The sequence below is a fragment of the Collinsella sp. AM17-1 genome, assembly GCF_003470665.1.
GTDB lineage: Bacteria > Actinomycetota > Coriobacteriia > Coriobacteriales > Coriobacteriaceae > Collinsella.
In genome coordinates this window covers 1-48224 of record NZ_QRJZ01000018.1, presented here as the reverse complement: position 1 = coordinate 48224, position 48224 = coordinate 1, and the positions used below count along the sequence as shown (strand labels likewise).

45 protein-coding genes, 6 tRNA genes and 1 pseudogene are annotated in these 48224 nt (G+C 58.5%); 17 read left to right on the top strand and 35 right to left on the bottom strand.

The genetic code is table 11. The features are described 5' to 3' along the window. The coding region (locus DW195_RS08265; RefSeq protein ID WP_118206430.1) for an amino acid permease at positions 1-461 on the bottom strand (461 nt) is incomplete at its 3' end. A gap of 107 nt (positions 462-568) precedes the next feature. Beyond that, on the bottom strand, positions 569-1345 hold the full coding sequence (locus DW195_RS08260) for a dimethylarginine dimethylaminohydrolase family protein (protein WP_117635364.1): 777 nt from the start codon (positions 1343-1345) through the stop codon (positions 569-571). 275 nt (positions 1346-1620) lie between these two features. Here DW195_RS08260 and DW195_RS08255 point away from each other — a divergent pair, with 275 nt between their 5' ends. Further along, positions 1621-2250: a GntR family transcriptional regulator gene (locus DW195_RS08255; protein ID WP_233503167.1), complete on the top strand. Its 630-nt coding sequence runs from the start codon at positions 1621-1623 to the stop codon at positions 2248-2250. 272 nt (positions 2251-2522) lie between these two features. Here DW195_RS08255 and DW195_RS08250 read toward each other — a convergent pair whose 3' ends face one another. Further along, positions 2523-3425, bottom strand: coding sequence for an alpha/beta hydrolase (locus DW195_RS08250; RefSeq protein WP_118206429.1), 903 nt, complete (start codon positions 3423-3425; stop codon positions 2523-2525). Between the two features lie 247 nt (positions 3426-3672). Here DW195_RS08250 and DW195_RS08245 point away from each other — a divergent pair, with 247 nt between their 5' ends. The 11 genes from DW195_RS08245 to DW195_RS08195 all read left to right on the top strand — a co-directional run bounded on the left by DW195_RS08245 (position 3673) and on the right by DW195_RS08195 (position 15633). Next, positions 3673-4236 (top strand): PTS glucose transporter subunit IIA, encoded by a 564-nt coding sequence (locus DW195_RS08245; RefSeq protein ID WP_118206428.1) that lies wholly within the window; start codon positions 3673-3675, stop codon positions 4234-4236. Positions 4237-4417: 181 nt separating this feature from the next. Further along, complete coding sequence (gene asnS, locus DW195_RS08240; RefSeq protein ID WP_055285210.1) at positions 4418-5821, top strand: asparagine--tRNA ligase; 1404 nt, start codon at positions 4418-4420, stop codon at positions 5819-5821. 248 nt (positions 5822-6069) lie between these two features. Continuing rightward, complete coding sequence (locus DW195_RS08235) at positions 6070-6864, top strand: hypothetical protein (RefSeq protein WP_147356503.1); 795 nt, start codon at positions 6070-6072, stop codon at positions 6862-6864. A 160-nt stretch (positions 6865-7024) separates the two neighbouring features. After that, positions 7025-8005: an ABC transporter substrate-binding protein gene (locus tag DW195_RS08230; RefSeq protein ID WP_118206426.1), complete on the top strand. Its 981-nt coding sequence runs from the start codon at positions 7025-7027 to the stop codon at positions 8003-8005. A gap of 189 nt (positions 8006-8194) precedes the next feature. Beyond that, positions 8195-9118 carry an ABC transporter permease gene (locus tag DW195_RS08225; RefSeq protein WP_118206425.1) on the top strand — a complete coding sequence of 308 codons (924 nt, stop codon included), beginning with the start codon at positions 8195-8197 and terminating at the stop codon, positions 9116-9118. After that, positions 9111-9905 carry an ABC transporter ATP-binding protein gene (locus DW195_RS08220; protein ID WP_117802924.1) on the top strand — a complete coding sequence of 265 codons (795 nt, stop codon included), beginning with the start codon at positions 9111-9113 and terminating at the stop codon, positions 9903-9905. The genes DW195_RS08225 and DW195_RS08220 overlap by 8 nt, the downstream gene beginning before the upstream one ends. 335 nt (positions 9906-10240) lie before the next feature. Further along, on the top strand, positions 10241-11008 hold the full coding sequence (locus DW195_RS08215) for a mechanosensitive ion channel family protein (RefSeq protein WP_117635370.1): 768 nt from the start codon (positions 10241-10243) through the stop codon (positions 11006-11008). Positions 11009-11102: 94 nt separating this feature from the next. Continuing rightward, on the top strand, positions 11103-13022 hold the full coding sequence (locus DW195_RS08210) for a BMP family ABC transporter substrate-binding protein (RefSeq protein ID WP_118206424.1): 1920 nt from the start codon (positions 11103-11105) through the stop codon (positions 13020-13022). After that, positions 13019-13729, top strand: coding sequence for a metallophosphoesterase (locus tag DW195_RS08205; RefSeq protein ID WP_117635372.1), 711 nt, complete (start codon positions 13019-13021; stop codon positions 13727-13729). Before DW195_RS08210 ends, DW195_RS08205 begins: the two co-directional genes overlap by 4 nt. A gap of 232 nt (positions 13730-13961) precedes the next feature. Then, complete coding sequence (locus DW195_RS08200; RefSeq protein ID WP_117583099.1) at positions 13962-14522, top strand: RNA polymerase sigma factor; 561 nt, start codon at positions 13962-13964, stop codon at positions 14520-14522. Beyond that, the gene (locus DW195_RS08195) at positions 14503-15633 is read left to right on the top strand and encodes a DUF4179 domain-containing protein (protein ID WP_117635373.1); all 1131 of its coding nucleotides are present in this window, start codon (positions 14503-14505) and stop codon (positions 15631-15633) included. Before DW195_RS08200 ends, DW195_RS08195 begins: the two co-directional genes overlap by 20 nt. Positions 15634-15984: 351 nt before the next feature. On the opposite strand, the gene DW195_RS08190 is transcribed toward DW195_RS08195, so the two are convergent. The 13 genes and pseudogenes from DW195_RS08190 to DW195_RS08130 all read right to left on the bottom strand — a co-directional run bounded on the left by DW195_RS08190 (position 15985) and on the right by DW195_RS08130 (position 23236). Beyond that, the gene (locus tag DW195_RS08190) at positions 15985-16650 is read right to left on the bottom strand and encodes an isocitrate/isopropylmalate family dehydrogenase (RefSeq protein WP_233540848.1); all 666 of its coding nucleotides are present in this window, start codon (positions 16648-16650) and stop codon (positions 15985-15987) included. Next, positions 16559-17125 (bottom strand): annotated as a pseudogene (locus tag DW195_RS08185) (hypothetical protein). Before DW195_RS08185 ends, DW195_RS08190 begins: the two are co-directional and overlap by 92 nt. Positions 17126-17590: 465 nt before the next feature. After that, complete coding sequence (rplA, locus tag DW195_RS08180) at positions 17591-18298, bottom strand: 50S ribosomal protein L1 (protein ID WP_089572518.1); 708 nt, start codon at positions 18296-18298, stop codon at positions 17591-17593. 117 nt (positions 18299-18415) lie between these two features. Then, on the bottom strand, positions 18416-18844 hold the full coding sequence (rplK, locus tag DW195_RS08175; RefSeq protein WP_022093893.1) for a 50S ribosomal protein L11: 429 nt from the start codon (positions 18842-18844) through the stop codon (positions 18416-18418). Between the two features lie 120 nt (positions 18845-18964). Further along, positions 18965-19501 (bottom strand): transcription termination/antitermination protein NusG, encoded by a 537-nt coding sequence (gene nusG / locus DW195_RS08170; RefSeq protein ID WP_006234984.1) that lies wholly within the window; start codon positions 19499-19501, stop codon positions 18965-18967. Between the two features lie 3 nt (positions 19502-19504). Beyond that, entirely contained in the window at positions 19505-19843 is a 339-nt protein-coding gene (secE, locus tag DW195_RS08165) for a preprotein translocase subunit SecE (protein ID WP_089572519.1), read from the bottom strand. A gap of 76 nt (positions 19844-19919) precedes the next feature. Continuing rightward, positions 19920-19995: transfer RNA gene (locus tag DW195_RS08160), tRNA-Trp, on the bottom strand. Between the two features lie 13 nt (positions 19996-20008). Next, the gene (rpmG, locus tag DW195_RS08155; RefSeq protein ID WP_022093895.1) at positions 20009-20158 is read right to left on the bottom strand and encodes a 50S ribosomal protein L33; all 150 of its coding nucleotides are present in this window, start codon (positions 20156-20158) and stop codon (positions 20009-20011) included. A 279-nt stretch (positions 20159-20437) separates the two neighbouring features. Further along, complete coding sequence (tuf, locus tag DW195_RS08150; protein WP_089572520.1) at positions 20438-21628, bottom strand: elongation factor Tu; 1191 nt, start codon at positions 21626-21628, stop codon at positions 20438-20440. Between the two features lie 96 nt (positions 21629-21724). Continuing rightward, a tRNA-Met gene (locus tag DW195_RS08145) sits at positions 21725-21801 on the bottom strand. Positions 21802-21804: 3 nt separating this feature from the next. Further along, a tRNA-Thr gene (locus DW195_RS08140) sits at positions 21805-21880 on the bottom strand. A gap of 10 nt (positions 21881-21890) precedes the next feature. Continuing rightward, positions 21891-21972 (bottom strand) — tRNA-Tyr (locus DW195_RS08135). 430 nt (positions 21973-22402) lie between these two features. Continuing rightward, positions 22403-23236, bottom strand: coding sequence for a MurR/RpiR family transcriptional regulator (locus DW195_RS08130; RefSeq protein WP_158550121.1), 834 nt, complete (start codon positions 23234-23236; stop codon positions 22403-22405). Between the two features lie 151 nt (positions 23237-23387). Between DW195_RS08130 and DW195_RS08125 the strand changes: the two genes are divergently transcribed. Then, positions 23388-24806, top strand: coding sequence for a glycoside hydrolase family 1 protein (locus DW195_RS08125; RefSeq protein WP_117646059.1), 1419 nt, complete (start codon positions 23388-23390; stop codon positions 24804-24806). 9 nt (positions 24807-24815) lie between these two features. Then, on the top strand, positions 24816-26216 hold the full coding sequence (locus DW195_RS08120) for a PTS transporter subunit EIIC (protein ID WP_118206422.1): 1401 nt from the start codon (positions 24816-24818) through the stop codon (positions 26214-26216). A 533-nt stretch (positions 26217-26749) separates the two neighbouring features. On the opposite strand, the gene DW195_RS08115 is transcribed toward DW195_RS08120, so the two are convergent. The 7 genes from DW195_RS08115 to disA all read right to left on the bottom strand — a co-directional run bounded on the left by DW195_RS08115 (position 26750) and on the right by disA (position 32539). Further along, positions 26750-26824, bottom strand: a tRNA-Thr gene (locus DW195_RS08115). 223 nt (positions 26825-27047) lie between these two features. Then, positions 27048-27725 carry an NYN domain-containing protein gene (locus DW195_RS08110; RefSeq protein ID WP_055309418.1) on the bottom strand — a complete coding sequence of 226 codons (678 nt, stop codon included), beginning with the start codon at positions 27723-27725 and terminating at the stop codon, positions 27048-27050. A 3-nt stretch (positions 27726-27728) separates the two neighbouring features. Beyond that, positions 27729-28649 carry a 23S rRNA (guanosine(2251)-2'-O)-methyltransferase RlmB gene (gene rlmB, locus DW195_RS08105; protein WP_118206421.1) on the bottom strand — a complete coding sequence of 307 codons (921 nt, stop codon included), beginning with the start codon at positions 28647-28649 and terminating at the stop codon, positions 27729-27731. Between the two features lie 167 nt (positions 28650-28816). Continuing rightward, entirely contained in the window at positions 28817-30283 is a 1467-nt protein-coding gene (cysS, locus tag DW195_RS08100; RefSeq protein WP_117798312.1) for a cysteine--tRNA ligase, read from the bottom strand. Between the two features lie 3 nt (positions 30284-30286). Next, the gene (gene ispF, locus DW195_RS08095; protein ID WP_006234975.1) at positions 30287-30781 is read right to left on the bottom strand and encodes a 2-C-methyl-D-erythritol 2,4-cyclodiphosphate synthase; all 495 of its coding nucleotides are present in this window, start codon (positions 30779-30781) and stop codon (positions 30287-30289) included. Further along, the gene (gene ispD / locus DW195_RS08090) at positions 30771-31499 is read right to left on the bottom strand and encodes a 2-C-methyl-D-erythritol 4-phosphate cytidylyltransferase (RefSeq protein WP_117798311.1); all 729 of its coding nucleotides are present in this window, start codon (positions 31497-31499) and stop codon (positions 30771-30773) included. Before ispD ends, ispF begins: the two co-directional genes overlap by 11 nt. Further along, the gene (gene disA / locus DW195_RS08085) at positions 31499-32539 is read right to left on the bottom strand and encodes a DNA integrity scanning diadenylate cyclase DisA (protein WP_369831362.1); all 1041 of its coding nucleotides are present in this window, start codon (positions 32537-32539) and stop codon (positions 31499-31501) included. The genes ispD and disA overlap by 1 nt, the downstream gene beginning before the upstream one ends. A 385-nt stretch (positions 32540-32924) precedes the next feature. Between disA and DW195_RS08080 the strand changes: the two genes are divergently transcribed. From DW195_RS08080 to DW195_RS08070, 3 genes are all read left to right on the top strand, one after another. Then, complete coding sequence (locus tag DW195_RS08080) at positions 32925-33503, top strand: manganese efflux pump MntP family protein (RefSeq protein WP_117806097.1); 579 nt, start codon at positions 32925-32927, stop codon at positions 33501-33503. Between the two features lie 127 nt (positions 33504-33630). Then, positions 33631-34062, top strand: a complete 432-nt coding sequence (locus tag DW195_RS08075; RefSeq protein WP_158567925.1) for a helix-turn-helix domain-containing protein — start codon at positions 33631-33633, stop codon at positions 34060-34062. Beyond that, positions 34063-35367: a type II toxin-antitoxin system HipA family toxin gene (locus DW195_RS08070; protein WP_118206419.1), complete on the top strand. Its 1305-nt coding sequence runs from the start codon at positions 34063-34065 to the stop codon at positions 35365-35367. A gap of 127 nt (positions 35368-35494) precedes the next feature. Here the strand turns inward: DW195_RS08070 and DW195_RS08065 are convergent, their stop codons facing one another. From DW195_RS08065 to DW195_RS08010, 12 genes are all read right to left on the bottom strand, one after another. Further along, the gene (locus DW195_RS08065) at positions 35495-36952 is read right to left on the bottom strand and encodes an aminoacyl-histidine dipeptidase (protein WP_117799679.1); all 1458 of its coding nucleotides are present in this window, start codon (positions 36950-36952) and stop codon (positions 35495-35497) included. A 148-nt stretch (positions 36953-37100) separates the two neighbouring features. Beyond that, a complete protein-coding gene (locus tag DW195_RS08060) occupies positions 37101-37622 on the bottom strand; it encodes a PIN domain-containing protein (protein WP_117635965.1) in 522 nt (173 codons plus the stop codon). Beyond that, positions 37619-37978 carry a type II toxin-antitoxin system RelB/DinJ family antitoxin gene (locus DW195_RS08055; protein WP_099432102.1) on the bottom strand — a complete coding sequence of 120 codons (360 nt, stop codon included), beginning with the start codon at positions 37976-37978 and terminating at the stop codon, positions 37619-37621. The genes DW195_RS08060 and DW195_RS08055 overlap by 4 nt, the downstream gene beginning before the upstream one ends. A gap of 124 nt (positions 37979-38102) precedes the next feature. Continuing rightward, positions 38103-40745 (bottom strand): ATP-dependent Clp protease ATP-binding subunit, encoded by a 2643-nt coding sequence (locus DW195_RS08050; protein ID WP_118206418.1) that lies wholly within the window; start codon positions 40743-40745, stop codon positions 38103-38105. A gap of 186 nt (positions 40746-40931) precedes the next feature. Then, positions 40932-41525 (bottom strand): DUF2798 domain-containing protein, encoded by a 594-nt coding sequence (locus DW195_RS08045; RefSeq protein ID WP_117639661.1) that lies wholly within the window; start codon positions 41523-41525, stop codon positions 40932-40934. Between the two features lie 314 nt (positions 41526-41839). Next, positions 41840-43408, bottom strand: a complete 1569-nt coding sequence (locus DW195_RS08040; RefSeq protein ID WP_199576345.1) for a threonine/serine exporter ThrE family protein — start codon at positions 43406-43408, stop codon at positions 41840-41842. A 320-nt stretch (positions 43409-43728) separates the two neighbouring features. After that, positions 43729-45693, bottom strand: a complete 1965-nt coding sequence (gene lysS / locus DW195_RS08035; protein WP_118206417.1) for a lysine--tRNA ligase — start codon at positions 45691-45693, stop codon at positions 43729-43731. Positions 45694-45772: 79 nt separating this feature from the next. Then, positions 45773-46243: a transcription elongation factor GreA gene (greA, locus tag DW195_RS08030; RefSeq protein ID WP_006234960.1), complete on the bottom strand. Its 471-nt coding sequence runs from the start codon at positions 46241-46243 to the stop codon at positions 45773-45775. Positions 46244-46349: 106 nt separating this feature from the next. Further along, entirely contained in the window at positions 46350-46625 is a 276-nt protein-coding gene (tatA, locus tag DW195_RS08025) for a twin-arginine translocase TatA/TatE family subunit (protein ID WP_022094895.1), read from the bottom strand. A 112-nt stretch (positions 46626-46737) separates the two neighbouring features. Continuing rightward, positions 46738-46814: transfer RNA gene (locus tag DW195_RS08020), tRNA-Pro, on the bottom strand. Between the two features lie 49 nt (positions 46815-46863). Continuing rightward, the gene (gene ispE, locus DW195_RS08015) at positions 46864-47760 is read right to left on the bottom strand and encodes a 4-(cytidine 5'-diphospho)-2-C-methyl-D-erythritol kinase (RefSeq protein ID WP_233540847.1); all 897 of its coding nucleotides are present in this window, start codon (positions 47758-47760) and stop codon (positions 46864-46866) included. Positions 47761-47762: 2 nt separating this feature from the next. After that, complete coding sequence (locus DW195_RS08010; protein ID WP_118206416.1) at positions 47763-48059, bottom strand: Veg family protein; 297 nt, start codon at positions 48057-48059, stop codon at positions 47763-47765. Between the last annotated feature and the right edge of the window lie 165 nt (positions 48060-48224).

Below are 48224 nucleotides of genomic sequence, written 5' to 3'. Positions count from 1 at the left end.
GCGCCGCGCTGGGAAGGGCCGCGTAGCGGTCCAAGAAATCGTCCGCAGTCCCAAAGTAGATTATTGCCCGTGCCAAACGCAGGGAAGAAATAGCCCAGCGCGCTAAACAGCAAGAGCGCAAAGCTCACGTTGGAAAGGCACGCGCTGATCCAGTAGCCCCAAGCGGAGTTGAATCCAATGTAATCGCCAAAGCCAGCCGCAGCATATGCATAGATGCCGCCGGTCAGGTCGGGGCGAGCCTGAGACAGACCGTTGAACACCATCATCAGCGCAAAGACGCCGATAAAGCAAATTCCCCACGAGACAATAACCGCGCCGGTATTGGCTCCGCCTGCTGCCATATCACCGGCAAGCGAAAAGATACCGCCGCAAATGCTCGCGGTGATGACCATCATAGTCAGACGGAAGAGATCCAGACCATTGGGGTCGATCATCTCGTCGTTACAAGTTTTAGAGGCCATTCTATGTGCACCCCCTCCATCAAGCGACCGCACAAAGATGGCCCAGACGCCCGAATCGGGTGCCGGGCCATCGGTCAAGCGATCATTAAGCTAGTACAGCGACCGTATTAGAAGCGCAGCGACAGGCAGGAGAGGCCGCCGTCGACCTTGCGGTACTCGGAGGTATCGACAACGAGCGTCTTGTAGCCCAGATCCTGCACGGCCTTGAGCACGGTCGGATAGCCCTCGGCAACGATGACTGTACCGTTGACCCAGATGCAATTGGCGCCGTAAGCCTCGTCCTCGGGCACGACGATCTTGTTGTACTGGGCAAAGTCGGGCTTATCGATGAACTCACCGGAGACGAGCATGTTGTTGTCCTCGATGTAGTTGACGCCCGTCTTGAGGTGCAGGACCTCCTCCAGAGGCACCTCGGAGCCCTCGAGGCCCCAGCCCTCGAGAATCTCGCAGAACTGGCGGATACCCTCTTCGTTGGTGCGAGCAGAGCGACCGACGTAGAAGTGGTCGCCGACCATCATGACGTCGCCGCCGTCGAGCGTGCCGGGGGAAACGATGTGCTTGACATGTTCGTCGTCAAAGAAGCGACGGACGACCGGCTCGATTTCGTCCTTCTCGCCATTACGACTGTCGGCGCCGGGGTTGGTAATGATGGCGCCGCAGCGAGTGATAACGGCCGGATCCTCGACAAAGCAGCTGTCGGGATACTGCTCAAGCGCCGGCAGCACCGACACGTCAACGCCACACTGCTCGAGCGCATGCTCGTAATCGTAGTGCTCCTCGATGGCGCGCTCGTAGATGGGCTGGCCAAGCTCGGGAGCGCTCGTGATGCCATTGCTCAGGGACTTGCCGGGACGACGGATGATGACGTGGCTGAACTTAGTCATGATGATCCTCCTTGGACCTCTTAGCAGAGAGCGGACTTCCTTGCGCCCGCCTTCCTTCCGATGGCTTTATCTTAGGGTGTCTTTACTGTTTTGTATATTGTATACAATCATGAACGGTAGATATTTCTCGGTAAGCGTATTATTGCTTCTTCTGGTTTGGTAGCGCGATTTAACTGGTCGTTCTATAATTCAATTAGCCTATTCAGGCGAAACGTATTTATTTTTGAAAATATACAGTTGAGGAATATAAGCTCATGGAAACGCTCCGAAGACCCTTGAAGGATCATGTATACGACTATATTTCGAGTCGCATAGACGCCGGCGAGCTTTCGGCCGGCGACCGCGTGAGCGAGCAGGCGATCTGCGATGCCATGGGCGTGTCGCGCACGCCGGTTCGCGAGGCGCTCATCCAGCTGGCAAGCGACGGCTATCTGGACAATCTCCCCCGCCGCGGATTCCGCGTCCGAGGGTTCGATCAGCAAAACGCCGTTGAAGTCTTTGAGATTATGGGGCCTCTCGACGGGCAGGCGGCATACCTCGCCTGCCCTCTCCTAACCGACGAGGACATCATGCAGCTGAAGTTTTTGGTTGGGTCCATGGACCTTGCGATCCAAGGCGGCCTCATCCGTAAGTACGACGATATTCAGCGAGACTTTCACCTTACGTACTTCAACCGCTGCGGCAACGACCGTCTGCGCGACATGATCTCGCAACTCGAGCGCTGCTTTATCAAGCGCGATTACGAGACTGTCGACCAAGAGACGGCTTGCAAACTGCTCAATAAAGCCAACAGCGAACATGCTCATATTCTTGAGTTGTTCGAAGCACGAGATGCGACGGCCGTGCGAGACTACGTTCGCGATGTCCATTGGAACACGGAGAACGCCCAGTTCACCGTTTGGTAGGAAAGCAACAAGGGACGACATCGGTCTTAAACCTTGACGCCAGCACCGCCCAAACTGATCCATTTTCCTCCGTCCCCGAGGGATCATTCTTTTGGCAGCCAAGACAACGCCGATGTTTTGGCGCAGACAGCGAAAGCCCGCCAGGGCGAGCAAGGTGCCTTGAAACGAGGCGGCATTGACCTTCTGGTCATGCCGCCGAAGTTGAAAGGCAGATTGCCGCTCTGGCGGGCTTGCAGCGTCATGCGGTTACGGCGTTTGGCAAAACGCCGTAACTAAAACCCGTGGCGCTCCAGGAAACGGAAGGCCAGGCGGATCCAAGGACGGACTGCCACCTGCTTGTCCTCGTTGTCGACCGCGGTGTTGGCGTTGCCGAGCGAAAGGCCGTGACCGCCCTGGTCAAAGACGTGCATCTCGCAAGCGACGCCCTCCTCGGCCATGCGCTGCGCAAACGGATAGACCTGCGCGATCGGCGCCGTCTTGTCGTCGGACACGCCCCACACAAAGGTCGGCGGCATCTGACGCGAAACATGCGTGGTGGGGCAGATATCAGCCAAATGCTCGTCAGTTGCCTCGCCACCCGTCACCATCGACAGGTAGTCGTTGAGAAGATCGCGCCCCGTCTTGCCGCCCGTCTTGGGCACACGCAAGTCAATGCGCGGATCGCGCGTCTGCATGTCGCGCACATAGGCAAAGTCGAGCAATGGATAACCTAGCACCACGGCATCGGGACGAATGTCGTCCGCGCGCGCCCCTGCCAGGCCCGCGAAGGGACCAGTCTTCCATTGCGTTGCCAGCGAAGCGCAAATCATGCCGCCCGCCGAGAAGCCCACGATGCACACGCGCCTGGGATCGACATGCCACTCGTCGGCGTTGGCGCGCACGGTAGCGACCATCTTGGCGAGGTCCGCCTGCGGGTGCGGAAAACTCACGTCACCCGTGCCACTCGTCACATAGTTGAGCACAAAGGCCTGGTAACCGTGATCCAAAAACGCAAACGCCACGGGATCCTGCTCGTGCGGAGCGATATGCGTAAACCCGCCTCCGCCGCAGATGATCACCGCGGGGCGGCGGCCATTGGGCTTGTCGGGCAGCGGCTCGGCACCCAGATACGTAAACGTCGCCGGATAATCCTCGGTCGGCTCCTCGCCCCACAGCGCATGGTTCTCGACAATCATATGTGCTCCCTTCGCGCAATTCGTGCGCACTATTTTTCCGCTCTCAAGCGTACCCCAGTTGGGCCCAGGGCGCAGAAACACTCCCGCAATAAGTTCACCTTCAACTGATATATCACATAATCCCAGCTCAGCGCTATCGTTTCACAGCGTAAAATAGGAGCGCTGACCGTGCCGGGAAACACATACGAAACGTTTCCGGCTTCATTACACGCGTGCCATATGCGCGCTTGATACGTTGGAGGCAACTATGGGTCTGCTCGATTCGCTTAAGTCCACCTTCACCTCGACGGGCGAGGCGTCCGTTCCGCCCGCAGCAAGCTTCGCCACCCGCGAAGGCGTCATCTATGCCCCCGTCAACGGCGTGCTCGTCAACCTGGACGAGGTCCCCGACGAGACCATCGCCTCGGGCATGCTCGGTCAGGGCTACGGCATCGAGCCCATCACCGGCACCATCTATGCGCCCGCCAACGGCCGCATCGGCGCCACCACCGTCACCAACCACTCCATCGGCATGATCACCGAGGACGGTCTTCGCGTGTTCATCCATGTTGGCCTGGGCACCGTGGAAATGAACGGCAAGGGTTTTGCCCGCTTTGTTGAGATGGGCGATGAGGTCAAGGCCGGCCAGCCGCTCATCAGCTTCGACCGCGACGCCATTAAGGCCGCCGGCCACGAGGACATCGTGACCGTCATCGTCTCCGAGCTCGACCGCCTCAAGAGCATCGACCATGTCGGCGAGTCCGGTACGCTTATCGGCGGCAACCCGCTCGTCAAGCTGGGCGACCCGCTGCTGGTAGCCAAGACCAAGTAGCAAGGCCCCGCGCCACACAGCCAAAAGGCACCTCGTCAAGCGCCCGCGACCATTTGGCCGCGGGCGCTTTTCGTTTGAAAAACCATCCCGCCAATGCCTTATCTGTATAGCCCAAATGAGCCGAGCTGCTAGAATATCGAACTGTATGGATAACTATCATTCAACCGTTATGGGAGGATACGTGAACCGCACCAAAATCGCGCAGCTCTATGCCGATGCCGAGTCGCTCGGCGGCCAGACCGTCACCGTCGCCGGCTGGGTCAAGTCCGTCCGCGACATGAAGAACTTTGGCTTTGTTACGCTCAACGACGGCAGCTGCTTCCGCGACCTGCAGGTCGTCATGAACCGCGAGGCACTCGACAACTACGACGAGATCGCCCACCAAAACGTCTCGGCCGCACTCATTTGCACCGGCACCGTCAAGCTGACCCCCGATGCGCCCCAGCCCTTCGAGCTTTCTGCCACCTCCATCGAGGTCGAGGGCACGAGCGCTCCGGATTACCCGCTGCAGAAGAAGCGCGCAACCGTCGAGTTCCTGCGCACCCAGCAGCACCTGCGCCCGCGCACCAACCTGTTCCGCGCCGTGTTCCGCATCCGCTCTGTCGCGGCTGCCGCTATCCACCGCTTCTTCCAGGAGCAGGGCTTTGTCTACGTCAACACTCCCATCATCACCACGAGTGACTGCGAGGGCGCCGGCGAGATGTTCCGCGTGACCACGCTCGACCCCAAAAACCCGCCCCTCACCGAGTCCGGCGAGGTCGACTGGAGCCAGGACTTCTTTGGCAAGCATGCGAGCCTCACCGTGTCCGGCCAGCTCAATGCCGAGAACTTTGCCATGGCCTTTGGCGACGTGTACACCTTTGGCCCCACCTTCCGTGCCGAAAACTCCAACACCACGCGCCACGCCGCCGAGTTTTGGATGATCGAGCCCGAGATGGCATTTGCCGATCTGAACGACTACATGGATAACGCCGAAGCCATGCTCAAGTATGTCCTCAAGGACGTCATGGCAACCTGCCCCGACGAGCTCAATATGCTCAACAAGTTTGTGGACAAGGGTCTGCTCGAGCGCCTGGACCATGTCGCCAACTCCGACTTTGCCCGCGTCACCTATACCGAGGCCGTCGAGATCCTGGAGCAGGCCGTCGCCGCCGGTCACAAGTTTGACTATCCCGTGAGCTGGGGCATCGACCTGCAGACCGAGCACGAGCGCTTCCTAACCGAGGAGCACTTTAAGCGCCCGACCTTCGTAACCGACTACCCGGCCGAGATCAAGGCGTTCTACATGCGCATGAACGAGGACGGCAAGACCGTCGCCGCCGCCGACTGTCTGGTTCCCGGTATTGGCGAGATTATCGGCGGCTCCCAGCGCGAGGAGCGCCTGGATCTGCTCGAGGCCCGCATCAAGGACCTGGGCATGAATCCCGAGCAGTACAAGTACTACCTTGACCTGCGCCGCTACGGTTCCTGCAAGCACGCCGGCTACGGTCTGGGCTTCGAGCGCTTGGTGATGTACCTCACCGGCGTGGGCAACATCCGCGACGTCCTGCCGCACCCGCGCACCGTGGGCAACGCCGACTTCTAATCGTCGGGCACTAGCTCGCGTCGCCACGCGCAACACTCATCGCACAAGCGCCTCTCGACATCGGCCGAGAGGCGCTTTTTTCAACAGCATCCGTCAAGCTTTTGGCAAGGTTTTGGTCAGTAAGGCAGGGTTGTTGAAAACTCGACCCGCCGTTTGCCGGCAACCATCGACCGTCCAAGGCGTCACGCGTCCTTGGCCAGGCTCCGCGCCCTAGGCTCTGGTCTGCCATCACCAAAAAAGGAAAGGACGTGGGCACTATGACCGAAGCCGTTGTTGAAAACTACGAGACCACGACCAGGGGCTCCGCCTCGATGGCAGCCTATCGCGCCGTACGCATCCTGCAGCTCTTGAGCGAGAACACCGGCGAGGACAAAGCACTGCTTTCCGACGAGCTGGTCGAGCTCCTCGCCCATCCCGACGACCCCGCCCGCATGCCCATCTCGGCGGCGCGGCGCAGCATCTACACCGCCATCTCCGCACTTCGCCATGCCGGATATGAGATTGAATACAAACGCGGCGTGGGGTATCGGCTCTTGACCCGTCCGCTCACCGACGAAGAGATCATCCGGCTCCACGGCATGGTCATGCGCAACCGTTCTACGCCCATCGCCATCCGAAAAAGCATGGCGCAGCACTTGGTCGCCATGGCGAGTGTCGACGTTCGCGGCTACCTCGATGCACCCGAGCCCGCTCCAAGCGTAAGCAGCAAATCCACCAAGGCCAAACGCGCGCCCATCAAGCGTATCGACGCCTGCGAACTCATCGAGCAGGCCATCGACCACGGAACCACGGTGAGTTTTGATATTTCGAGCGTCACGGCACGCGGAGAGGTCGAAGTGGCACGGATGACACTCCGGCCCTTTGCCATCAAGCAACGAGACGGCATCTCGTATTTGCTGGGAACGGTCTATGACACCCAAGGCGCCGATGACACGCTGCGTACCGTAGAGATTGGCCGCATGAGAAACGTCACCACGCGTCTCCTCGACGGCAAGAAGCTCTTCGCCGCCCTGGACGAGGACGACACCTCGTCAGCCGCATAGGACCCTTCGCCGCCCATTCGACTACCCGTACCGCCCATCCGATTCTGTATTAAAAAACTCGCCAGGTTATTGTAAAAATGGACATCCGCGCTACTATAGTTCCACTTGCACTTTGATTGAGTGCAGTGTTTCCAGCCATTTCTATACTGGGGGTAACGATATGAAGGACATCACCATCAGCCGCAGGAGCCTTCTGGTCTCCGCCGGTCTGCTCGCACTGGCCCCGCTTGCCGGATGCGGCGGCAACTCTGGTTCCGGCTCCGCAGCCGCCGGTTTCGACTACACCATCGGCGTTCTGCAGCTCACCGAGCACTCCGCACTCGACGCCGCCAATGACGGCTTTGTCAAGGCCATCAAGAAGAGCGGTCTTAAGGTCAAGATCGACCAGAAGAACGCCCAGAACGACCAGTCCACGTGTAAGTCCATCGCCGACAAGTTTGTGGGCGACAACGTCGACCTGATCTACGCCATCGCCACGCCTGCCGCGCAGGCCGCCGCCGGCGCCACGGCCGATATCCCCATCGTGGGCTGCGCCATCACCGACTACGCCGCCTCCGGCCTGGTCCAGGACAACGACAGGCCCGGCACCAACGTCACCGGTGCCTCCGACCTCACCCCGGTCGCCGAGCAGCTCGAGATGATGCAGAAGGTCCTGCCCGATGTAAAGAAGGTCGGTCTGCTCTACTGCACCGCCGAGTCCAACTCCGACGTCCAAATCAAGGCCGCCAAGAAGGAACTCGGCAAGCTGGGCCTGGAGTACACCGACTTCACCGTCTCGAGCTCCAACGAGATCCAGTCCGTCGTCGAGTCCGCCGTGGGCAAGGTCGACGCGCTCTACTCCCCCACCGACAACACCATCGCCGCGGGCGCTTCGCAGGTGGGCCAGATCTGCAAGGAAAACAAGCTTCCCTACGTGACTGGCGAGGAGGGCATGTGCATGGCCGGTGGCCTGTTCACCCTCTCCATCAACTACGAGGATCTGGGCTACGCCGCGGGCGAGATGGCCGTCAAGATCCTGAAGGGCGAGGCCAAGCCCGAGGATATGCCGATCAAGCACCTCTCGAGCAAGGACCTGGTCGTCGTCAAGAACGACGAGATGGCCGAGGCTCTGGGCATCGACCTTTCCGCTCTGGACGAGTAACGCGTCTAGGGCCCGCACGCGCGCCACGGCTGCGTTATTCAATATCTGAGTCATTGGGGCGAACGCTAAAGGCCGGCGTTCGCCCTGCTTGTTTCAGGTAAAACAAAACGTCTGTCCGCCGCTCTTTTATGCATTGGTACCGCTATTATGGAAAATCACGTGTCCACCCTATCCTAGGAGGTATGAAGCATGCTCATTGCATTGCAGGGCGCCGTTTCGCAGGGCGTCCTCTGGGGCATTATGGTGCTTGGCGTGTTTATCACGTTCCGCCTGCTCGACATCCCCGATATGACCTGCGACGGCAGCTTTGCCCTCGGCGGCTGTGTCTGCGCCGTGCTCATCGTCAACAATAACGTCGACCCCTTACTCGCCGTGCTGGCCGGCATGTGCGCCGGCGCCATCGCGGGCGCCGTCACGGGCATCTTGACCACCGTCTTTGAGATTCCCGCAATCCTCGCCGGAATCCTTACGCAGATCAGTCTGTGGTCCATCAACCTGCGCATCATGGGCAAGTCCAACACGCCCATCCTCGCCAAGGGCACCATCTTCTCGTCCGTCAGCAACATGACCGGCCTGCCGCAGTCCACCGTTGCCATTATCTTGGGCATCTTGCTCGCCGTGGCTATCGTTGCCATCCTGTATTGGTTCTTTGGCACCGAGATCGGCTCGGCACTGCGCGCTACCGGCAACAACGAGTACATGATCCGCGCCCTGGGCGTCAACACCAACTCCACCAAGATGATCGCCCTCGTGCTCTCCAACGCCCTCATCGGCCTCTCTGGCGCGCTTATCTGCCAGAGCCAAAAGTATGCCGACATTGGCATGGGTACCGGCGCCATCGTTATCGATCTTGCCGCTATTGTTATCGGCGAGGTGCTCGGCCGCCTGCTGCCCGGCGGTCTCACGCAGTTTAGCGTCCGTCTTGCCTCCGCCGTCTTTGGCTCCGTGGTGTACTTCCTCATCCGCGCCATCGTGCTGCAGTTGGGCATGGACGCCAACGACATGAAGCTGCTCTCCGCAGTGATCGTCGCCGTGGCCCTGTGCGTGCCCGTGGTTTGGGAGCGTTATAAGCTCCGCAGCTCCTACACGAAGGGGGATGAGGCAGATGCTTAAGCTCTCGCACGTCAAGAAGACCTTTAACAAGGGCACCGTCACCGAGAAGCGCGCGCTTACCGGCGTCGACCTTACCCTCAATGATGGCGACTTTGTAACCGTGATCGGCGGCAACGGCGCCGGCAAGTCCACGCTGCTCAATATGATCGCCGGCGTGTATCCGCTCGATTCGGGTGTCATTGAGCTCGACGGCACCGACATCTCGCGCCTGAGCGAGTCGCAGCGCGCAAAGTACCTGGGCCGCGTGTTCCAGGACCCCATGCGCGGCACCGCAGCCGACATGCAGATCGCCGAGAACCTGGCCCTCGCCAAGCGCCGTGGCCAACGTCGCGGTCTTTCGTGGGGCGTCACCAAGGCCGAGAAGGACGAGTACGTTGAGTCGCTCAAGCGCCTGGACCTTGGTCTGGACACGCGCCTCAACGCCAAGGTCGGCCTGCTCTCGGGCGGGCAGCGCCAGGCACTCACCCTGCTCATGGCCACGCTCACCAAGCCGCGCCTGCTGCTGCTCGACGAGCACACCGCGGCCCTCGACCCCAAGACGGCCTCTAAGGTGCTCAATCTGACCGAGGAGATTGTCGACGAAAACCATCTGACCACGCTCATGGTTACGCACAACATGAATGACGCTATCCGTCTGGGCAACCGTCTGATCATGATGCACGAGGGCCATGTGATCTACGACGTGGCCGGCGACGAGAAGAAGTCGCTCACCGTAGCCGACCTGCTGCAGAAGTTCGAGGAGGTCTCGGGCGGCGAGCTCGCCAACGACCGCATGCTGCTGAGCTAAAACCTGCCAATAAGGGACAGGTTTATTTTGGCAGGTTTTATCTGCGCAAACGTCAAAACCGCCGCAAAGGAACAGATACCTTTGCGACGGTTTTCGCATATCATGTCGATAATCCAGCGTCAGCAGGAACCACTGGTTAAGAACTAAGGAAACTGCCATGAGAAGACTCCTTCCCCGTCTTGCTTGACCGCCGCACTCCTTGCCGGCGTGCTCGCCGGCGGCCCAGCTTACGCCACCGCGGCCACCCCATCTCAAGTTATCGGCCCGTCCGATGTGATCGGACGGGCTTTTTGGTGGGTATCATGGTTGAATGATCATTAGGAGGTTTTCCCTACATGGAATTGTTTGAACCGATTCTTCATTTCTTTGAGCAGCGCTGGGTCCACAACATCATCTGGGCCGTCATCTTGGTAATAGTCACCGCCATCGCCGCCAAGGTGGCATCCAAGACCCTGCGCCACCTACTCAACCGAGACGACAACCCGCTTCCCGCATCGAGCATCTTCATCAACATCGCGCGTGCCGTCATTTGGATGATCGGCGGCAGCTTTATCCTCGACAACTGCTTTGGCATTAACGCAAACGCGCTCGTCGCCGCTCTTGGCGTCGGCGGCATCGCCATCTCGCTCGGCTTTCAGGACACGCTATCAAACCTTATCGGCGGCATGCAAGTGACCTTTATGGGCATCATCAAGCCCGGCGACAATATCGAGGTCGGCGGCGTGTCGGGCGTGGTCCAGGACATCACTTGGCGCCACACGACCATCGAGGACGCCTGCGGACAGACCATCATCGTCCCCAACTCCAACATCTCCAAGAACACACTCGTGCACCTCATGCCCTTTGGACGCGTTGTCGTTCCCGTCGCGGTGAAGGACACGTCAAAGTGGGACTCGCTCGATGCGCTGGCAGACGAGCTCGCCTGTGCCACCAAGGTCGCCGTTTCACCCATCTCGGGCTTTGACAAGGAACCCTACGTGCTCTTTAGCGAGATCGGCGACTTTGGCATTAAGGGTAAGATCATCTTTATCGTCAGTGACGACAGCACCACCTTTACGGCAGCCGACGCCTGCATCCGCGCCATCGCCCCCATCATCGCCTAAAACCACCGCAAAGGGGACAGGCACCTTTGTGGTGGTTTCGCATCGTGGTACCATGGTTCATATCGTTGTTTAAACGACTAAGGGAGTAGACACCATGGAAGAGGCCTATCGTCAAGCGCGCAAGCGCGGCGAACAGGGACGCCGTCGCGCCATCAGCCAAAGCGAGCATCCATATCTTACGGACCTCGACAGCTTGGTCGCCCAGCTTCCCTGCGGGCAGCGCGAGAACATCGGCCTGCGGGACATTCCGCTCGAAATGGTCGTCGGCACGGTTACCAAAGGTCGCCAGTCCGCCTTTTCGTGTAACTTTATGCCGCTGCTCCCCTGGAATACCGAATTCGCCCGCAAATGGTCCAACCTCTACGATATCCAAATCTCCGAGGGCTACCGCGACCCCATCATCGTCACCGAGTTCATGCACCGCTTTTACGTCCAAGAGGGCAACAAGCGTGTCAGCGTCCTCAAATTCCTTGACGCTCCGACGGTTTCGGCCAAGGTGACGCGTCTGTACCCCGGTAAGTGGGATTCCGTCGAGAGCCGCCTGTACGGTGAGTTTTGCGCCTTTTGGTACGTATGCCCCCTGTACGAGATTGAGTTTTCGCGCGAGGGCAGCTACGAGATGCTTGCCAAAATGCTCGGCCAAGATCTTGTCGAAAAATGGCCTCAAAAGAAGGTCGACTACCTACGTCACACCTTCCTGCTCTTTAAGCGCGCCTATCTTCGCGCGGGCGGCGACCACTTGGACATTACGCCTGCCGATGCCATGCTCGTCTACCTCAACGTCTACAACCAGGACCGTCTGCTGGATACGCCGACGGATATCGTCGTCAACCGTCTGTGCAAGATTTGGCGCGAGCTTGTCATTGCCGGCAAAAGCGACGAGGACAAAGTCGATCTTGTCGAAGCGCCGAGCGTCGATGAGCAAGAGACACCCGCCAAGTCCACCTCCGGCGTGCTCAACTTCTTTATGGGCAAGACCGTCTATTCGGCGGCCAACCCCCTGCGCATCGCCTTTATCCATGAGTTCCCCTGTGCGACGTCGAGCTGGGACAGCCTGCACGACCAAGGACGTCAGTATCTCGATGAGCACTTTGGCGGTATCGTGCGCACCGAGGCGTTCGAGGACTGTCACGATCCGGACGTGTTCTACGCCGCCGTGGAAACGGCTGTCAAACATGGAGCAAACGTCATCTTCTCGACCTCGCACCGCCTGATGGAATACACGCTCAGGGCTGCGGTTGAGTATCCCCAGGTGCGGTTCCTTAACTGCTCTATCGGCCTTCCCCACCAAAGCGTCCGATCGTACTTTGGCAAGATGTACGAGGCCAAGTTTCTCCTGGGCGCCCTTGCCGCCAGCATGGCGGACAACCACCGCATCGGTTATCACGCGTCAGTCTTCGCCTCGGGCGCACTCAGCGAGATCAACGCCTTTGCGATTGGCGCCTCGCTGCTCGACCCCCGTGCGCAAATTATCCTGACCTGGGGCGATGTGCCCGCCGGAGGCCTTGCCGAAGCCATGTGTCGCGAGGGCGTGAGCATCATGACCGGCGCCGATATGTCCAAGTCTCTCGAGGACCCCACCGCCTACGGGCTTCACCGTCTGGTAAACGGCAAGGAAGTTACCGGTATTGCTATGCCGGTATGGAACTGGGGCCGTTACTACGAACTCATCGTACGCAGCCTACTGCACGGCACATGGGACGAGACCGCCGATGACCAGCAGGTGCGCGCCGTCAATTACTGGTACGGTATGAGCTCCGGCGTCATCGATATTCGCTACGCTCCGGGCCTACCCTATCAGACGCGTAAACTTGTGCAGCTGCTTCGCAACGGCATTGTCGAGGGCTCCATCAACCCATTTGGCGGCGAGCTCCATAGCCAAGACGGCGTGGTGCAGATCGAGGGCTTTCCCCCACTGCCGAGCACGCAAATCATCGAGATGGACTGGCTGGCCGACAACGTGGTGGGCACCATTCCGCAACTCGACGATGAGCCGAAGGTCCGCGCCCTATGAAAATCCTTGCCATAGCCGATACCGAAGAGCGATGCCTGTGGGAGTGCTTTCGCAAGGAGCGCTTTGAGGACGTTGACCTGATTCTATCCGCAGGCGACCTGGATCCGGACTATCTTGAGTTTTTGGTCACTGTCATCAACAAACCGCTTGTGTACGTTCGTGGCAACCACGACGACCGCTACGCGCGCCATGCACCGGGCGGGTGCATTTGTGTTGAGGACAGCGTATATGTGTACCGAGGTATTCGCATTGCGGGTCTGGGCGGTTCCATGCGCTACCGCGACGGCGCGAACATGTATACCGAGCGCGAGATGGCAAAACGCATGCGCAAGCTATCGCGAAAAATCGCACTGGTAGACGGATGCGATATTCTACTTACCCATGCACCCGTCGCAGGCATGGGCGACCTGGACGACCTGCCGCATCGAGGATTCGAGTGCTTTAATGCGGCTCTTGAGTCTTGGGGTCCCGACTATATGATTCACGGGCATGTGCACCAAAGCTACGGCCCCAACTTTCAACGCGAGCGCCAACACCCATGCGGAACGAAGATTGTCAACGCCTGCGGCTATACCAAGATCGAAATTGACGAGGCGCGCTACCCCACGCGCGGTTGGAAGGCCGCTTGGCTCAACTCGCAAACCATGCGCCGCGAGCTCAAACGCCACGAAGCAATCGAGTCTTCAACCGCCAGAACCCCCTGGTAACTGCCAACAACCACCACGAAGGGGATAGGCACCTTTATGGTGGTTTTGCTGACTCGTCCGACCTGTCCATCACGGTGCTTGTGTAATTAACGAGAACACTCATTGTTTTGTAAGGACGGCGCTCACGTGCCGTCTTTTTTTGTCAACTTATGCAGTCTCGACCGTGTTGTATGTAGAGGGACCTCGCGAGACGCCTTCCCTATATCCACCACGACCAATTGGAGGTGACACTATGCCTGCACGCCGTAACCGCAATAGCACGCTCCGATGCGATGCCGATCAGATCGAGCGGGAAGCAAAGCGCTTGGTCGACACGTATTCCGACCTCATCCTTCGATTGTGCTATTCGGCCCTTGGATCCGCTGACGACGCTCAAGACATCTGCCAGGACACGCTGATCAAGATTCTCCAACGCACTCAACCGTTCGACTCGCTCGAACACGAACGTGCTTGGGTGATCCGAGTCGCACTGAACGCATGTCGCGATATCGGCCGTACGCACGCGAATCACCCGGTTGTCGACCTCGATTCGCTCCCCGATTTCTGCGCACCCGTAACACATACCGAGCAAGAATTCGCGCAACGCGACTGCGCCATTCTTTCCGCTGTCACGGCCCTGCCTCAAGCACAGCGCATCGCCATCTTTTTGCACTACTACGCAGGCATGAGCATCAGGGAAATCGCAGACGCCGTTCACGCGACGCCAGCTGCAACCGCCCAGCACCTTAGCCGCGGACGTGCGTCACTTCGGCTTTCCTTGAAAGGAGACCACAATGACTACGAATTCGAATGACTATCGCCACGCCCTGGAGCACATTTCGTTTACCGATAATGCGAAGCAGCACATGGCAAACTCGATTGCTCAGTCCGTCGCCTCGAGCGATGCGGCGACCGCTCAAAGCAACTTTAATGGCACGCGACGCAAGCCGCGCATCGCCCGCCATCCCGTAAGAACAGTCGCTCGCATTGCCGCTGTAACGGCAGTCCTCGCTATCGTCATTGGAGGCGCTGGCACGGCTATGGCAACAGGCGTCCTGCCGCTTCCTTCTGACATGCTTTCCGACATCTTTGACGGACCTGCTTCTCAAACCGAGATCATCGACCGTATTGGCCGGCCCGTCGGTGCTAGCTGCTCCAACAACGGAGTCACCGTGACCGCCGACGCCATCATGGGCGACAAGGATATGGTTACCATCGCCTATACGCTTACGTTCGACGATCCCGCTGCCCTGAAAAAGCTTTCCGAGCCGGGCGAGAACGGAACTATCGCCGGAAGTGTCGATGGAAACGTATACGTTGATGGCGAGCATGGCGGCCAAGGCCAATCATGGCTCATTGACAAGAACCCCAATGACTCCAGCATTCAATACTTTGCACAGTTCAGCGTTGAATCACCCGGCCTTATGGGCAGGACCGTCCGCACGCATATCAACTCTCTCGTTGTGCCACGTGCTGGCAAAGAGCTTCCCGAGTATAAGAAAATACTTACGGGCCCATGGGATCTTAAGTTCCAGCTGAATTACGAAGATACATCCGTTACGATTCCCGCGCCCAAATCGGTCAACTTTAACGGCACCAAGGCGACGATTCAAGAGGCCACCGTATCCTGCGTTGGCGTTTCAGTCCGCTACAACATAGATCGTTCCATCGAACACGACAACAACAGCGGCAAGATGTCTCAAAACATGGAGGAGTCTATGGATGCCGTTGGCAACATACCCCTCATCGTGACGTTCAAAGACGGTCATGTTGAGGACGCAACCAGCCACAGCGGCTATTTCGCAAATAAACTGGATAACGGCACCACTGATGTCCACAAGACCTGGCCGTTCTCGCAAGTTTGTGACACAGACAAGATTGCAAGCGTACAAATTGGCGATACGGTCATTCCCATGAATTCGTAACGCTACGCGGCTCGTATATGCACCCGGTTCCGCACTTCGCGTCTAAAGATGCGCTGTCATCGAGCAGCGTGAGCGCAAGGCCGCCCGTATGGTCGGCTGGGAACACCTCGTTGCGCTAAAAACCACCACGAAGGGGACCGGCACCTTTGTGGTGGTTTTGCTGACTCGTCCGACCTGTCCCAACGGTTTGTCTCAATCTGTAACAGGTAGGGCCCAAATAATCGGTTAGCTGTTACAGATCGAGACAGACCACGGATGCTCAGCCGAAAATCTCAATCTGTAACAGGTAGGAACGATTTTGCCCCTTAGATGTTACAGATTGAGATATTTGACAGCTTGAATCGGCATCGCCTACAGCGCGGCGACGACCTTGTCGCCCATCGTCGTGGTGCCGAGGATCTTATCTGCCGGGGTGTTGACATCGGCGATGTCACGGGTGCGCCAGCCCTCGTCGAGCACGCGCGCCACGGCGCTCTCGATCCACGCGGCTTGCTCGCCCATGTCGAGCGCGTAGGTCAGCAGCATCGCCACCAACAAGATTTGAGCCAGCGGATTGGCCACGCCGAGCCCCGCGATGTCAGGAGCGCTGCCAGCGCTCGGCCCAAACAGCGATACGCCATCATCCAGCGAGGCAGAGGCAAGCATACCGAGCGATCCGGTAATCTGAGCCGCCTCATCGGACAGGATGTCGCCGAACATGTTCTCCGTCACCACGACGTCAAAGTCTGCCGGTCGACTGATGAGCTGCATGGCGGCGTTGTCGACGAGCAGGTCCTCAAGCTCCACGTCGGAGTACTCCTCGTCTTGCACGCGATGCACGATCTCGCGCCACATGCGGCTCGTCTCCAGCACGTTGCGCTTATCAACGCTCGTCACCTTGCCGCGACGTTTGCGCGCCGCCTCAAATGCCTGGCGCGCAATGCGCTCAATCTCGTACTCGCGATACTCCATCACGTCGACCGCACGCTGACCGGCCGCACCCGCAGCGCCCGCGCAGGTCACGGATGCGGACGCCAAAGTCCCACGGCATGTTGTGGCCCATCGTATCGGGGATGTTCACGACCGTGGCACCGGCCTTTACGGCCGCCTCGATAATGCGCACCAGAAACTCCTGATCGGAGCGGCCGGCATCCTCGGCATAAAACTCAACATCGTCAACGAACTTGCGAGCATGTTTGACGGCATGGATCGCTCACTCAATTGCCCTTTCCTCAGTCATATGGAGCTTGTCGCGCAGGTGACTGGTGCTCACACCCAGCCCTGTATGGATACGGGGCCTCTGGGCCGTTTTGAGCGCCTCTGCAGCCACTTCGATATCCCTGTCGACAGCGCGCGTCAGGCCGCATACCGTGCATCGGTCGCCCGCAATCTTGCCAATCTCCTGTACGGAGCGAAAGTCACCAGGACTCGAGATGGGAAAGCCCGCCTCGATAACGTCCACGTTCATGCGCACCAGCTGGCGGGCGATGAAGAGCTTTTCCTCGGTATTCATGCTGGCGCCCGGCGACTGCTCACCGTCGCACAGGGTGGCGTCAAAGATTGTGATTTTGCGGCTTATATGTTCCTCCTGATTGACCGTTTTATGACAGATGGCTTTCAGGAGAGAGAGAAGGCCTAGAGATAGAAAAATACCCGTGTCGCTCATCACGCCTGAAAGCGGCAGACGATAGCGCACCCGGGTACAACAAATCGTTATAGCGAGATTACAACCCTAGCGCGCTATCCAATCTAGTAGCGCTAGGCCTAGGAGCTGTTGCGTGTTCTTAAACATGTTGGGCTCCCTTCGGCCTCGGGTAGTACTACATCGCGCTAAAGTACAACACAAGTAAAACCACCACAAGGGTGCCTGTCCCCTTCGTGGTGGGTTCGTTGACTCAAAAGCAAGAGACCCGGTCCTGCACGAAGCAGAACCGGGTCTCTTTAGCAATGCTTGCTTTGCTCAGGCAGTAACTGTTAGTTACTCAGCCAGGAAGTCGCGCTGGATAGCGGGATCGACCTTGACGCCAGGGCCCATGGTGGAAGACACGGAGATGGACTTGACGTACTTGCCCTTAGCAGAAGAGGGCTTGACGCGCAGGATCTCGGTGTACAGGGCAGCGTAGTTCTCGACGAGCTGCTGCTCAGAGAAGGACTTCTTGCCCAGGGGCACGTGGCAGATGCCGTAGCGGTCGGCGCGGTACTCAACGCGGCCGGCCTTGAGCTCGGAGACCATCTTGGCGACGTCCATGGTCACGGTGCCGAGCTTGGGGTTCGGCATGAGGCCACGGGGACCAAGGATCTTACCAATGCGGCCAACCTTGGCCATCATGTTCGGCGTAGCGATAGCGGCGTCGAAGTTGATCTCGCCCTTCTGGATCTGGGCGACGAGCTCGTCGGAACCGATGATGTCGGCGCCGGCAGCCTCGGCCTCGCGGGCCTTCTCGCCCTCGGCGAAGACAGCAACACGAACGGTCTTGCCGGTGCCGTGAGGCAGGGAGATGGAACCACGGATGTTCTGGTCAGCCTTACGAGTATCGATGCCCAGACGGAAGTGGGCCTCGACGGTCTCGTCGAACTTGGCGGTGTCGAGCTCCTTGATGAGCTTGGCAGCCTGAAGGGGGGTGTAGAGCGTGGCGCGGTCGATCTTCTCGGCAGCGGCGTTATAGCTCTTACCATGCTTAGCCATGTGCATTACCTCCTGTGGTTAAACGGGCGTGAGCCCTCCCACATCGTATCGTGTGCCCTATTGCACACATATAACGGGCGCCCCGGTCGGAGCACCCGTCATTACCTAAAGAAATCGCTACTCAGCGATGGTGACGCCCATGGAACGGGCGGTACCGGCGATGATCTTCTTGGCGGCGTCAATGTCGTTGGCATTGAGGTCCGGCATCTTGATCTCGGCGATCTTGGTGAGCTGCTCCTGAGAGAGCTGACCAACCTTGTCGGCCTGGGGCTTAGCGGAACCAGACTTGAGGTTCAGCTCCTTCTTGATGAGGTGAGCCGCCGGCGGGGTCTTGGTGATGAAGGAGAAGGACTTGTCCTCGTAGACAGAGATCTCAACGGGGATGATGTCGCCCTTCTTGTCCTGCGTCTCGGCGTTAAAGGCCTGGCAGAACTGCATGATGTTCACGCCAGCAGCGCCCAGGGCGGGGCCGACGGGAGGAGCGGGGTTAGCTGCACCAGCAGGAATCTGGAGCTTAATGACGTTGGCAACCTTCTTCTCAGCCATGGTCATTCCTTTCGAATCACGAGTGTGAAGTACTTGCTATATCGTAAGCACGCACGTGTTAGAAGCACTCCTGAGATGAGCAGTCACAGAAGAAGCACGCTCGCGCGAACGGACGAAAACTTAAGCGATGACAGCGACCTGGTTAAAGTCGAGCTCGACCGGCGTCTCGCGGCCAAAGATCATCAGCGTGACCTTGAGCTTGCCAGCCTCGGTGTTAACCTCGGAGACCTTGCCATCAAAGTCGGTAAGCGGGCCATCGGTGACGCGGACGGACGTGCCGACCTGAATATCAACCGAGGTGCGCTTGGGCGAATCGCCCTTACCGGGACGACGAGTCATCTTGTTGTACTCGTCGCGGGAAAGCGGAGCGGGCTTGCCGTTGCCGCCCAGGAAACCGGTGACGCCAGGCGTGTTACGAACGCACGTCCAAGCATCGTCATCCATCTCCATGCGGACCAGGACATAACCCGGGAAGATCTTGGAATCCTTGGTCTCACGCTTGCCACCCTCTTTAATCTCGGTGACGCGCTCCATAGGAATCTCGATATCAAAGATACGGTCCTGCATGCCCATAGTCTCGATGCGATGCTCGAGATCGGACTTAACGCGGTTCTCGTATCCAGAGTAAGTGTGAACGACGTACCAACGCTTAGACATGGTTTAGCCCCTCAATCCAGAGAACAGAGCAAGAGCCTCGCCAAAGCCAGCATCGAGCAGAGCGATGACGACGCCGACGACGATCAGAGAAGCGCAAACGACGACCGAGTAGTTCACGAGCTCCTTCTTATCGGGCCACGTGACACGCTTCATCTCGGACTTCACCGAAGCGAAATACTTCTTGGTGCGGGCGAAGAAACCAGGCTTCTCGTTCTTCTTGGACTTCGCAGCCTTCTCGCTCTTCTTGGCAACGGCCTTCTTGGCCTCAACCTTGGAGTTGGCGGCAGCGTTGTTGGCAGGCGCCTGCTGCTGTGCCTTCTTCTTGTTCTTCTTGTTGGCCATTTGGGTTACCTCCGCGCAATGCGCTTATACATGAGTAAACCGTAAGCCCCCAAGTGGGAGCTTACGGAATAATGACTGGCACGCCAGGAAGGACTCGAACCCTCAACACTCGGTTTTGGAGACCGATGCTCTACCAATTGAACTACTGGCGTATATGACTAGAGACTAGCGAGTCTCTTTGTGCAGCGTGTGGTGACGGCACCAGGGGCAATACTTCTTGATCTCCATACGATCAGGCATGGTCGACTTGTTCTTGGTGGTCGTATAGTTGCGGCGCTTGCACTCAGTGCACGCAAGAGTAACTAGAGTACGCATGTATCCTGAACCTTTCATTTCCGCCCCGTACGGGCACGAGTTGTTACTTTATCAGCTCCACGTAAGTGCTGTCAATGAAAACCTCGAGTCAATTGGTTCTCGGTGGATCCATTCATATTTGGAACACATCAATGAAGCCATCGAGATCTAATCGACGGTGCATCCAGGACCATTATCGATCCTCTCGACACCAGCAACGGCTCAATATCCATTGCAGAAAAGAACCCGGCACCCAAATAAGTGCCGGGTTCTCTAAGTCAGCTATATCAAAGAGCTAATTTACTCAATGATCGTGGAGACGATGCCCGAACCGACGGTGTGGCCACCCTCGCGGATAGCGAAGCGCAGGCCCTCCTCCATGGCGATCGGGTGGATGAGGTCGCCCTCGATGGTGATGTGGTCACCAGGCATAGCCATCTCGGTGCCCTCGGGGAGCTTGACCGTACCGGTAACGTCGGTGGTACGGAAGTAGAACTGAGGACGATAACCATCGAAGAACGGGGTATGACGGCCGCCCTCCTCCTTGGTCAGAACGTAGATCTCACCGGTGAACTTGGTGTGCGGGGTAACCGAACCGGGCTTGCAGAGAACCTGGCCGCGCTCGATGTCCTCACGCTTGATGCCGCGGAGCAGCAGACCGACGTTGTCGCCAGCCTCGCAGAAGTCCATGGACTTACGGAACATCTCGATACCGGTAACAACGGTGTTCTGGGTATCCTTGATGCCGACGATCTCGACGGGCTCGTTGAGCTTGAGCTCACCGCGCTCGACACGGCCGGTAGCAACGGTACCACGGCCGGAGATGGTCATAACGTCCTCAACGGCCATCAGGAACGGGAGGTCGTTGTTACGAGCAGGCGTCGGGATGTACTCGTCGACGGCGTTCATGAGCTCGCGGATAGCGTCCATCCACTTGGCGTCGCCCTCGAGAGCGCCCAGAGCGGAACCACGGATGACGGGAATGTCGTCGCCGGGGAAATCGTACTCGGAGAGGAGCTCACGGGTCTCCATCTCGACGAGGTCGATGAGCTCGTCATCGTCGACCATATCGCACTTGTTCAGGAAGACGACGATGTAGGGAACACCGACCTGACGGGCGAGCAGGATGTGCTCGCGGGTCTGAGCCATGGGGCCGTCGGTAGCGGCGATGACCAGGATAGCGCCGTCCATCTGAGCAGCACCGGAGATCATGTTCTTGACGTAGTCAGCGTGGCCCGGGCAGTCAACGTGAGCGTAGTGACGGGAAGCGGTCTCGTACTCGACGTGGGAGACGGAGATCGTAATGCCGCGCTCACGCTCCTCGGGAGCCTTGTCGATGTTCTCGAACGCAGTGAAGTCAGCCTTGCAGCCCTCGGTCTCGGAGAGAACCTTGGTGATGGCAGCGGTCAGCGTGGTCTTGCCGTGGTCGACGTGACCAATGGTGCCGATGTTAACATGCGGCTTAGTGCGCTCAAACTTCTCTTTGGCCATAAAGCCCTCCTCTAAACAGGTCGTCCCCGGACGGGACTTTGCCTTTATACCATAGTGGCCTCTCAACATACTATTGAGAAGCCACCGTGTTACCTATGGTAGCGGTGACTGGATTCGAACCAGTGACGCCACGGGTATGAACCGTGTGCTCTAACCAACTGAGCTACACCGCCGGATGGAGCCTGCAACCAGACTTGAACTGGTGACCTCTTCGTTACCAACGAAGTGCTCTACCGACTGAGCTATACAGGCACTTGACGGGTGGGAGCTATAGGATTCGAACCTATGTAGGCAGAGCCAACGGGTTTACAGCCCGTCCCCATTAACCACTCGGGCAAACTCCCAATCGTTCAAGTATCCGCAGGTCCTTTGGTCTTTTGGACCGCCGCCCCCGCGAACGAAAAAGATAATACGATGCAACCTTGGGGGCTGTCAACGAAAACCTCTAGATACACGGTTCCGGGCGTATCTATATAGCCGTGACCTGCGGTTTTGTTGAGTTTGGATGTGAAGGACAGTGGTTTTGGATACAGAGGTGACATTTCCCAAGGTAACACTTTGGCGTAGTGGAGTACACCTTCAGGATCGAACTTCGATAACAGCCTATTTGCACCTATATATAGGTCGAGATCGGGCTTCCGTGGCAGATTCGAGCGTGGATTTTCTTCCGTTTGAAATCGAGCGTGGACAATCTCCCACTATTGGCGTGCCCCCAAGGCCAAAGTGGCAGATTATCCACGATCATTCACTAAGCGGGAGAACTATAGAGCCGAACTACTCGGGCCAGGCCAAAGTAGACCCATAGAGCGGCTCCCCCTTGGTGCAGGGGTAGCGACTCAAGTAACACGACGATAGCAAGTCGAAGAAATAAGTCATGGCATATTTCGAATAAACGCCGAGTCGGTCAATTCCGTTTCCCGCATTACCAAGACGATATACACGGTCAAAAGACCTCGATTTGTCATCGTTGCTAAACGCAGTAATTAGAATCTTCCTGCCCGAACGGCAATCAAGATACTCACGTGCCTGTGACGCAAATAGCCCGGAGACCGATACGAGAATTATCAATGACTGCGAAACGTCTCCCATGTTTTTCAATTCCGCGACGTTAGCCCCAGCAACTATGCGAACTATCTTGCCCGCATAAAACATTTCCTGCTGAAATCGTACGAGATTGGCGCTCACATTATTGGTGCACCAGATTTCAACGTTTTTATGGCCATCAATTTCGTCGGCAAGGTGCTTAATAGCGATATCGGACACGCCGCTTTCAACCTCAGCGAACATCTCGATCATGCGAACGTCGAGCTCTGCCCTGTACTCCTCGTAGCCAAATTCCTCCTCTCGATGGCTTAAGTCGCTTGGAAAGACTGATTGAGTAAATGATTCTTTCAAATCGCTAAGAGACTGGTAGCCCAATCGATTGCAGAAACGACGAACAGCGGAACGGGTCACGAATGCATCGCGGGTTATTGCGGCAACATTGATTTCGCTCGAACGCCTAATGTGAGCGATGAGATATCGAGCGATGGCGGCATCGTTTGACCCAAACTCGCTGTTGATGATTGAGCTAATGCGATTGAGCACATCGAAGTCATTGATATTCACGTGATCCCTCTTTCCGCTCTCCTCGAAATCATGGTTCATTTATTGAATCAAACAGCTTTGGTCGTTCTCCTATGATTCAAATCAGTTGACGTCATCTTAATCGTAATTCCGCCACACGTATCCACCGTGTTGAATGATGGAAAGGGGATTCATGGACAACGTGAACAACATGCCGTTTCTCTGGGGTTCCGCCACGGCGTCTTATCAGTGCGAGGGTGCCTGGAACGAAGACGGCAAAGGCCTTGGCGAGTGGGATTTCTTTAGCCACACAAGCAATAAGAACATCAACCATGTTGACGGTGATGTATCTTGCGACTTCTACCATCGCTATGAAGAAGATATCCGCATGATGAAAGAAGGCGGACAAAACACTTATCGCTTCTCTCTTTCATGGAGTCGAATCATCCCCACGGGTATCGGCGAAGTGAATGAAGAGGGTATCGATTTTTATAATCGGGTCATTGATTGTTGCCTCGAAAATGGCATAGAGCCCAACGTTACGCTGTTCCATTACGATCTACCATTCACGCTTGCTTGCAAAGGCGGATGGCTGAACAACGACATGGCAGAGTGGTTCTGCAAATACGCCAAGATTTGCTTTGAGCGCTTTGGAGACCGCGTCAAAATCTGGGCTACCGTTAACGAGCCGCATTTCTACAGCTACTGCGTAAACATGTTGGGCAACTATCCCCCCAATCGATCGCTCGACGTTCAGTCGTACATGCAGTTTCAGTACAACCTGATGCGCGCGAGCGCACTCGCAGTCCGAACATATCGTCAAATGGGCTACGACGGCATCATCGGCGCCGTCCACGATGGCGGCGTTGTCGAACTCGACCCGGCAACCGAGCACCCTGATGACGTATTTCGATACGCAGACTTTTTCGCCAATCGCATGATTCTGGCACCAGCGCTTCAGGGTCAACTGCCGCCAGAAATGGACGAAATCCTTGAAAAACTTGGCGTCTCGCTCTATCGATCCCCAAATGACGTAGAAGAATTCAGAGACGGTAAAGTCGATTTTATTGGACTCAACGTGTATTGCCGAGAGTATGTAACCGACTGGCACGGTGGAGAGCTTGCCGTTTCGGCGAACAATAAGGGCGGTTCGAGCAAAAAGGTCGAAGGAAAATGCATTGCGCCCTTGTTTGAAAGCGCCCGCGACAGCAATGTTCCCCGCAATAAATGGGGCCGCGAAATACTCCCAGGTTGCATGTATTCAACCATCATGGATGTCCACGAGCGCTATGACGCGCCCCGCATCTTTATTACGGAAAACGGACATGGCGCCTATGAGCAACCAGACGCAGACGGAATGATCCACGATGATGACCGCATCGAGCTTCTGGGCCAGTTCATCGAGCACATGATGAGGGCTAAGCGCGACGGCGCGCGCGTTGAGGGCTACTACCTCTGGTCGACGATGGATCTGTATAGCTGGATCAACGGCTACGAAAAACGATACGGACTTGTCCATATCGACTTCGAGAACAATCTGGAGCGCACCCCCAAAAAGAGCTGGTATTGGTACCGAGACCTTATCTCGAAGTATCAGGAGCAGGAAGGTTAGGAGAAAGAGATGAAATATCAGGCAATGTCCGAAACAGTCCTAAAGGCTGTTGGCGGCAAAGAGAACATTACATCGGTAACTCATTGTGCGACGCGCCTTCGCATCGACGCACGAGACACCTCGATCATCGATCTCCAGCTCGCCAAATCGGCCGATCAGGCGCTCGGGGCAGTAGTCAGCGGTGGCCAGCTTCAGGTGATCATCGGCCCCAACGTCACCGAGGCTTACAACGACTTCCTCGACTTCGCGGGAATCGAAGTCGGCGGTGGCACGGTTGCCGACGATGCCCAAACCGCCAAAGACCTTGCAGAAGGCATTAAAAGCGGTAACACCGCCATGGGCTTGATTGAGAAATTCGGGAACGTCTCTGCACAGGTATTCATGCCCATCGTCCCGGCGCTCATCGTTGGCGGACTCATTCTTTCGATCAAGAATCTCCTGGTCAATTATTGCGGATTGAGCACCGATAGCGGAACCGCCCAGGTCCTGTTGGCGATCTTTAGCGCTTCGTTTAGCTTCTTACCCGTTTATCTTGGTTATCAGCTCGCGGCCGTCATGAAGTTGCAGCCCATCATGGGCGCATTGCTGGGCGCGATCATGATCAGCTCGTCCATTAGCGGTGCCGAGGGTCTCGACTTTCTTGGTATTCCCATCCCGACGAACGACTATTCGAGTACGGTAGTGCCCATCGTACTGGGCGTTGTATTCATGTACTTTGTCGACCGCGGCCTTCAGAAGATTATTCCCGACGTTACCAAACTGTTCTTGAAGCCGCTGCTCACCATGATCATCGTCGTGCCCGTCGAGCTTATTATCCTTGGCCCCGCCGGCAGCATGATGGGCTACGCGCTGAGCGATGCCGTCACGTGGCTTATGGACAACGTGGCATTTATCGCTACTCCGATCCTGGCAGCCCTTAACCCCTATTTCGTCATGCTCGGTCTCGATAAGGCTTACATCGCAATCGAAGTTACGAGCCTGGCGCAGCTCGGTTGGGCACCCATTATCTTTGGATTCATCTCGAACCTCTGCATTGGCGGCACGAGCCTCGCCCTGGCAACTGCCATGAAGGGAAACAAAGAGAAGAGGGGTATGGTCACCACGGTTGCCGTCACCGCACTCTGTGGCGTAACCGAGCCCGCGTTCTACGGTTGCCTCATCGAGCGTCCCCGCCTGCTTGTCGGCACGGCAATCGGCGCGCTCTGCGCTGGACTCCCTGCAGGCATCTTTGTTCTGAAAGAGTATGTTGCGGGAGCATGCCCCGGCCTTCTTTCGGCACTCATCTTTATCGCTCCCGATGGGTCCATGGGTAACTTCGTGCTGGCATGCGTTGTCGCCATCATCGCCATCGTCGTCTCCTTCATCGCTGCACGCGTGATCATCAAGAAGAACCCCAGCTATATTGAGTAGATGCCCGCTGTTTGCATTGGGGACATCCTCGGCAGACCATTAGCAAGAACCCAAGAAGTTCCTTAGGAGCTCGATTAATCCATTCGGATTCCTGAGGCACAAACGGCCCCGATTCCACAATGAAATCGGGGTCGTTGTTTCTAAAGCCGTCGATAGACAATCGGTGTTTACCTTAGCTCCCTATCCAAGTTAATTATCCACGCTCGTTCTCCGGTCGGGAGATTTTCTTCGCTCGCGTATCCAGAAATCCACGCTCGAGCAGGACATCCAGATCCGCGCTCGCCCTTGTCTCGATCTGTAACAGCAAGAGGCCTATTCCGCTTCTAGATGTTACAGATCAAGATATTCCTAAAACACCCTAAGTTTCATCTCAATCTGTAACAGTTAGATGCCGAATATCGGTCTTGGTGTTACAGATTTAGACAAACTGGAGGACGAGACAAACCAAAAACGGGATGGGCGCTAACCCGATGGCGCACCACCTAAATAGAAACGGGCTCTGTCCCATATAGAGACAGAGCCCGAAACTCTCATGGAGCCAGTGACAGGAATCGAACCCGCAACCCACTGATTACAAATCAGTTGCGCTACCGTTGCGCCACACTGGCACACTTGGCGCTTTCGCGCGAAGCCTGTTTAGGATAAAGGAATTACGGACGGGGCGCAACAGACCCTTCGACCTACCACATCTCAAAACTATTCGTCAGAACGAATAGTTTTATCTGTTCGCCAGAACCAAAAACTATTCGTTTTGGCGACGGCAACCCACAGTCCATTGATTACAAATCAACGGGCCGGCCAATTGGAAAACGGGTCTCTATGGATAATCCCCTACCGTCCGCGCAGGGCCTTGAGCTTGGCCAGGGCATCGGGACTCAGGCGGCTGCCCAGAGTCATCTTGATCTGCGGAGCTTCCTCTGCCTCGTGAACGTCGTTGTCGATCTGTTTGATCTCGTCCACCAGCATACGGCTCGAGATGCGCGTGACGCCCTTGCCCATGACGACGGCCTGTATTGTGCCGTCACTCGATACCACGGAGCACGCGCGGCCTTCCTCACGCGCCTCGATGCAGAGCTTCTGCACCACGGTATCGGCAGAGACGCCCGTCGGCGAGAACTCGATGCGCACGCCGCGGGCCGGTAGGTTGGGGCGCTCGTTGGAGATGTTGCCCGCGCCGTCGAACACGATCACGGCCTCGTAACGGCCCTGGGCAAACGCCGCGACATCGTTGATAAGCGCAGTACGAGCCATATCGTGGACGTCGCTGGAATATGGATCGTCGGAATGGTCGTAGACGAGCTTTTCGTAGCGCGGCGTGCAGTGAATCACGTTGTAGCCGTCGACCACCAGCAGCTCGGGCTTATTGGAGTGCACCGTCGAGACCGGGTCGGCGATAGCCTGCGCAAACGCATTGCCGCCCACGCCATAGGTCGCGGCCGAAACAATTGGCTTGGCCGAGCCCTCGCCAAAGCGCTTGGCCTTGGACTTGGCGCGGTTCTTCTTGGACATGCGCTACTCCTCCCCCATGAGCTCGCCGGCATTGCGGCGCAGCCACTCAAAGCACAGCGCGGTGGTCGCCTGGGCCACATTGAGACTCTCGGTCATGCCGCGCTGGGGAAGCTTGGTCAAAAAGTCGCATTTCTCGAGCACCAGGCGCGAGATGCCGTCGCCCTCGGAGCCCATGACGAGCGCAACGCGGCCCTCAAAGGGAGCATCCCAGCAGCTGCCCTTGGCGTGCTCGGAAGCACCGCTCACCCAAAAGCCGGCGGCCTTGAGGTCGTCAAGCGCTCGGGCGATATTGGGAACCTGCGCGATGGGCAGGTGCATGACGGCACCAGCAGAGGTTTTGTAGCTGCCCACGGTCACACCGGCGGCGCGCTTGTTTGCAATGATGACGCCCGCCGCGCCCACGACCTCGGCGGAGCGCACGATCGCACCAAAGTTGCCATCGTCGGTCACATGGTCGAGCACGACGACGAGCGCCGGTCCGTCACCCGCGCGATCGAGGATATCGGCGACATCAGCATAGGGGAAATTACCCACCTCGAGCGCAATGCCCTGGTGAGCGCCATGGCTCGACAGCGCATCGAGCTGCGCGCGCGGCACATACTTAATGCGGGCACCCGCGGCGTTGAGGTCATCGACCAGGCGCGACAAGGCGGCATCGCGCTCCCCGCCCTCGGCGATGAGCGCGCACTTGATGGGAAAACCAGTGCGCAGCGCCTCGGCGGCAGCACGACGACCTTCGATAAACTCGCCCTTGGGGACCTGAATGTTGTCGCGGTTGCGATCTCGCTGCGAACGCGCAGCCTGGGCTTGGGAGCGCTCGCGCTGGTCCTTGGAAGCGGCAGCGCGGTCATTGCGGCGAATCGGGCGCGAGCCAGAAGCAGCCTGTTTGCCACCACGAGGCGCACACTTGCGATTGTCGGCCATAAAGCGACCTCCTAAATACAACTATCAAACGAAACAAATAGACCGACCGCCCGAGGTGCGGCAGATTGCCTTGAAAGAGAAGGGCATAGACCTTGAGGTCATGCCCGACGATTGAAAGGCAAGGTGCCGTGGCTCGGGCGGTCGGGTGCTTGGAAAACCCGCAGGGATTAGAGAGTCTTAATACGAGTGCCGGCGGCCGTATCTTCAATCGTCAGACCCAAGTCCTTGAGCTGGTCGCGGATGGCGTCTGCCAGATCCCAGTTCTTGGCGGCACGGGCATCGGCGCGAGCCTCGAGAATCTTGGCAGCGGCCTCATCCACGTCGTCACCAATGTAGGCAACCAAACCGGCGGCAACGCCCAGCAGGCCAAGCGGCAGCTCGACTTTGGGCTCGGGAAGCTCAACGCCAAACGTATCGAGCAGCTCGACCAGCGTATCGGCGGCGGCAAGCGCGGCGGCCTTGTCGGCAGCGTCGCCCGCCTGCTCCAGGTACTGGTTGCACTCGGTCACAAAGCCAAAGACGGCACCCATGGCACCGGCGGTGTTAAAGTCGTCGTCCATGCACTCCTTAAAGGTGGCACGGGTCTCGGCGGCCTTGGCGGCAAACGCCTCGGATGCTGCCTCATCGGCCTCGGCCGTCGCATGGTTCGCGGCCCAGCGCAGGTTCTCGACCGTACCGGCGATACGCGTGAGCGAGTTCTCGGCACCCTCCAGGCGCTCCCACGAAAAGTCGAGCGGCGAGCGATAGCTCGTCTGCAGCATCAGCAGGCGCAGGGCCGCGGCAGAGTGCTGCTCGAGGACCTCGGCCAGCGTAAAGAAGTTGCCGAGCGACTTGGACATTTTCTCGCCGTCTACCAGCAGCATGCCCGTGTGCATCCAGGTGTTGGAGAAGCCCTGGTGCCAGGCGCAGGTGGCCTGGGCGCACTCGTTCTCGTGATGCGGGAAGGCAAGGTCGGAGCCGCCGCCGTGGATGTCGATCGGGGTGCCCAGGTAGCGATGCACCATGGCGGCGCACTCGGTGTGCCAACCGGGACGGCCCTCGCCCCAGGGGCTCGGCCAGCTGGGCTCGCCGGGCTTAGCGGCCTTCCACAGGGCAAAGTCGAGCGGGTCGTTCTTGTCCTCGTTCTCCTCGATGCGCGCGCCAACCATAAGGTCGTCGATGTTGCGGCCCGAGACCTGACCATAGTTGGAATCGCTGCGCACGGCAAAGTACACGTCGCCGTTATCGGCGGCGTAGGCGTGGCCCTGCTCGATGAGCGTCTTGATCATGGCGATCATGGGGCCGATCTCTTTGGTGGCGCGGGGGCGCACATCGGGATCGAGCACGTTGGCGGCACGCATGACGCCGATGAACTTGTCGGAGAACTCCGTCGCGACCTCGGCAGCCGTACGGCCCTGCTCGTTGGCGCGCTTGATGATCTTGTCGTCGACATCGGTGAGGTTCTGGGCGAACGTGACCTCGTAGCCGCTCGCGATGAGCCAACGACGAATCACGTCAAAGCTGATGAACGTGCGGGCATTGCCGATGTGGATGTTGTCGTAGACCGTGGGGCCGCACACGTACATGCGGACCTTGCCGGACTCGATGGGCTGGAACTCTTCCTTTTTATGGGTAGCGCTGTTGTAGATACGCATTCGTTACTCCTTAACGGTTTTCTGTAACAGGCAGACGGCCCAGGCGCCAATTCCCTCGCCTTGACCTTCCCAACCGAGCTTTTCGGTCGTAGTGGCGGCGACGCCCACGTTTTCGACGTCGACGCCCAGGGCATGGGCCAGGTTGGCGCGCATGGCATCGCGATGCGGGGTGATCTTGGGCTGCTGGCAGGCAATGGTGCAGTCGGCATCGACAAACTCAAAGCCCAGCTCGCGTGCATAGTCCATCACGCGAGCGAGCAGCACCATCGAGTCGGCGCCCTCATAGGCGGGATCGGTGTCGGGGAATAGCTTGCCAATGTCTCCCCCGCGGCAGGCGCCCAGAATGGCGTCGGCCAAGGCGTGCGCGAGCACATCGGCATCCGAGTGGCCCAGCAGGCCGCGCTCGTAGGGAATGTCGACACCGCCGATGATACATCGACGCCCCTCCACCAGACGGTGAACGTCGTAGCCGTGTCCAATGCGCAGGTTACTGAACATGGGGAAGGTCCTCTCCCTCGGCCATGCGACCGAGCAGAATCGCGGTTACGGGACGCAGGTCCTCGGGCACCGTCACCTTAAGGTTATCGCGCGGGCTCTGGACGCAGCGGACGCGCCCACCCATGCGCTCGACCAGCGACGAATCGTCCGTACCGATAAAGCCCTCAGCAATCGCCGTGGCATGGGCACGCCTCATGGCGTCGACGCTAAAGATCTGCGGCGTCTGCGCGGCCCAGTAAAGCTCGCGCGGCGGCGTCTCGACGATGTTGTCGCCGTCGACAATCTTGAGTGTGTCGATGGCAGGCTGGCCGCACACGACACCGTCGAGGGCGCGGTCGCTCACGAGCACGTCGATCGCATGATCGATGGCCTCGGTCGTGATGAGCGGACGGGCGCCGTCGTGGATGGCGACGTATTCAAAGCCCGCCGGCACCGCGTGCACGCCGGCGCGGGTGGAATCCTGGCGGGTCTCGCCGGCATCGGCAAAGCTGATGGGCGTGCTATACGAATACGGGCTGATGGCCAGGCGGCGCATCTCGGCACGACGCTCGGCAGGGCAAACCACGACGATGTGGCCGACCTTATTGCTACGGTCAAATGCGCGGATGGACCAGCTCATAAGCGGACGACCCGCTACATTGACGAGCTGCTTGCCACCGGGGTTACCAAAGCGCTGGCCGCTGCCACCGGCAACGACCACGGCGCATACGGGCGCCATTATGCGTTCCCCTGTTTGGTGCCCTTCATGCGGTACAGCGAGTCCGCAAGAATGGCAGGGTTGTTGACGCCAAAGTCGCCCAAGCGCTCCGGATCCTCGCTGATGTCATCCATGAGCTCCTGCAGCGATCCATACTCGTCGACGATCTTCTCGGCCACGCCGTCGCGCACGACGGACACGCGCGAAAGCGTGCGCAGGCCCAGCGGCGTCATGACGGAGTCCTCGTCCAGGTCGTCGTAGCCCAGAACCGCCGCCACATGCTGTGGGTCGGACAGGTCCTTAGGTGTCATACGGCTTAGGTTGGCGCGGATCTTCTCGGCGTTGGCCTCAGAGGAATCGCTTGCGTAGTCACGGATCATCAGGTCGTATTCGGTATCCATGCTGGAGCCCGCGAGCTGCTCGAGCTGCATCTGCACGAGCTTGCCCTGATTACCCAGCTTGACGATGCAATCCTTAAGCTCGGTTTTTGCCTGCTGCATGATCTCGAAGCTCGAGAAGATGCCGGTGATGTCGGCGAGCGTGACGTAGTCGTCGAGCTCAAGGGCCGTCAGGCGCAGCAAGGAGCGGTCGAGCGACTGACGGGTGGTCTGAAGCGTGGCGACGAGCTGGTTGACCGAGCTCATGATGGTGGTGACGGGCTGGATCTCGTAACTCTTGCCGTGGACGTACACGTTGACGACGGCACGACGGGCCGAGACCGAGATCACGATGGCATCGGTGAGCACCGACATGCGAGCGGCAGTACGGTGACGCATGCCCGTCTCACTCGTGGCGAGCGAGGGATCGGGATTGAGGTGGAAGTTGGCGCGCAGAATCTGGGTGAGGTCGCCATCGATAACGATGGCACCGTCCATCTTGGAGAGCTCGAACAGGCGGTTCGAGGTGAACGAAATGTTGAGTGGGAAGCCGTCGTTACCGGCAGCGAGCACGTTTTCGGTGTCGCCGACGCAGATAAGGGCACCCAGATGACCGGCGATGATCATGTCGAGGGCGGTGCGGATCGGCTGACCAGGTGCCGTCAGGCGGATGGCCTGTTCCATACGCTTTTGCAGCTCGTTCTTATCCAAGGCATCGCTCCCATCGCATACGCTCCATAAACGCTAAATAGTTTCTCACGGTTTGTCCCCGCGGCGCTCGCGAAATCCGATGCTTACAGAATGAGCGAACACCGCTGAGGTAGTCAAAAGAGCCCCAACCCAAATGAGCTGCTTATGTGGTAGCATCGGGGTTCACATGAATGAGGGAGTAGTCGCGTGACCGGGTTCGCCTCCGGTGGCGCGGCAAGTCAACATACTGGCCGAAACGGTCTGGCTTGCCTTAATGAACGAGACTCGTGGCTGTGCGCGCAACGCGTACGCCACGGGTCTTTTTTGTTACTCCCCCAAGAGGTACACGCGGGCCCGCCCGCAGAGAGAGAGCCAGACTATGGGACTCGCAGAGCTCGTGCTGCTCGCCGTTGGCCTTTCGATGGACGCCTTTGCCATATCCATCTGCAAGGGCCTTGGCATGAAGAAGATCAACCTTAAAGTCGCCGCGGTGCTCGGCCTGTTCTTTGGCGGCTTTCAGGCCGGCATGCCCGTAATCGGATGGGCGCTTGGCAGTCAATTCATGGGCATCATCGGACCCATCGACCACTGGATCGCCCTTATTCTGCTCGCCTTCATCGGCGGCAAAATGCTGTGGGAGGCCTTTACCGAGGACGAGGACGAAGGCGACAACAAGAATGCCGAGAGGATTGACCTGGGCGAGTACCTAATCCTTGCCATCGCCACCTCGATTGATGCCCTAGCCGTAGGCATCTCGTTTGCGGCACTCTCGGTCGACATCGTTCCCGCCGTATCGCTTATCGGCGTCACAACGTTTATCTTCTCTGTCGCCGGCGTGGCGATTGGCCACACCTTTGGCGCACGCTACGAAAAACCCGCCACCATCGTGGGCGGCATCGTGCTCATCCTCATCGGACTTAAGATCTTGCTTGAGCATCTGGGGATTTTGGCGCTGTAACGCCAAACGCAATCGCTCAAAACTCAACGCCAGTACAAGGCCTCATGCAAAGTTTTGCATGAGGCCTTTTCGTGCAGACTTTTGCATGTCATACTGATATGCAAAAGTCTGCATGTTGGAGATCGCCATGGATACCCTTCCCATCACCACACCACGCCAAGCTGGCATCTATGTGCGTCAGGCACGCGAGTCGCAGGAAATCACCCGTGCGGCCCTCGCTAAAAAAGCCGGCGTTTCGGAGCGCCTGCTCGCATCGCTCGAGCTAGGAGACGCCACGGGTATTCGGCTCGACAAGTTACTGACCGTCTTTAACGCACTCGACATAGGTCTCTTTGCGCAAAGCGATAACGACTCCATCGCATCGCCCTCCGAACATCCGACGACGATAGCGGACCTCCCTATCGCGAACTCGAATGCCCTGCCAAAGCCAAGCGTAGGCAGACGACCCGCCCGACAAGGAACGCCATCTTCCTATGGTGCCCTGCTGGCCCAAATCGCAGCCGAGCAAGGCCTTTCCGACACTTCAGACCTCTCCTTTGGCTGTAAGGTTGTGAAATAAATGGCAGAGATGGAGCTTGCGACCCTCATTTGTGGCGAAATCGCAGGCACTCTCCGGCAAGACGAGCATGGACTCTGCAGCTTTGTATACGCCCCAACCTATCGCGGAGCACCACTATCGCTTACAATGCCGCTTTCCAATCGCACGTATGGCCATAACATCGTCCGCCCGTTCCTATTTGGCCTTTTGCCCGACAGCCAAGAGCAGCGTCGCGCTATTGCCGCCGAGCATGACGTTGCATCCAACAACCCCGTCGCCCTCTTGTGCCATATCGGTCTTGACTGCGCGGGGGCCGTTCAGTTTTGTCGAGCCGATCAATTAGACGCCGTCCGTGGCAGGGTCTCCGCATACCGCCCGCTTACCAATTCTCAAATCGCTCACAAGCTTAAAGCAATTCGCGATGACGAAAGAGAGACATGGATGGGCTCCAACGAAAGCTGGTCCCTGGGCGGCAACCAAGGCAAATTTGCACTAGCTTGGCATGATGGCCAATGGTACGAATGTCTAGGGTCATCCCCCACTACCCATATCTTCAAAAATGGTGTCGTTGGGTTCAAACATCAGGCCTTAAACGAATTCGTCTGCATGAAAACGGCTCGGCGTGTTGGCGTTCCAACTGCCAACGTCTCCTATTGCACATTTGAAGATGAAGCCGCGCTCGTCGTTGAACGGTACGACAGAATGGTCACTAGCAGCGGAAGTATCGAAAGGCTGCATCAGGAGGACTTTTGCCAGGCGCTCGGTGTATTGCCAGGCCAGAAATACACCGCCGACGGAGGACCGACTACACGAGACATCCAAGAACGACTGATTAACACAGTCCCCCACCACATGAATCTTGTGCTTTTTACCTATATGTTGTTCTATAACGCCATTATCGGAGCGCCTGACGCACACGCTAAAAACTACTCGCTCATCCTAGGCAAAGGCACAAACGCGGCACTCGCACCCATGTACGATGTCGCATCGGGCTTGGCGTATGAGCGCATGCGACGTCGGGCACGCCTTGCTATGAGCGTTGGCGGCGAAAATCGTGTGGGGCGCATCGGTCCAGGTGCTATCCGCCGATACCACGGTATGGGCGACCCCGCGCTGGAGACGGCGCTCACCGATGCCGGGCTATCCGAGAAGTTTTGCTTTGCGACCATGATGGACCTCGCCTACGAGGTACCCATTTGCATGGAAGAGGTCATGGACGAATACGCCGACCTGCCCGGCATGGCGGACCTGCGCGAGCATATGCTCGGCCCCGTCCGCGAAAACTGCCAGCGAACCCTCGACCTCATCAGGGCGGATATGGGCTAGACGCCAATCAATTTCCCATTTTTTAAAAGAAGAGAGGGGGCACCCGTCGCAAAAGTTCGGATGCCCCCTCTCGTAATGTCATTTGCAATCCGCCAGCACGTGGCTCGGACTGCCGCTAGCGCAACCTTTACGCAGCGAGGCGCTTGAGGACGTCGATGAGCAGCTCGTAGAAGCGCTCGGCAGAAGCGAGCTCCATGCTCTCGTCCGGGGTGTGGACATCGGAGAGCGTCGGGCCCACGGCGATGGCGTCCAGGCCGTGCAGGGCCTCGGCAAACAGGCCGCACTCAAGGCCGGCGTGAATGGACTCGATGCGCAGCTCGGAGCCAAATAGCTCGCGATAGCTCTCGACAAAGACGTCGCGGACCGGCGAATGCTCGGCATAGCTCCAGCCGGGATACTCGAACTCAAACTTGGCGTCGAAGCCCAGGACATCGGCAAGCGTCTGCAGGCGGTCCTTGAACTCGTTCTGCAGCGAGGTGATCGAGGAGCGCGGGGACAGCATAATCTTGACCTGATCATCGGAAGTGGCGACCACGCCGATGTTGGAGGAAACCTCGACTGAGCCGTCGGTGGCGACGTTGCGGCGAATCACACCATTGGGGGCAAGACGCAGAGCGCGGATGAGGGCAAGCGCGGACTTCTCGTCCATGGCCTCGACCTCGGCGTTGTCGGCGATCTCGACAGTGCAGGTAAAGCCGGGGTCGAAGACCTCGAGCTCGGCGGTAACGTCGGCGATGATGCCACGGGCGATCTCGGCCGCGGCCTCGGCGGCAGCGTGGTCGGCGTAGACCAGAACAGCCTTGCACTCACGATTGATGGCGTTGTCCTTGGTGCCGCCGTTGAAGCTGACGATGGCGGGCTCACCGGCAACCATCAGGCGGTCGATGATGCGGGCCATGATAAGGTTGCCGTTGCCGCGCTCCAGGTTGATATCGCTGCCGGAGTGACCGCCCAGCAGGCCGGAGATGTCGAGCGTGAGGGCGCTACCGGTCTTGTGCTCGCGCGCGATCGGGCAGGTGTAGGTAACGACGACGCCGCCGGCGCAGCTGACGGTGGCAACGCCCTCTTCCTCGGAGTCAAGGTTAATCATGGTGCGGGCGCTAATCTGGGACTTGTCGAGTGTCTCGGCGCCGACCAGGCCAGTCTCCTCGTCGGTGGTGAATACGCACTCGAGGGCCGGATGGACAATCGAATCATCGTTGAGCACGGTAAGCATAAGCGCGACGGCGATACCGTTGTCGGCGCCCAGGGTGGTGCCGTTAGCGGTGAGGACGCCGTCCTTGACGACCAGGTCGATACCGTCGGTCGTAAAGTCGTGCTCAACGGAGCCCAACTTGTCGCACACCATATCGATGTGGCCCTGTAGCATCACGGTCGGGGCATTCTCGGCACCGGCAGATGCGGGCTTGCGAATGATGACGTTGTAGACCTCGTCCTGATACACGTCGAGGCCGCGCTCCTTGGCAAACGCAACCAGGAAATCGCTGATGCCCTTCTCGTTGCCAGACCCACGGGGGATCGCGCTGACCTCCTCAAAGAAATGGAACAGCTGAGCGGGCTCGTAGCCGGTAATCTTGTAGTCCATGGTGCCTCCTTGGCGCAACTGGTTAGACAGTAAGATATGCGACTTGTATATTCCCAGACTTTGCGTGCATAAACCAGTCGAAAACGCCGAGCGCCCTTGCATCATCGGCTAACGGTGAGGAAACGCCACTTTATCAAGGTAAAGCAAGCTAGACGGGCCGTGCAGAGGGAACGTTGGACCCCCCAACCAACCTCAACGCCTGTTGAACATTAATGCATACACCATTGGTATGTTTAATAAGATTCTTGTCCTCCGTCACGACGTAATCGGCATCAATGCGATTGGCGACGCCCAGCATCAGGTCGTCCTCAAAGTCATTGTGGTGGTACTTGAACACAAAGGAGTCGAAGACCTCGTCTGCACCGACCGGGGCGATGAGGGCTAGCTCGCGCATCTGTCGAACGCATGCCCAGGCCGTTTCGTCTGCCGCCGCAATGGCGTTATCGCTCAGTGAGCCAGTCTTTCTTCGGCACTCCTGCTTGATTGCCGCCGAGACAAGATATGAAACGTCTTTGACCGAAAGCGACGAGGCAAACAGGGCAATCCGCTCCGAGGCGTCGGCAATCTCGATCAGATGGACGACATTTGCCGTACGGTCGGACCTGCCAGAAAAATAATCCATCCATACGTTGGTATCGATTAACAGCTTGAGGACGCCTTCTGTGCTCATAGTTCCACCCACTCGGGATAGCGCTCCGCCATGGCCTCCTCATAGAGGTCGTCATAGTCTCCCGAGAACTCAGGGATGGGGATGCCGTATTTGAGGCACGAATCGCGAACGATATGGCTGCCTTGCGCGGCCCTTGACTCCATGCGCCGGGGCTCCACTCCGTCAGAAACCGGAGCCGCCGCGTCTCCCTTCGAGGGCATGCGTCCGTTAACGACCAGATACTCCCAAAGTGTCCGAACGGCTTGTGACGGCGTCATGCCAATATGAGTCAGGACGGCGTCTCCCGCCTCTTTGAGCTGGCGATCTATACGCACGTTCATCTGAACTGGCCGCGTGTCGAGTATTGACGTAGGCATATCAGCTCCTTTGCTATACTATATCTCGATTTTAGTATAGCACGGCAGATTGAAGCGCATTTCAATAGAAATGAGGGCGCTTCCTTATCGGAAACGCCCCCGTTATACAAGGTATGTTCAATCCCTACAGCGCACCAGAGCCGGCTTGCATCATGCCACCGGGGCCCGAGCTCACGCCACTGCTCACAGGCGCGGCGTTTCCGGTGTGCGGCGCCGCCGGAGCGGTATCGCCACCGAGCGTGCCCGCCGGACGCGGTGCCGGGATCTCGCCCGTGCCGTGGCTAAAGACAAACTTGCCATCGGCCACGTCGCACAGGACGGTATCGCCCTCGCCCCACTCGCCGGCCAGAAGCTCCTCGGACAGCGGGTCCTCGATGAGCTTTTGAATAGCACGACGCAGCGGACGTGCGCCATTGGTAAGATCGGTACCCTCGGCCACAATCTTGTCGTAGGCCGCATCGGTGAGCTTGATGTTCATGCCGTTTGCGATCAGGCGCTGGCGCAGATCGTCCACCAGCAGGTGCGCGATCTTGGTGAGATTCTCGCCCGTGAGCTTCTGGAACACCACAATGTCGTCGATACGGTTGAGCAGCTCGGGGCGGAACAGGCGCTTGAGCTCGCCCATCGCGCGGCCCTTGATTTCACTCGACGTGAGACCCTGCTCGCCGGTGGTGCCAAAGCCAACGCTCGCATCCTGTGCGATCTCGCGGGCGCCCACGTTGGACGTCATGATGATCACGGTGTTGCGGAAGTCGACCGTCTTGCCCTGGCTATCAGTCAGGCGGCCCTCCTCCAGCACCTGCAGCAGGATGTTGAAGATGTCGGGGTGCGCCTTCTCGATCTCGTCGAACAGCACGACCGAATACGGGTGACGACGAACGGCCTTGGTAAGCTGACCGCCCTCGTCGTGACCCACGTAACCCGGAGGGCTACCGATGAGCTTGGAGACCTCGAACTCGCTGCCGAACTCCGACATGTCGAAGCTGATGAGCGCGTCCTTGCTGCCAAAGAGGTACTCGGCGAGCGTCTTGGCGAGCTCGGTCTTGCCTGTGCCGGTGGGACCCAGGAAGATAAAGCTGCCGCCGGGGCGACGCGGGTCCTTGAGCGGCGAACGGCTGCGGCGCACGGCCTTGGCGACGGCCTCGACTGCCTCATCCTGACCGATGATGCGCGTCTTGAGCACGCTTTCGGTCTGCAGCAGGCGCCGGCTCTCGCTCTCGGTGAGCGAGGAAACCGGCACGCCAGAGGTCACGGACACGATGTCGGCGATCTGACTCACGTCGATGGTGAGCGGGCTGGCGTCGAGCTCGGCGGTCCAGGCGGCCTTGGCTTCGGCGAGTTCAATCTCGGCGGCCTTCTGCTGCTCGGTGATCTCGGCGGCCTTGTTCATGTCATCGCTCTCGGTGGCCTCCTGCGCGGCGGCCTTGAGCTCCTCTATGCGATGCTCGGCCTCGCGCACCGGCTCGGGCGCGCGGTTAGCGGCGATGCGGGCGCGGGCACCGGCCTCGTCAATGAGGTCGATGGCCTTATCGGGCAGGAAGCGATCCTGGATGTAGCGGTTGGAAAGGTTCGCGGCGGCCTCGATAGCACCCTGCGTATAGCGCACATGGTGGTGCTCCTCGTAGCGCGGCTTGAGCGCGGTCAGGATCTTGACCGTGTCCTCGACGCTCGGCTCCTCGACATCGATGGTCTGGAAGCGACGCTCGAAGGCCGGGTCCTTGGTGAGATACTTGCGGAATTCCTCGGCCGTGGTGGCGCCGATAATCTGGAAGGCACCGCGCGCGAGCACGGGCTTGAGCATGGAGCTCGCGTCGATGGAGCCCTCGGCAGAACCGGCACCGATGATGGTGTGCATCTCATCGATAAACAAGATGACGTCGTCGGCCTCGGTTGCCTCCTGGATCACGTTCTTGAGGCGCTCCTCGAACTCACCGCGATACTTGGCGCCCGCAACGAGACCCGGCAGGTCGAGCGTCCAGATATTCTGGTTCATGAGGTTCTCGGGCACGTTGCCGGCAGCAATCTGTTGCGCCAGTCCCTCGACGATGGCCGTTTTGCCCACGCCGGGATCGCCCAGGATAAGAGGATTGTTCTTGGTGCGGCGCGAAAGGATCTCCATCATACGCTGGACTTCCTTTTCGCGGCCGATCACCGGATCGAGTTCGCCGTCGCGCGCCTTCTGCGTAAGGTTGGTCGCGAACTGCTTAAGTGTATCGGTGCCGCTCCCCTTTTGCTGGGAGGCATCCGAGCCGCTAAAGAACGGCAGGCCCGTACCGGGACGACCAGCACCGGCGCCAGCGAGCGGGCGCTTCTTATCCTGGTCCTTGGCGGTGAGTTTCTCGATAGCCTTTTTGATGGAGGCGGACGACACACCCAGGCGCATGAGGATGTCCATGGCCATGCCGTTGCCCTCTTCGACGATGCCGATCAGCAAGTGCTCGGTCGACACGTAGGTCTGGTTGTTTTCACGCGCCACGCGGAATGAACGCTCCATCACGCTAATGACGAGCGGCGTAAAGGCGAGCTTGGCCGCCTCGGTCTCCTCACTGGGCTCGGGAACCGTGGTCTGGACCTCTTTAAGAGTATCCATGATGTCGTCGTAGGAGATATCGAGCGAACGCAGTGCCTCGGCGGCAATGCCCTCGTCCTCCTTGGCGAGTGCGAGCAGCAGGTGCTCGGTACCCACCTTATTTGAGTGAAGATCGAGCGCTTCTTGCTTGGCCATGGACATGACCTTGCGCGCGCGATCGGTAAAACGGTCTAACATGCTAGTTCCTCTTAGACGAGCTAGTTTTTTCAAACGCAAAGCGCCGCCCGCGGCAGCGCTTTGGTCTCTTTACCCATATGGAGTATATGTTAACCGTTGGGACCTTTCCTGCCCGTAGCCGCGCGACAACGTCTACAAAAAAGGAATTGCTCGGGTCCGTTTGGCGGTTTGGTTTTGAGCTGCTGTCTAGCAGGCGGGCTCGGCGTCCATGCTCTCGGCAACGTCATTGACGGCATCGGCAACGGGAGCGCCCGGCATGCGCACGAGCTCCATGTGCGGCTCGGCAAAGACCGTGCCCATGGGGAAGGCGCGGCGGAAGACAAAGCGAGCAACCGGACCGGCCACCAGCAGGTTCCAGGGCAGGGCCATGATAAAGTTGCGCGGAATGTTAACGAGCCACATCATCGGCAGCAGCTGCAGGTTGGCGAGCGGGCCGCCGGGCATGTGGAACAGGCCCTCGCACGCACCGTAGAGCGACATGATGATGACCATAGGAACGACCATGCAGGAGCTGACGGCGAGCGTCATGGCAATCGGCGAGCTCTTGCCCGGCGTGACCAGGAATTTAAAGGCGAAACCCTTGGCGAGCGGGCTGGCGACAAACCAGTCGCAGCACATGGCAAAAACGTAGGCAACGGGGAAGCCGAGCCACGCGGCGGCAACAACCTCGCCGTTGATGGCCCCATGCTGCAGGGCAACGTTGTAGATGCTCATCCAGAGCACCATGCAAAAGCACATGATAAAGGTGAACAGCAGGCTCTCTCGTTTGTTGATAGGCATAAAGGGCATGGTCCTTTCTGTGTTACGCCGCTACGCCACGCAACAAAAACGGGCGGGCAAGATGGAGCTGTTGGGACTTCATCTCGCCCGCCCGTGATACGTGCGTCTGCGACTACTTATGTGGTGGAACCAGCCTAGCACGAAAACCCCGCGCTTCGTAAGCGTTGAGTTTATGGAGATGCAGGGCACCAATAATCCCCCGACCCCATAAGTTGCGGTGGAATACGGACTGTTTTGACCCTTTAAGCAGCAATTCAGTCCCTATTTCACCGCAACTCATTTGGTGCAAAGTAACCTGTCCCCCCTTGCACCAATTAGCTGGTGTGGCGCCAGCGAGAGTCGGTGAGGGTTCTCGCCACGCCCAGGCCAACGGGCAGAAACGCCACAATGAGCACTGCACGCACAAACCAGCCGAGCATATTGACCGTGTCGAAGGTGCACATGTAATACATCGAGCGATACAGATACAAGCCCGGCACCATAATGACAATCGATGGCACCGTGAGGGCGATACGTGGGTAGGTGAGCTTGATTTCGGCTAAGCTCGCGAGCAGCCCCGATACCAGCGCGCCGATAAACGCTGCCGCCTCGGGAGGCATACCTACGCTCAGGCCCAGAAAGGGAAACAGCATCGGCGCATCGACGAGCGTAAGGCGCAAGGTATTGGACACGGCGCCGATCAGCCCAGCTGCCGCGGCCATCTTTACCGGGCTGTTGAACATCACCGAGAAGCCGAATACGCCAACAAAGCTCATCACCACGCGCAGGAGCGTAAGGGCAAGCGGCGAAAGGCCGAGCGGGGCAAAATCATCCGGTGCCAGCCCCACACACTCGGCAACCATCCAGCCCACAAGGGTCGCCATCACAATAATCGACACGGCATACGAAAGACGCTCAATGCCGCTTCGCATATCGAGCTTAGCGATGTCGAGGCCTGCCGTAATGAGGGGAAAGCCGGGAATCACAAAGAGCATGGCGCCGATATAGCCTTCTTGGTGCGACATTGCCCCCGGTACGACCTGGCCAAGGCCGAGCAATGCCAGCAGATACGAAACGCAAGCGAGCGCAACGCCAATCGTCAGCGCGCTAAACTGGCCAAGACCCTGCTTGAGAATATGAGAGCGAGCAAAGTTGCCAACACCAGCGCCTACGAATGCGCAGGCCATCTCGATAGGGCCGCCGCCGAGCAAAAAGACGAAGGCGCCGCAAGCACAAGCTGCCGCAAGGCCCTGTTGCCAGGGAGAGTAATCGGGTTTTGAACTCTCAACGGTCTTGAGCATCTCGTGGTATTCGTGCACGGTAAACCGGCGCCCATACGTCTCGATTTCCTTTAGGAAGCTCTCCATCATCCAAATGCGATGAGTATTGACTCCCGTTGTGGGCAGGCTGACAACCTCGTTAAAGCAGTGGCCATCTTCGATGCAGCTGCACTCAAACGACAGAAGACTTAAGTCAACGTGGACGGTGACACCGAGTACGGCGGCAACGCGATTCATGGTATCGCGTACACGCCAGGCACCCGTTCCGCTCGCGAGCATAAGCATACCGGTGCGGCAGATGATGGATGACTTATCGGTGAGCGGCGCATCGACGGCAAGCTCATCGCCTGCCGTCACGATCTGGTGCCAGTCTGTTTTCATATGGAGTGCGCCGGCACGAACACCGTGGTGCATGGGGGCTCTCGAAAGCAGCGAGTCAAGGCGCGAAGACTGTGGGGGCTCCGTTGATTCATCCTCAACCTCATCAGTCTCTTCATCGACCAGATCAAATGAGTCAAGCGATGCCGGCTCGCGACGATCGATTAGCTCCTCATCCTCATCGTCAAAGTAATTGAACTGATCGAGCATGTCCTCTTCGATTGCACGCTCGCTCGCGTCGTCCATATAGACGCTCCCTTCCTACCGACTAACCCCCATCCTAGGCAGCGACGGCTAAAGGAAACATAAAAGAGACGGCTGCCATGCGAGCCATGTGCTCAATAGCCGTTGGGTAGTCGTTTAAGAACGTCCCCAATGACTATTGACGGCCAAGGCAACGCCGATGTATTGGCAACGTCAGCGAGCGGGTCGCATTTGAGACAAGGTGACGTGAAACGAAAGGGCGCTGACCTTCTGGTCGCGCCCTTGAAGTTGAACGTCAGATTGTCCAAATGCGGCCCGCGCAGCGTCGAGCCGTTACGCGGTTCGTAGAACCGCGTAACTAGTTAGTACATCTTTGCGCCGGCGGGGATGGAGGAGTCGAGCTGAATCAGGTTGAGGCGCTCCTCGCCCTCCTCCTCGTGGATGGCACTGATGAGCATGCCACAGCTGGGGATGCCCATCATCTTACGCGGAGGCAGATTGGTGATGGCGAGCAGGGTCTTGCCGACCAGGTCCTCGGGCTCATAGTAGGCATGGATGCCGGAGAGGATGGTACGATCGGTGCCGGTGCCGTCGTCGAGCGTAAAGTTCAGCAGCTTCTTGGACTTCTTGACGGCCTCGCATGCCTTGACCTTCACGGCGCGGAAATCGCTCTTGGAGAAGGTATCAAAGTCGACGAACTCCTCAAACAGCGGCTCGACGGCAATCTTGGAATAATCGACCGTGGGCTTGAGCGGCTTGACGAAGGGGCTCGCGGCGTTGCCGGCCTCGGCAGCCTTGGCAGCAGCGGCACCGGACTGGAAACCCTTCTCGGGCTTCATGTGCGGGAACAGTAGCACGTCGCGGATGGAAGCCTGGTTGGTGAGCAGCATGACCACGCGGTCGATACCGATGCCGATGCCGCCCGCGGGAGGCATACCGTACTCGAGGGCGCGCACGTAATCCTCGTCGTACTCCATGGCCTCGTCGTCGCCGCCAGCCTTCTCGGCCATCTGAGCGGCAAAGCGCTCGGCCTGGTCGACCGGGTCGTTGAGCTCGGAGAACGCGTTGGCGTACTCGTGGCCGGCGATAACCAGCTCAAAGCGGTGCGTCAGGCGCGGGTCGTCCTCAAAACGCTTGGCGAGCGGGCTGACCTCGATGGGGTAATCGCACACGAAGGTCGGGTTGACGATGGTGTCCTCGCCCAGCTCATCGTAAATCTCGGCGATAATCTTGCCGGCGGTCCACTCGGGCTTAATCTCCAGGCCCTTCTCGCGCGCGGCGGCAGCAAGCTCCTCGACCGGCGTGTCGATGGTGACCTGCTTGCCGAGCACGTCGGAGACGATGTCGGTCATGGGACGGCTGACCCACTCACCAGAAAGGTCGATGGTCTGGCCCTGGTACTCGATGACCTCGGGGTTGCCGATGGCCTTGTTCGCAGCCTTGATAACGCCCTGGGCGAGCGCCTTCATGCCCTCGAGGTCGGAGAAGGCACGGTAGGCCTCCATCGTGGTGAACTCGGGGTTGTGGGTAAGGTCCATGCCCTCGTTACGGAAGATACGGCCGATCTCGAACACGCGCTCAAAACCGCCGACGATGCAGCGCTTGAGGTGCAGCTCGGTAGCAATGCGCAGGTAGCACTCCTGATCGAGCGCGTTGAAGTGCGTGATGAACGGCTTGGCAGTAGCGCCGCCCTGGATGGTCTGCAGGATGGGGGTCTCGACCTCCATGTAGCCGTCGGACTCCATAAAGCGACGGAAGGTGGAGAGAATCTGCGAACGCTTACGGAAGGTCTCGCGAACGTCGTCGTTGGCGATCAGGTCGACATAGCGCTGGCGATAGCGGGTCTCCTTGTCGGAAAGACCGTGGAACTTCTCGGGCAGCGGACGAACGGCCTTGGAAAGCAGGGTCGCGCTCTTAGGGGCAACGGAAAGCTGGCCGCGCTGGGTGCGCACAACCACGCCGGTCACGCCCAGGATGTCGCCCAGGTCGAGAGCCTTGAGCGTATTCCAGGCAGCCTCGTCCATGTCGTTGATGCGGCAGAACAGCTGAATCTCGGCAGTCGCATCGCGTACGACGATGAACATGATCTTGCCCTGACCGCGCTTGGCGACCACACGGCCGGCGATCTTCACGACGTCCTCGGTGTCCTCGCCATCGGCAAGCTCGGCATACTTAGCCTCGATATCGGCAACGTAGTCCTCAAGCTCAGAGTGCTCGGGATAGGGGTTCTGGCCCGCCTCGAACAGGGCGGCGCGCTTGGCCAGGCGGGTGGCGCGCTCGTCGTTGAGCGTCGATGCCTGATCTGCGGCGTTCTGGTTCTCTGCCATAAGTTAGCTCCTCAAACTAAAACGCTCCCCAGGATTCGGTCCCAGGGAGCGAAAACATACCTTTACGCGGGACCGTGGTCTAGCGTGCAATCTTGGCGATGGTGTAGACGCGAGTCTTGCCGGAAGGCGTAACGACCTCGACGGAGTCGCCCTCGCCGTGACCGATGATGGCGTGGCCGACCGGAGACTCGTTGGAAATCTTGTGCTCGAGCGAGTTGGTCTCGGTGGTACCGACGAGCGTGACTTCCATGACCTCACCGTTGGGATCAATCAGAGAAACGGTGGAACCGATGGAGACGGTCAGATCGCCCGTGGTGGCAGCAACCTGAGCGTTGGCGAGGATGGCCTGGATCTCGGCAATACGAGCGGCGTTCTGGGCCTGCTTGTCCTTAGCGGCATCGTACTCGGAGTTCTCCGAAAGGTCGCCGAACGCGCGGGCTTCCTTGATGTCCTCGACGATCTCCTTGGCGTAATCGCCCTCACGCCAAGCGAGCTCCTCGACGAGCTTCTGGCGGCCCTCAGCGGTCAGTACGATCTGGCTTGCGTCCATACGGATATCTCCCCAACTCTGATCAAACAATCAACTGTCAACAAAACGAAAAAGACCGGCTAGCCTGCGGGCAAGCCGGTCAGGTGCTCACCCCAAAGGGATGGGACTACTCTGCGTCCGCGTCGCTGTCCTCTGCCTGCTTCTTCTTGGCAGCAGCGAGCTTGGCCTCGAGCTCAGCGATCTCCTTGTCCTCCTCGGACTGCTCGACCACGACCTCCTCGGCCTGCTTGGTCTCGGCCTTATCGTCGCCTTCCATACCCTCGCGGATATTCTTGACGGTAGAGCCGAGGGACTTGCCGAGCTTCGGCAAGTTCTTGGGCCCGAAGATAATCAGGACAACGACGAGAATAATGATGAGCTCAGGAGCCCTCAGTCCAAACATGTAGACCTCCACAATACAGCGAGACAAGCTCGAATGAGTATACCGCGGGTATCGCGGTATCACAACAATAGCTAAAAAAAGGGACCGCAAGAAGCGGTCCCTCCTCATGCTCTGGTCGGGTTGACTGGATTTGAACCAGCGACCCCTGCGTCCCGAACGCAGTGCTCTACCAAACTGAGCCACAACCCGTTAGCTCGACTATAGTAACAAAGATTTCCGTCGTGTGCTAGAGAAATTTTTACTTCTTTGGCACTTCGATGCGAACCGTGTTGGGAATGAGCTCCGTCGCGCAGGACCACCAGCCGTTTTGCAGGGCAGCGTCGGCAAGCCCTTCAGCCGTGGCGACGGTGTCGCAAATGGCAAATGAGCAGGCACCCGATCCGCACACATCTACAGCAACGGTGCCGTCCTGTTTACGCAGCCAATCGAGAACCATTTGAATCTGCGGCTCCATCTGCGCGGAAATGACACCTAGGTTGTTATGGATGAGCGCATATGCCGTCTCGGCATCACCAGCATGCAAGGCAGAAGCTATCGCGCCGGGCTTGTCTGCAGGCACCGGAGCCTCGTCAAAACGTCGATAGGCTTCAATTGTCGAAACGCTTGCCTCGCGCGGCTTAACCAGCACGACGGGTGTCGCGGGAAGTGCGGGGTACTCGGTTGCCAGCACGTCTCCCCCACCTACGTAGAACGCAGGGCTCGCGTGCAAAAAGAACGGGACGTCAGCACCAATGCCCCGCGCAATGTCGTCGAGCGCGGGGTCGGAGCGATCAATTCCCCAGAGCTCCGCCAAGGCGACAATGACCGCGGCCGCATCCGTCGAGGGACCGCCCAAGCCGGCGCACAATGGAATGCGCTTCTCAATCGTCACGCAGATGTTTGCCTCGCGACCATAATGCTCGGCCATAGCAACCGCAGCCCGATACGCCGTATTCTTTTGCATGGGAAAATCTGATGACGGAACCGTCTGGACGGTCAACGCCTGCGCCGGCGTAACCGTCACGGTATCGGAAAGACCGACAGCTGCCATCAGGGAATCGACCCTGTGGTAGCCGCGGTCATCGCGCTCGGTATGAACCCCCAAGTAGAGGTTAATCTTTGCCGGCGCGGAAAGAGTCAGGGACCGATCGGTCACCGCTAGTGCTCCTCGAGCTGATTGCCGAGCGGGGTAAAGATATGCTCGCCGCTCTCGGGGTCGAACAGCTCGACCTGACCGGTGAGGACATCGATGTACTGGTAGGACTGACGCGACTTGCGGCCGCGGCGCTCGTCAACCTCGACGATAAAGACAGCCGGGTGGACGCTCTTGATGGTACCCATGCGCTCGACAACGCGGGTACGGCCCATGTTGGCCTTCACCTTGACGCGATCGCCCACCATATCGGTCAGCTTCTCGTGGATGTCGTCGACGTAATTGACTTCCATCTCTTCCATGAACAGGGCCTCCAGAGGGTGCAATTCAAAAAGGGGATAATACCCCTAAGATAGACAAAACTCTAATACTATAGCACCCTGTTACAACCCCAAGCAAGTAGCTAATTAGGCTCCTTGATTATCAACTTTATCCGAACACCTCCCACATTCATCCGTACATGTGCG

Excerpts from the sequence above, each read along its gene's own strand:
- rpmG (WP_022093895.1), bottom strand. The coding sequence starts at position 20,158 with ATGCGTACTCTAGTTACTCTTGCGTGCACTGAGTGCAAGCGCCGCAAC.
- DW195_RS08250 (WP_118206429.1), bottom strand. The coding sequence starts at position 3,425 with ATGATTGTCGAGAACCATGCGCTGTGGGGCGAGGAGCCGACCGAGGAT.
- lysS (WP_118206417.1), bottom strand. The coding sequence starts at position 45,693 with ATGGCAGAGAACCAGAACGCCGCAGATCAGGCATCGACGCTCAACGAC.
- DW195_RS08080 (WP_117806097.1), top strand. The coding sequence starts at position 32,925 with ATGGGACTCGCAGAGCTCGTGCTGCTCGCCGTTGGCCTTTCGATGGAC.
- DW195_RS08070 (WP_118206419.1), top strand. The coding sequence starts at position 34,063 with ATGGCAGAGATGGAGCTTGCGACCCTCATTTGTGGCGAAATCGCAGGC.
- DW195_RS08075 (WP_158567925.1), top strand. The coding sequence starts at position 33,631 with ATGGATACCCTTCCCATCACCACACCACGCCAAGCTGGCATCTATGTG.
- DW195_RS08040 (WP_199576345.1), bottom strand. The coding sequence starts at position 43,408 with ATGGACGACGCGAGCGAGCGTGCAATCGAAGAGGACATGCTCGATCAG.
- rlmB (WP_118206421.1), bottom strand. The coding sequence starts at position 28,649 with ATGGCCGACAATCGCAAGTGTGCGCCTCGTGGTGGCAAACAGGCTGCT.
- nusG (WP_006234984.1), bottom strand. The coding sequence starts at position 19,501 with ATGTCTAAGCGTTGGTACGTCGTTCACACTTACTCTGGATACGAGAAC.
- DW195_RS08260 (WP_117635364.1), bottom strand. The coding sequence starts at position 1,345 with ATGACTAAGTTCAGCCACGTCATCATCCGTCGTCCCGGCAAGTCCCTG.
- DW195_RS08045 (WP_117639661.1), bottom strand. The coding sequence starts at position 41,525 with ATGCCTATCAACAAACGAGAGAGCCTGCTGTTCACCTTTATCATGTGC.
- DW195_RS08120 (WP_118206422.1), top strand. The coding sequence starts at position 24,816 with ATGAAATATCAGGCAATGTCCGAAACAGTCCTAAAGGCTGTTGGCGGC.
- rplK (WP_022093893.1), bottom strand. The coding sequence starts at position 18,844 with ATGGCTGAGAAGAAGGTTGCCAACGTCATTAAGCTCCAGATTCCTGCT.
- DW195_RS08110 (WP_055309418.1), bottom strand. The coding sequence starts at position 27,725 with ATGTCCAAGAAGAACCGCGCCAAGTCCAAGGCCAAGCGCTTTGGCGAG.
- secE (WP_089572519.1), bottom strand. The coding sequence starts at position 19,843 with ATGGCCAACAAGAAGAACAAGAAGAAGGCACAGCAGCAGGCGCCTGCC.
- DW195_RS08200 (WP_117583099.1), top strand. The coding sequence starts at position 13,962 with ATGCCTGCACGCCGTAACCGCAATAGCACGCTCCGATGCGATGCCGAT.
- greA (WP_006234960.1), bottom strand. The coding sequence starts at position 46,243 with ATGGACGCAAGCCAGATCGTACTGACCGCTGAGGGCCGCCAGAAGCTC.
- ispD (WP_117798311.1), bottom strand. The coding sequence starts at position 31,499 with ATGGCGCCCGTATGCGCCGTGGTCGTTGCCGGTGGCAGCGGCCAGCGC.
- DW195_RS08065 (WP_117799679.1), bottom strand. The coding sequence starts at position 36,952 with ATGGACTACAAGATTACCGGCTACGAGCCCGCTCAGCTGTTCCATTTC.
- disA (WP_369831362.1), bottom strand. The coding sequence starts at position 32,539 with ATGGAACAGGCCATCCGCCTGACGGCACCTGGTCAGCCGATCCGCACC.
- DW195_RS08055 (WP_099432102.1), bottom strand. The coding sequence starts at position 37,978 with ATGCCTACGTCAATACTCGACACGCGGCCAGTTCAGATGAACGTGCGT.
- tatA (WP_022094895.1), bottom strand. The coding sequence starts at position 46,625 with ATGTTTGGACTGAGGGCTCCTGAGCTCATCATTATTCTCGTCGTTGTC.
- DW195_RS08050 (WP_118206418.1), bottom strand. The coding sequence starts at position 40,745 with ATGTTAGACCGTTTTACCGATCGCGCGCGCAAGGTCATGTCCATGGCC.
- tuf (WP_089572520.1), bottom strand. The coding sequence starts at position 21,628 with ATGGCCAAAGAGAAGTTTGAGCGCACTAAGCCGCATGTTAACATCGGC.
- DW195_RS08215 (WP_117635370.1), top strand. The coding sequence starts at position 10,241 with ATGGAATTGTTTGAACCGATTCTTCATTTCTTTGAGCAGCGCTGGGTC.
- DW195_RS08220 (WP_117802924.1), top strand. The coding sequence starts at position 9,111 with ATGCTTAAGCTCTCGCACGTCAAGAAGACCTTTAACAAGGGCACCGTC.
- DW195_RS08205 (WP_117635372.1), top strand. The coding sequence starts at position 13,019 with ATGAAAATCCTTGCCATAGCCGATACCGAAGAGCGATGCCTGTGGGAG.
- DW195_RS08010 (WP_118206416.1), bottom strand. The coding sequence starts at position 48,059 with ATGGAAGAGATGGAAGTCAATTACGTCGACGACATCCACGAGAAGCTG.
- DW195_RS08245 (WP_118206428.1), top strand. The coding sequence starts at position 3,673 with ATGGGTCTGCTCGATTCGCTTAAGTCCACCTTCACCTCGACGGGCGAG.
- DW195_RS08230 (WP_118206426.1), top strand. The coding sequence starts at position 7,025 with ATGAAGGACATCACCATCAGCCGCAGGAGCCTTCTGGTCTCCGCCGGT.
- ispF (WP_006234975.1), bottom strand. The coding sequence starts at position 30,781 with ATGTTCAGTAACCTGCGCATTGGACACGGCTACGACGTTCACCGTCTG.
- DW195_RS08125 (WP_117646059.1), top strand. The coding sequence starts at position 23,388 with ATGGACAACGTGAACAACATGCCGTTTCTCTGGGGTTCCGCCACGGCG.
- DW195_RS08060 (WP_117635965.1), bottom strand. The coding sequence starts at position 37,622 with ATGAGCACAGAAGGCGTCCTCAAGCTGTTAATCGATACCAACGTATGG.
- DW195_RS08195 (WP_117635373.1), top strand. The coding sequence starts at position 14,503 with ATGACTACGAATTCGAATGACTATCGCCACGCCCTGGAGCACATTTCG.
- rplA (WP_089572518.1), bottom strand. The coding sequence starts at position 18,298 with ATGGCTAAGCATGGTAAGAGCTATAACGCCGCTGCCGAGAAGATCGAC.
- cysS (WP_117798312.1), bottom strand. The coding sequence starts at position 30,283 with ATGCGTATCTACAACAGCGCTACCCATAAAAAGGAAGAGTTCCAGCCC.
- DW195_RS08225 (WP_118206425.1), top strand. The coding sequence starts at position 8,195 with ATGCTCATTGCATTGCAGGGCGCCGTTTCGCAGGGCGTCCTCTGGGGC.
- DW195_RS08210 (WP_118206424.1), top strand. The coding sequence starts at position 11,103 with ATGGAAGAGGCCTATCGTCAAGCGCGCAAGCGCGGCGAACAGGGACGC.